Source organism: Micromonospora sp. R311 (assembly GCF_056780015.1).
Genome location: NZ_JBSWCE010000017.1, coordinates 111237 through 156030 on the forward strand (window position 1 = coordinate 111237; position 44794 = coordinate 156030).

The window sequence follows — 44794 nt, forward strand, 5'->3', positions numbered from 1 at the left end:
GGTCCGGGTGCGCCGGATCCCGGCCGTACGCCGCCGCCAGGTGCAGCACCAGGTTCGCCTGGGTCCAGAGCACCGCCGCCAGCTCGGCCAGCGGCGCGAAGACGCCGGCCAGCGCGGCGGTCGCCCCGCCCGCCCCGGCCTGCCGCACGAACCGCCGGGTGGCGAGCCGGGCCAGGCCGTCCGGCGAGGCATCGGGGTACGTCGACCTCAGCCGGTCCGCCCAGTTCCGGGCGCGCGGCCCGATCGCCTCCACGGCGGCGAGGGCGAGCAGCTCCGGCGCGAAGCCCGGATGCTCGACCAGCCGGGCGAGGGCCGCCCGCAGTTCCGGCGTACGCATCGGTGGTTCCACTGCTCCGACCTGGATCGGCGGGGCCGGGGCGTCCGTCGTCTTCGCCACGGCCTCCGTCGCCGCGGTTTCCTTCGCCGGGGTGGCGGCCTCCTTCGGCCGGGCGGCCTCCTTGGCCGGGATGGCCTCCTTCGGCGGCGTCGCCTCGGGGGCCGGGGCGCTCGTGTCGGCCCGGGTCGGCTCGGTGGCCGGGGTGGCGGTCCCGGTCGGCGTGACCGTCGTCACCGCGGCGGCCCTCTTCGCCGGTGCGGCCTTCCTGGCCGGCGTCTTCTTCCTGCTCGCGGCGGCCTTGCTGGCCCGAGTTGTCGGGGCCGGAGCCTCCTCGGTCGCAGCAGCCTCCGCCGGGACCGCCCTCGGCGGGACCGTCGCCTTCCTGGGCGTGGCCTTCCGCGCCGGGCCGGCCTTGGTCGGTGCCGCCTTGGCCGGATCTTTCGTGGTCCGGGCAGCCGTCACCGGATCCGCCTGGCCCTGGTCGGCTGCGCTCGGACCTGATGCGGTCGGGGCCGTGGTAGCCGGTGCCGCCGCGTTCGGGGCGGCCGCGGTGGATGATGCCGGTGCCGGGTCCGCCGGCCCCGCCCGGCGAGCCCGGGTGGTGCGGCTGACCGCCTTCGGTGGAGTCGAGGTGGCAGCCGCAGACGCCGCGGGCGGGGCGGCCGGGGCCACCGAGGGCTGCGTCGAATCGGCCCGGCCGGGCGGTTCGGCGCTCTCCGTCACCGGTGAGGGCTCTGCGGAGATGGCCGCCGGGCGCTGGTTCCCCGGCGCCGGACCGGCTTGCGTGGCACCGGCGTGCCTCTCCCCGTCGGGCCGAGCCGGCCCGGTCGCCGAGGCGGTGCTGTGGCCCGGCTCACCGGCGCTGCCTGACTGGTCAGCCTGCCGTTGCGGCTGCCCGGGGGTGGCCTTCGGTTGGCGGGGCAGTGGACGGTCCGGCTCGGGCGGCTGGAACAGCACCGTCGGAGCCGCCTTCGCCCGGCGGCGGGGACGCGCCTCCCCGGCTTCCGCCCGCTCCGCCGGATCGGGCGTCGCCGGCAGTGGCGGCGGGGTGAAGGTGGCCTTCGGGGAGCGCCGCCGCGCTCCCTCAGCCGGCTCTCGGCGGTTCGGCTCGCTGGGCGGCTGCTCCTGCATATCGATGGAGCGTAGTCCCGATCGAGCCGTCGCACAGCGCTCGACCGCACGGGTCCCCGCAGCAGTGCCGGCGACGGTCCGGTAGTCGCTTTGCTCCCGATGGGTCTGGCCCTGTATCCTCGGCCGCGGTGGCCTGCGGGCCACCAGGGAGACTTCGCCTAGTCTGGTCTATGGCGCCGCACTGCTAATGCGGTTGGGGTCTTAAAGCCCCTCCCGGGTTCGAATCCCGGAGTCTCCGCGCGAAAGCCGGGTGTGTAGACTGGCCGAGCACCTGCGCCCGTAGCTCAACGGATAGAGCATCTGACTACGGATCAGAAGGTTAGGGGTTCGAGTCCCTTCGGGCGCGCAGCAGGTAAGGGGCCGTTTCGGGAGACCGAGACGGCCCCTTTTCCGTCCCGTACAGCAGCAAAGTACAGCAGCGGTCATGCCGACTCCGTGCCGTTCATGCGGTCGCCCAGGCGCTTCAACGCCTCGCGGGTCTGCTTGGAGCTGACCTTGGTGTAGATCTCCATCGTGACCTTGAAGTCCGCGTGCCGCAGGATCTGCATCGCCACCCGAGGGTGCACGTCGAGGTCCGCCAGGACGCTGGCGCAGGTCCGCCGGGCGCCGTGCGGAGTGATCCGCCGCAGGCCGTAACGGCGTACTCGAGCTTCCCAGGCGCGATTGAAGTTCCGCGGCTCAATCGGCGTCCCGTAGCGGGTGGTGAAGACAAGCGGCGACTTCTGCCACACCTCGCCGGCCGCCTTCCTCTCGGCCACCTGCTCTGCGCGCCGAATCGCCAGGGCGGTACGGCAGATCTCCGGCAAGGGCAGCGGGGCATCCGACTCTTCCGTCTTCGTCTCGCGGCGCACGAGCTGCCCGCCGATGCGCTGAAGCTGCCAAGCCACGTTCAATTCCCCGGCCTCCTCGTCGATGTCATCCCAGGAGAGTCCGAGCAGTTCCCCACGGCGCAGCCCGAGCACGAGAAGTAGGACCCACGCCGCGTACATGGGGTCTTTGTCCGCCCGTGCCGCTTCCAGGAACCGGCGCGCCTCGTCGCTGTCCCACGCCGTGCCGGGCTTCTTGCGGGTCACCCGCAGCTTCACCAGCGCCGCCACGTTCTTGGTAACCAGCTCCTCTGCCACCGCCTGCGACAGCGCAGCCCGCAGGGTTGCCCGGAGTCCCTTGATCGCGCTATCCGACGGGACGGCGTTGCAGCAGTTGCCAAGCGCGCAACAGCGTTGCTTGGCCGGCGGTCGGCCGGCGTCCTTGCCCTGAGCGCAGCACTGGCACGTCCGGGCGACCTTGTTGATCCAGGTCTGTACGTCCTTGACGTGGAGCCGGTCGAGCCGCTTGGCGCCGATGCCCGGCGCGATGTACAGCCGGGTGAAGCCCTCATATGACACGTAGGTAGCCGGCGCCAGGTTCGGCTTGACGATCTCTTCCAGCCAGTACGTCAGGTACTGCGCCAGCGTCGGAACGCAGGTCGCCACGGGCCCGGCCTTCGCCTGCTGGTGCAGCTTCAACCACTTGTCATGGACGATCTCGCGGGTCTGCCCGTAGACGTACTTCCGGTTCCGCTTACCGTCCGGCTTGGTCACCCACACATAGGCGGCGTAGCCGTTGCGGTAGGGAAAGATCGAGCCTTCGCCGTTGGCGCGGTGCGGCCGGGCATCAGGCGACCTCCTGCCGCTCGACCTGGTCGCGGATGTACTCATCCACCCACTCGGGCAAGATCCGGCGGTACTTGCCGTCCTTCACCGAGCGCAGCTCGCCCGTGGCGATTTTCATCTTCACCTTGGACAGACCGAAGCCGAGCAGCGCGGCGACCTCGGCGGGCGAGTACCACTTGGGGGCAAGAGATAAGGGACGGTTGCTCATGGCGTCCTCTCTCATTCAGGCGGGCTGATGAACGGGCAGGGCAGGTAGGGGCGAGGCGCCCGCGGCGAGGTCCAGCGCGGCTCTGTCTCTGGCAGCGAGGAGGGCGGCTTTCCATTGGGCGCGTTGGGACAGCGCGCGTAGGAGCCGGTGTTGCAGGGGTGGGATGTCGGGGTCGTCAGGGTGGGCGAGTTCCCAGGCGTAGGCGGCCGTGCCGTCCGGGCCGGCGGGGTCTGAGTCATCGGTGCCGGTGGTGATGCCGAGGAGGTTGCGGACCCATGCGCGGGCGTCGGCGCGGTGGTCGGCGAGGGTTTTGCCGGACCAGTCGCGGGAGACGAGGATGCGTCGGCCGCCGATGCCGAGGGTTGCCCGTTGGTGGACCTTGCCCTTGCAGCGCCCGGCTCGCAGCCGCCCGTGTGCCTTCTTGGGCTGGACGCCGTACAGGAGCCAGTTGGCGCACCGCTCGTTGCACGGCGTGATCCGTAGTTGCTGCCACAACCGATCGAGGTGGTCCCGCTGCCGGTCGGTGTCTGCCTTGTGGCAGTCGGCGGCGCTCTTGGTGATGTACTTGGTGATGTAGCCGATCGTCCGCTGCGCGTGGACGGTGCCGGGGGTGACGCCCTCGGCGTGAACCTGCCGACCGAACCGCACGACGTGCGCCGGTTGGGCGTCAGGGTCAGCGTCGACCAGGTCCAGGGCGTCACCCCACGACGGCAACGGCTCCCGCGTATCGGGGTCGACCCATGCACCGCGGCTGTCGTCCCAGACCGGCGGATGCTCCAGGGAGCACACCAGCTCGTCGGCCGGGGGCCACCACACCTGGTGATAGGTGGCAGCGGCGACCTGCCGCAGCACGGCGCGGGGGATGGTGCCCCGGATGGCGAAGTGCGCGTGCGGCGCCAGGCGGCGTTGCGGCTCCACGCAGCCGGCGTACTGGACGTTCCAGCCCACGCACCGCCTGAGGTTCTGCCAGAACCGGTCGAGCAGCCGGGCGAAGTGCACCGCATCCCACGCGGCCCGCCGGTAGTCGTAGCTGTCCGGGTCGACCGGCGTCCCGTCCGGCAGCACCCGCCCGTAGGAGTCGAGGGTGAGCGACAGCCACATCGAGGGGCGGTGTTCGGTGCCGTCCGGGGCGGTGTAGACCCGGCCGACCGTGCGCGGCTCCACCTTCTTCCGAGGCAGGTCCGGGGCGTCCTGCCGGCGGCGGGTCGACCGCTTGCGCCGGCCACCGTCGGAGCCTTCCGCGTCGTGGGGTGGGGCGATCTGGCCGCGTAGCCCTTCGGCGGCGATGGCTTCCTCCACCTCGGCTATCGCCTGGTCGATGCCGGGCACCTGATCGAACTGCGCCGACCGCTGCGCCTCGTCGCGGGCGAACTCCAGATGCGCCCGCAGCAGGATCAACTCCCGCTGAGCATCAGTCGCCGGGTCCGGGGCGGGGGCCGGTTCGTCGGTGCGGTGCCAGCCTTGCCGGATCTGGGTCTGGCGCAGCCGGCGGGCACGCTGCGCGCAGGGTGGGCACTTGTCCTCGCGGGTGCTGCCGCACGGTAGGTCGATGACCTCGGTTTGGCCGGTGGCGAGGTCGGTGCGGCGCAGGGTCACGGGTCGGATGCAGACGCCGTACTCAGCGGCCATCTCCTTCAACACCTGCCGTGACATCGGCAGAGCGAGGCGGGCAGCGCGCGACACCGTCGCCGGCGAGACAGCCGGAGCGGGGGCGGGTTCGCCGGCGGGGTCGGGGGTGAGGCCGGGCAGGGTCGGGGCGGTCAACGGGTCACCTCCGGAACGTCGAACAGGGCGGCCTGTGTGGGGCCGATCGGGGTGGTGCGGGTCGGGCCGACGTGGGCCGCCCAGCGGTGGGCGGCGCGGGCATGGCGATCGCAGGCGGTTTCGGCGCGGTAGTGGCCGCTGCCGGGGCGGCCGGCTTCGACCAGGGCGATGGCTGGCCCACCGCACCGGGCGCAGTAGGTGGGCCAGCCAGCCACGGCGGTCAGTGGCCGCAGCCGGGGCAGTGCAGACCGGGGCAGCACCGACCCGAGCGGCGCAACAGCGCGACGATGACGACCAGGACCACGACGCCGCCGAGGATGAGCGGGAACGCCGCCCGCACCGCGTGGACGAGCTGCACGGCAGCGAGGTAGCCGGCCACCGCGACGGCACCCACGGTCGGGACGGCCACGGCGGCGACGACGCGGCCACGGCGCAGCCGGCGGACCGGAGCCGGGGCCGGGCGGCCGTTGTCCAGGAACCGGACCGTGACCGTGACGCGCGAGTCGCCGGGGATCTGCCGGGGCGCGGTCATCGACACGAGGCGGCCGGAGTCGCGGACCAGGGCGACGGCGGCGGCGACCTCGGCCGGCGTGCCGACCACCCGGCGGGCGACCACGCTGGGCCGGGCGGTGGTGCGGCGGGCGAGCTGGGTGCGGGTCATGCGACAGCCTCCACAGGGAGAGTGGGCAGGTTGCGGGTGCGCACGGCGGGGCGCGGGTCGGCGGCCGGCGTGGTGCGGTCATCGCGCGCCGGGTCGTGCACGGCGACGCCGGTCCCGGTGGTCTTGGCCCGGTACATGGCGGCGTCAGCGCGGGCGAGCGCGTCGGCCAGGTCCCCGGTCGACGGGGCGAGCCCGATGGACGCGGTCACCGAGACGTGCTCGCCGGATGCGAGTCGGATCGGCGCTGCGATGCGCTCGGCCAGGGCGCGCACGGCGTGCAGGTCGGCGGCGGTGACGAGGACCAGGGCGAACTCATCCCCGCCCAGCCGAGCAGCAGCGCCGGTCACGCAGGTGCGGAGCCGGTGAGCGATGACGGTCAGGACCAGGTCCCCGGCGGCGTGGCCGCGGAGGTCGTTGACCGGCTTGAAGCCGTCCAGGTCGAGCACCGCCACCAACGGAGCGGCCGGGGCGAGGTAAGGCCAGGCGTCGACCAGGCCGGCGCGGTTCAGTAGGCCGGTCAGCCGGTCGTGGGTGGCGTCGTGGCGGGCGGTGGCCAGCTGGCGGCGCAGCACCACGGCGGTGCGGGTCGACCAGCCGGCGGCGACCAGCCCGGACAGGCCGGTCAGCAGTGCGGCGGTGGTGGCGGGGTCGGGGATCATCGGGTCACCTCCGAGGCGAAGACGTGGCCGTTGCGCGGGGTCTGGACGGTGGACGAGATGAGCGCCGACCGGACCGGAGTCGGGGCCGGGGTCGCGGTCGAGACGGGTGCCGGAGGCACCAGGACCGGGGCCGGGTCGGCGGGAACGTCGACGGGCGGCAGGTCGGCGGGTTCGTTCTTGGTGGCGAGGTCGCGGGCAGCGGCCAGGAGAGCCGCGGCTTCGGCTTCGATCGCGGCGAAGTCGGGGCGGATGCGTCCGGCGACCAGCTCGACGCCGATGACGAGGACGACGACCAGGGCGAAGACCAGCCGCAGGCCGAGGCTGCCCGGGGAGGCGAAGTTGATGGTGGCCGACAACAGCGCGGCACCGGAGAAGACAACCAGCGCTCCCCGCTTGGCGTCGCGGGCGATGCCGGAGGTGCGAACGACGGTCAGCATCGACACCATCGCGGCGTCGAAGATCAGCGGCACCAGGTACGCGAAGTAGCCCGCGTTCTGGGTCCACAGGTAGTGGGCTTGGTGCAGGTAGCTGGTCGCCAGCGCGCCGAGCAGAATGAACCGGTTGTACCGCTTGATCGACGCAATCGCCTTGAGCATGGTCGGCACCGCGTTGCGGGCGTACTCGGCGGCGAACTGCTCGGTGACACCGGCCGGATCAGTGCTCATGCCGCCCATCCCCACGCTTCGGCGTCCTCGGCGGCGATCTCGGCGTGCCGCCGCAGGGCGGCGGACAGGATGGCGTCGGCGGTGGTGTCGGGGGCGCAGTAGGGGCACTGCTGGTCGGGGTCGGTGTGGGCGAGGTCGAGGCAGGTGCGACGGATGGGCCGGCGGGTGAGTCGACGGGTACGCATCACGGGCTCCAAGCAGGCAGGCGGGTCAGCGGTGGGTGGGGGTGATGTGCACGCGGATCCACTCCGGCGGTTCGCCGGTCGAGGCGACCGCTTCGGACAGGCACCGCCACAGCGCCCACGCCTCGTTCGGCGTCAGGTACATGCGGCGACGGCCGGACCCAACGGCCACGTACAGGTCGGCGTCCGGGGTCACGCGGACCGTGACCGGCACCGATGCCTTGTCGACGTGCGGGGCGCGCAGCCGGTAGAAGCGGCGCGGCTCCTGCGTCGGCGCGTCCGTCTCGTCGGCGTAGGGCATCCGGGCCGGGGTGCCCTCGGGCAACTCGTTGGCGGTCATCGCGGGTCGCCTCCGTTCGGTGTGGTGTCGAGGTCCAGGGCGTTGAGCAGCGACGGCGGCAGCAGCGGTGCGGCCTGCCGGGGCGGAGTCGGCCGGTAGGTGTGCCGGCCGTTGCCGTTCGATCGGGCCGGCTTCACCGGGGCCGGGGCGGGTTCCGGTTCGGGCTGAACCTCCGGCGGAGTGGCGAAGGTGGCCGCCATCTCGCGGATCAGGTCGTCATCGATGTAGGAGAAGCGGACCCGAGCGGGTTCCGGCTGACCGTCGAGCAGCACGTAGGCCACACCCTTGGCCGACAGCGGGATGTGATCGGCCAGGGCACCCCGGTCGCGGGCACCATCACCCAGCAGCAGGTCGACGTGGCCGCGCTCCGTGAGGCCGAGCGCGATGCGGGTGGGGAACAGGTCGCGGACCGAGACGACTTCCTTGCGCGGGTCCTGAGTGGCGGCGACGACCAGGACGCCGAGCCCGGCGCCCTGCGACAGCAGCAGCCCCAGCGCCTGGGCGATGCGGTTGCGGATCTCGCTGTCCGTCAGGTAGGCCAGCAGAGCGGCGATCTCGTCAATGACGATGACGAAGAGCGGTTCGTCTGGCGTCGGGGTGTGGACGCGGACCTTGCCCCGGAGCACCCGTTGCCGGGCGCGCATCCGGGTTACGGCGTCATCGAGCATGTCCGCCATGCGCGACCAGTCGTCATCGACGTAGCGGGAGAACAGGCCCGCGCCGATGGCCAGCTCCATGCCGCCCTTGGGGTCGATCGCCCACACCCGCACCAGACCCGACCGGATGCCGGCGGCGAGCGCGCGGAGCAGGGACCAGATGACCGAGCCCTTGCCCATCCGCGTCGCGCCACCGATGAGGACGTGGGTGGCGAGCAGCCGCAGGCAGTAGACGGCCAGGTCTTCGCGCAGCCCGAGCGGCAGGGCGGTGAAGTCCGGGCGGGCCGGCACGGGCAGCGGCTTGACGATGCGGGTCAGCGGGTCGCGGCGGATGAAGACCAACCAGACGTGGCGGGGCCGGTCGCGGAACCGGATGGCGTCGACCCGGCGCAGCAGCCAGGCGAGGTGGCCGGAGCGGGCCGGGGGTGCCTGCCGGCGGCCGGAGAAGACCCGGCAGTGCCGGGTGCCGAACGAGTACGCCAGATCGTGCGCGGCCTTGTGGTACGCCTCCGGGCTCTGCCCGCGCGGCATCCGCAGCACGACTTCATCCGTGGCGTAGGAGCAGCGCACCGACAGCAGCTCCGGGACCTTCTCGCCACCGTCGTACTTCTTGACCAGGCCGCACAGGGTCATGGCCTCGTGCCACTGCCGGCGGTAGACCCACAGCCGCCGCCACACCGTGACCGCGCGGAGCACCACCAGGCGGTGGAACGACTCCCGGCCCCGCCACCACCAGACGCCCGCCGAGACGGCGAGGACGAGCAGGACCAGGAGATGGGGCCACCAGCCGCGCGATTGGTAGACGTCGACGGCGACCAGGACCAGGGCGACGATCGGCCAGGCCCGCCAATGCCGCACCGCCCACACCGCGAAGCGCACCAGCACGACGGCGAGGCGGACCAGCAGGAACGCGATGGTGACCGTCCAGACCACCGGCCACGGCGTGGCGACCTGGAGACGACGGAAGTTGACCAGCGGGGCGCGCATCACGCCACCGCCTTCTTGTGCTGCTCGGTCCACGCCTCCGCGCAGACCTTGTGCACCGGCTTCCCACCAGGGCTACGGCAAATCGCCGGCTTGCCGCAGATGACACACGGAGCGGACTCGCCGGCACCACCACCGCGAGTCCAGTCCAAGGAAATTGGCATGATGAACCTGCCCTTCCAGGCCGAGAGGAATTGGTTGGGCAGCGGGGCGGCCGAGCTTTCCTAGGGCCAGGGCCGCCCCGCGCCAACATCAGGGATCAGGCCGCCGCCTTCACGGCCGGCACCGACAGGGACTCGCGGGCCTCAGCCAGCACGCCGGCCAACCGGTCGATCTCCGACCGAGGCAAGAACAGGATCACCTCGCCCTCGACCCCGCCGAGCTCCACCACCACGCGGTCATCGGCCGGGTGCGAGCGGAACGACAGGGTCGTATCGGACCGGATGTGCGCGCACACCGAGACGTTCGCCGAGGCCATCAGGCGGCCTTCCCTCGCGACTCAGCCAGGGTCTTCGGCGCCACCATCCCGGACGCCCGGAACGAGTACGCCAGCCGGCCGTTGCTGCCGACGTACGGGGTCACGGTCAGGTTCTCGAACTCCACCGGCTGGAACGGACCCACCGGCGGCACCGGCTGCACGTCCGCCAGGATCTTGACCGACACCTCACGCGACCGCGCGCCAAGCTCCGGGTCCATGTCCATCACCCGGCACTGCCACACCCGCTGGCCGGTCAGCTTGTCCTTGCTCGGCGTCCGCGCCCGAGTCTTCTCGTCGAAGTCCTGCGCCTCCGCGATCGAGTCCGGCACGAACACACAGCCGTGCGGGAACACCGCTTCGAACGGAACCGTGAACCGCGTACCACCCCGAAGAGCCATCGTTTCCTCCCTCAGCGCCAACGGCGCCTGCTGCTCGGTCGGACCGTCCGACAGAGCCAGAACGCCAAGCTGGTCGGCTTGGCTAGCCAAGCGCTTGCCTCTGAGGCTAGGTCGACTTGGCTAGTCAGGTCAAGAGTTGGAACGGCGAGTTTCCTAGCTTGGCTAGTCAGCAGTAGCCTTGACGAGTGACCGAAAACCTGGACTACCTCGGGGAACTTGACCCCGATGACCCGAAGCAGGCGTCACAGCAGATTGCGAACAAGCTTCGGGCCGCGATCCTCACGCGCCGACTGGCGCCAGGCGACAAGCTCCCGTCGCAACCAGAGTTGGCCACGCGGTACGGCGTGGCACGCGAGACCGTCAAACGAGCACTCGAAGTCCTTCGAGCAGAACGTCTCATCGTCACCCGGCAAGGAAGCGGAGCGTTCGTTCGCGCCCAGACTCAACGCGCCGTCGAGTTGAGGCCCCACATCGAAGCGGCCTTTGACCGCCCGCACGTCACTATCGACTTCGCCGGCTTCTCCGGCGAGACCCTGCGGGACGCCCTTGCCGAGGTGCTGGACAAGGTCAGGGTCGGTCGCCTGGCCCCCGAAACCATCGCCGTCCGTGTGCTGGTCTCCGACATGTCCGTGCCGATGGCGCTGCCCGCCAGGGCCGAGACGCAAGCCGACGACCCGGCGGTGCGCGAGAGGGCGGATCGCATCACGCGACGAGCCATCGACGGCATCATCGACCAGGTCTCCGAGCTGGGCGACCTCGGGCTGATCCGCTCTGCCACCGTCGAGGTGCGCATGCACCGCGGCTCACCGCAGTTCAAGCTCTACCTGCTTAATGGCGAGGAGGTCTTCTTCGGTTTCTACCCGGCAGTCGAGCGGACCGTCACCGTCAAGGGCGAACCCATGGCCATCTACGACCTGATGGGCAAGGACGTTCCCCTTTTCCACTACGCCATTACCGACGACGATGCATCCCACGGCACGCAGTTCGTCGAGGCATCCCGCCAGTGGTTCGACTCGTTGTGGTCGACCATCGCGTACCGGTATGAAGGGTGACCGCCGACCTTGAGCAGTTGTGCCGGGATGTCCACGCACTGCTGCTCGACTTCGACGGGCCGGTGTGCAGCATCTTCGCTAACTATCCAGCGCCACAGGTTGCGAGGGAGCTCCTGGATTTGCTGGCGAGCCGGGGCGTGGCCCTCACAGACGAGCTGGCCGAGGAACCGGACCCGCTGGAAGTACTAAGGCAGACTGGCAGAATGGCGGACCAGGAGTTGACCCGAGTTGTGGAAGACGCCCTGATCGCAGCGGAGGTGAAGGCGGCATCGACCGCGGAGCCGACTCCCTACGGACGAGAGGTCATCGTGGCCGCGCGCCAGCTGCGCCTGCCAATCGCAGCGGTTAGCAACAACTCGCCGCAGGCCGTGGACACCTATCTACGAGAGCACCGACTGAGCATTCATGTCGCCAAGACCGTTGGCCGGGCGTACGCCGACCCTTCGCGCATGAAGCCGAACCCCGCGCCCATTCTCGACGCAGCGGCATTCCTCGATGTCCCGCCGGCGCTGTGCGTGTTGGTTGGCGACTCACTCTCGGACATCGAAGGAGCCAAAGCCGCAGGCGCCCGCGTCATCGGCTACGCAAACAAGCCGGCTAAGGAAGCAGCGTTTCGGGCAGCGGGCGCGGATGCGGTGGTCACGTCAATGCGGCACGTAGCTCAGGCGCTAGTGCGAGTCGTTGACTGCCTCTGATCTTCCTCGATCGCTTCGCGTCCTGCATGGATGGCCACGGGGAGGACCTGCATGGAGCAGCGTGTTCCGATGAAGGAGGCAGGGTGACAGGCGACCGCGAGCCGAACGGACGATGAAGTCAGGTCACGAGCTGCCGTCCAGCGAAAGGAGCGTGCCGGGAAACCTTCGGTTCCCGGCACGTTCCCGCTGCAAGCAATACCGACAAGTTCCGAGGTTATCCCAAGGCCCTGAAGAGACCCAAGGTTGCACCCGTAACCCCTAATCGGGCAAGTGTGGTCTGCACTAGCTCTCGGAGGTATGGGTACATAACTCGGTGGCTGTAAGTCTGTCCTAGGGCCAGCGCACGCTCGTGGTCCGGTTCGAGCGGTGACTCAGCCCTAAACTGGACAACTATGGATGCCTCTACGATGGCGGCTGCGTCGTCCCCGCCCTCGTCGCTGCTGCCAATAGAAACCTTGGCATCATGCTTGAAAGCGAGGCCTTCTTCATCGAAACGGTGTGCCATCATTACAGTTATGTGCGCAGGAACGTCTTGACCGTTTGGCAGATCCAGTGCGGACCTGTTTCTGATCTCTCCCGCGGCTCGGTCAAAGGTAACGCTGACCAGCTCTAGCCGCCGAATCAGCTCGTTAGCCTGCTCGAGCAGCTCTTCGTCGGACCGGGTTTCGCTCATCGCTGCCTATGCCTTGATGAAAGATGACGAGGAAGAGGTGTAGGTGATGCTAGGACGCGCAACCTTGGTCTTGGTTACGGTTAGCGTGGTGAGTCGCGAGACTGGCCGGTCTGGGCGGAAGGCCTTCTCACCCAAGCCAGAGAAGCGCCGGACCAGCATCACGTTTAGCTCGTCGATCTCCTCGCGTGACAGGAGATATTCCTCGTCGTGGCCCTCTATGCCCTCGCGCTTAAGCCATTGGTTCACGCTAGACCAGTCCCACACTCGCACCCCATCGCCTATGACAGTCAACGGTGTAGGAAAATCTTTTGGCCCACGTGACCCTACGACCCAAGCGCGTACTGACTCGCGGGGGCGGCTCAAGCGGCTAGCTATATCGCTAATAGAAACGAGGTCCATCTCAACGCGACACACCTTCACGCGAGGAAAAAGCGAGTGCAGATGTGTCACGGCGTCGATCACAGCGTCGTAGCTGCTCTCGGCGGATACGCGGTACGTCAAGGTCGACTTTCCAGCCACCACGGCCGGATACACCTCGATGTCGCCGGAGACCAGTGCCTCTACGACGTCTTCGTCTGCGAGGTCCACCCCGTCAACGGCGAGCGTGAACATGTACGTTAGATGCCGGGATGTCCGAATCATCGTTACCACCCCTCCCCTCGCATGTGTCTACGGTACCCGACTGCACTCAGGTGAGTACACCCACCAATTTAGACACGCTGCTCGTCTCCGGTGTCGTTATGCGGACACCGAGCCATGTTGCGTCGAAGGATCTTGCTCTGAGAGTCGCCCCGAGGCGTGCTGAGCACCCAGACGGGCTGGCAGAGGCCACCCGGGCACAAGAGCTTGCCAAAGACGTGCGCCCTCCCGCCTGCGGCGGGTTCGAAGCGCCAGCCGAGTTGCTCCGCGTCCTTGAGAACGGCACGCACCGCTGGGTCAGGGTGACGCTTCGGGGTCATGAGGGCACGATAGATGGTGATCTGCCCCGGTTCCAAGCTGCGTGGCCGGTTCTCCGAGAGATCCTGGCCAAACGGATGCGCCTGGGTAGCGTCGATCCGTCCAACGACCCGGCAGCTCGGGTGGTTACGGGATAAGTGTGAACCTTCGCAGGGCCTGGCAGTGGAGGATCAGGGAAAGTCAGAGGAAAAAGTTCGAGTAGGCAGAGAGCGACAGGCAGCCGCCGGGGCCAACGAGGGCAGAGCTGGCAGGCGGTCAGCTGCCGAAGCGGACGATGCGGCCAGCGGCACGCGAGGATGAGCCACAGCGGCCCCTCGATGCGCCATCGGACCGCGGTGGCCGGGGTGATGGTTGTCGTGGCGGCCGGACCGGCTCGGGGACGCTGCCTGTGATTGCCGAGTCCCAGTTGATGCTTGACGTTTCCGTCCCAGCTGGTGCTTGACGTGTTGGCCTAGACAGTTAGTTCGACCTTGCGGGGTCAGTAGGTGTCGATGCTAGGGGCTCGTAGGAGTGCATGGGCGGGGTGGACGGGCGAGGGCGTGCTGGCTCATCCGTAGGCGTACTCGTCGATGTCGAGCTCCGCGTGGGTGCGTCGCAGGAAGTCCAAGGCTCTGGCGTCGAGGTGCCAGCCGAGGAGCTGGTGTTGCCCGGGCAGCTTTTCCAGTCCCTCGACTGGGCTGGTGAGATCTTCGTCCTCGCCATCGGGGTGTTCGAGGACCCGTACGACTTGCAGAACGGTTGAGCCGGGGCTGCCCTCGATTTGGTCGAGTTCGGCGGCCAGTTCACCGATTCGGTCAGCATGAGCGTGCAAACGATCAAGAATCTGGTCAATCTGCTCGTCCACCGTTAAGCCGGGCTTCCGGCAGACGATCCGCCAGGTGTGCGAAGCGGGTATGGGCGGCTGGGTCCGGCGGCTGCCGCGGATCTTTACCTCGTCGGGCTCAATGCCCAGGCGGGCGGTGATGTCGGCGGCCGGAACCTGGCGGGAGGCCAGCGCGAAGTAGACGTACTGGTGCACGCGCATGGCGGGACCCTATCGACGATGACGGCCGAGTGGCGCTGTCATCTAGCGCCGGCAAGCAGATCGCCCGACCCGACATCACGTTTGAGCTGCATGTTCGACCTTTCGAGGGCGGTGGGCTTTGATGCTGTGGACCGGTTGATCGTTGGTCCGCCGGAATGTGCGTGGCCCGTCGTCGCATTCGACGGTGAGGGTGGTGTCGCTGACGTCGATGGTGACCGTCCTGCCGGCGTGGACCCTGCCGAGGGCGATCTTCTGGCCGACGACCATGATGACTCCGCTGTTGGAGGCCCGCCGCTGCACCCGGGTGGGTCCGGTGGCGGGTTGTGGGGGTGGTCCGGCCGGGCGGGCACCTCGCAGCCGGATCACCTCGTCCGGGGGTGAGCGGGTTGGGTCGGGTTCGTAGTAGTTGGCGGGTTTCCAGGTCGAAGAACGTCAGGGTGGTGGCGTCGGCACGGATGCCGACGCGGCGGCCGCTGAGGATCTCGGCGGCGAGGACGATGTGTTGGCCGAGGGAGACGCTGCCGCCGCGGTTGACGGTCCGTTCGACCTCCACCACCCCGGGGCAGCCTGCCGTGTCGACGGGCAGCGGTGATGGCCCGGCCGGACGGCCGCCGTTGCGGGCCAGCGCGGCCAGGTCGGTCACGGACAGGTGTGAGCGCACGGACTTGAGCCGGGCGCCGGCGCTGAGCAGGTGGATGACGTCGGTGTCGGCCCAGAACGTCACGGTGACGCCGGAGCGGGCCGGGCCGAGCCAGAACTGTTTGCCGGCGACTTGCAGGTTGCCCGAGGGTGGCACGACCCGGTCGAACTCGACCGGCCCACCGCAGTAGTTGACGACTGGCTGCGGCGGTTCAGCGTCGTCGACAGCCGCCAGCGCAGCCAGGTCGACGGGCGGGACGATCGGGGCGGGGTCGCCGACGGCATCGGCGAGAAAGCCGGGCAGTTTCACCGGCACCAGCTGCTGATCCGGGCCGGTTGCGGGGCGGAACCGGTCGGCCGGGAAGGCCATATCCAGGGATTGGTGTGGCCGGTCGGTGTTGTATTCGTGTCGGAACGCATCCACCGCGGCCTGCGCTGCCGCCAGGTCGGCGAACACCCCGGCGTCGTCCAGCAGCTCTCGGCGCAGCGTCTGGTGGAACCGTTCCACCTTCCCCGTGGTGGTTGGGGAGGCGGGCTGGGTGAGCCGGTGCACGATCCCGTTCTCCCGGCAGATCCGGTCGAACAGCACCTCCCCGCCCTTGCCGAACCGGTCGGTGAACTGCTTGCCGTTGTCCGTCAACAGTTCCTCGGGCACCCCGAACCGGGCCAGCCCTTCGGCCAGGGCCAGACACACGGCACGGCCGGTCGCCCTGCGCACCACCTTCGCGACCACCGCGAACCGGGAATGGTCGTCCACCCCGGTGACCACCTTCGCCTCGGTGCCGTCGGCCAGCATGATGCCGCCGACGATGTCCATCTGCCACAACTCCATCGGCCGGGCCCGTTCCCACCGCACATAGTCGCAGCGGCCACGGCGGCGTCTGACCGCCACGTGCAGCCCGTGCCGGGCCAGGATCCGATAGACCGTCATCCGCGACGGCACCGGACCCGGGCAACCGTTACGGCCCAACTCGAACGCGATCCGCCGCGCACCCCACCGCGGGTGTTCCCGCCGCAGCTCACACACCGCCGCCTCCACCTCCGGCGACGCCTGGTGCGGGCACGAATCCGGCCGGTGCGACCGGTCCTGCAACCCGGCCAGGCCAGCCTCCTCATAGCGACGCAGCCACGCGTGCACGCTCTGCCGCGTCACCCCCATCTGCGCGGCAACCTCGCCAACCCGATCCCCAGCCTTCACCGCGAGAACCGCCCGATACCGCTGCTCCACGACCGACATGTGCATCAGCGCCAATCCCGGCCTCCGACCTCGCGATGCCCGCAAACATCACGCGATCAAGAAGCCGAACACGGCCACTGTCAAGCATCAGGTGGGACGCAGGTGTAAAGCATCAGCCGGGACACGACAGACGCTGCCTGTGATCTGTTGCCGAATTTGCCTGTACTAGATCAAGGCGCTCCGCGCGGCGCGGGCCGGGGCGCGGCAACCGGCTCCTACGGAGCCGCCGCCCCGGCCGCCTACGGCGCCGGGGCGGTAAGTCAGCCGGCCCGAAACCCACGCCCCGCCCCGCGCGTCAGCCTTGGTTCTGTGAGGCGACCCGATGACAAGTCCCGGAAGACCGTGGGCCAGGCGGACATGCCTCCACCCGCTCTCCGCGATTCAGAGGCCCGGGAAGCCAGTGGCCATCCTTCGGGCAGCCGGGGTTGCCGAACGGGCGCACACGGAGCCGCTGAGGCCCAGGAGAGGGGTGGTGGAGAGGGTGAGAGGTGAGGGAAAGGGCGAGGTTAGAGCTGCCTCCGGCGGGGGCCAGACGACTCCGGGATGGATTGCCGAACGGTTCCGGTGGGTGGGTGGTTGGGGAGCTGCCATCCCGTCCACCACCGACCCAGGCAAGCCGAGCAGACCAGGGCCAGGGCGACAAGGTCGTTCGTCCGGTAGGGCGCTCCACCTTGTCACCCTGGCCCTGGCCCGCTCCACGGAGTGTGGGTCGGCGGCGGACGGGATGGCAGCTAGCAGGATGCGCGCTCGCTTAGATCTCGGCTGGCGTCCGAGGTTCAGGAATCCCTTGCATGGGAACGGGTCTATACCACTCGCGGCTCACCGCGGACGTGATCAGCCGAGCGAGATCGTTCATGAACTGCTCACACTTCCGGCGATGCACGTTGAAGAGCCGAACGTCAATTCGCGACTTTCGGCTGCCGTGGGCGATATCGTTGCGGGTCCGCCTCACGAACTCGAGCGAATGAAAGTAACTGCGACTTACCTCAGATTCTGGGATGCCCAACCTGTAAAGCGTGCGCCTAAGCACGTCCGTACCGAAGTTCATTTCCATCGAGGCGGCGGCCTGAGCGTCAATGGTAACGGAGGCTTCGTTTAGAGCTCGGATCTTTTGAACAAAGTCAACTTGGCGAATTGCACGTCGAGTCAGGACGCCATCCTCAGACGAGTGCTGATCCGCCTGGCCAGCGACCCCAGAACGCAACGCCTCAAACTCGGCAATGCAGGCGGATGCGAAAAGATGAGGCTTGAGCTCGCTCGCCTTCAGCCCTTTGGCGTTTATTGCGTCAATATACAAGCCAAACGCCTGCCTCGCGAACCCTTCAAGGTGGGCATATTGCATGACTAGAATGGCCCGCAATGCAGAAACCGGCCAGGCTTCCGGGTCGGAATCCGTCAAGAGTTCATTGCGGAGGTGCCGAAGTTCGTCGAGTCGCCAGGCCAAATCCTCTTCTAGCTCGAGCCTCAGGTCGGAGAGCTTCACCTGAGTGCCGCCTCAAAGGCGTCAGCAAAGTAGCCAACCCTCGCGTTCAACTCATTTCGAGAGTTCTTTCCGCCACCGCAATGCTTGAGGAACGCTCGATCGAACTTCCCCTTCTTCACGGCCTCGCCCAAACGCTCAATCTGGTGTTGGTCGTCCGGGTCAATCTTGTCTAGGACCCGCTGTAGGCCAAGAACAAGACCTTCGTAGTGATAGACCGAGAACTGGCTTCGTGGCTCCGGGTAACGCTGGTCGACTGTGCCAAAAATCTTCGAATCAATGCCAAGGTGATCGGAGATCCGCCGAAGGACCTCGAAGGTCTTTTTAAAGATTGTGCGCTCTTTGTCGTACTCGAACTCGGTCCCATTTGCTGGATCGGAGACCGCTTCCATGTAGTCAGTTAGGAAGTTTGCCACATCGTGGCGGTATCGCTCACCGTCGTTCTTGTAGGAAAAAAACCTGAGAACGAGCTCCTGATCGAATTTCTGGAGCTTTTGGTTGTCTGAAATGATGTCTACGCAGAAGGCAAAGTTCGAATCTTTGCTGAGTTCCGAGATGAAGCTGTTGAAGTCGTTGGACAACAAGCGGATGGTTGCATTTCTTACCTCTTGCGCCTCAAGGATCTCGCCGCCTGTATTCAGCCGTTTGAACATGTAGTAGCGCAGGCGGGGATCACTCTCCTTCCTCAGGATCTCGGCTCGGATGTAGCTCCGCTTCAGCTTGATTTCGAGCGCCCGCGGCAAGTCTGCGTAAGTAAGGCCATTCAGCTCTTTAACGATGTCGCAATCCGCGAGAACGAGAGGATCCTGGAGCTTGCCATCAATCTTCAACTGCCCCCGGAAGTGGAGGTACGACGAGATGCGCTGGAGTCCATCGATTAGCTCGTAGACACGGTCTTCCCGCTCAATAAGGAAGATTGGCGGCACGGGGAGTTCCAACAGAAGCGACTCAATGAACCGTGCCTGGGAGCCCTCGGGCCAGCGAAACATGCGCTGGAACTCAGGGTCGATGATGAGCTCGTCTGCGTCATACATATCCGCCAACTCGTTGAACGAGAAGTCGATACTTTGAGTGCGGACGGCGTTGACCTTTGAGTCAACCGATGTAATCAGTTGGTCCGGGTCTACAAGTACGGCCTGGTCAGCCTTACGCCTCGCCATAGTCAACCCTTCCTGAGGACAACTACCGTCTCGTCAACTCGACCTTTGGGGTACTTCCGTGCAGCGGTATTGACTGCGGTAAGGAGGCGGCTAACTTCCTTCGGCTCGACAGACTCGAGCTTCCACCCCCGCGCTTCTGCCTCTTCGATGCAGATATCGGCTAAGCGAATGTGGATATCCTTGTAGTACGAGTCCTGAACGACCAGCGATAAGGACGCTACGTCCTTGGTGACGCGCGATATCTCGTCGAAGCTCGAGACCAAGTCGTCTAGGTACTGCCGGACCTGCTTCAGGTAATACCCTGCCGAGGCTTTGCTCGCATGGTTACCGATACTCTTTACTAGGCTCTGGGCCAGCGAGCCGTACGCTGAGTCGGCCAGAACCCGCTCAGACCTGATAAGGGTGGTCCCCATTAAGCCGGACCTCAACGTGCGGTCCTTTGAGATATCAACTCCGATGGTCGCCAACTCCCTCGCATACGCGACCGCGTAGTCGATACGTGTCAAGTAGGGCGGCGACGTTAGGACGACGTCAATCGACTTTTCTGCTATCGGCAGATGATTGGCGGAGGCCGTAACTAGGGCGGCTGGCGGCCTATCACGCTCTTCGTTGGCGCTCAGGCGCTCTAGAAGCCTCTTCTGGTCTTCAACCAGTAGGGTATCCAACTGGCCGCTCGCGATATCCACCAGGTCATCGGGCGTTGGTGCTCGCTTAACCCAAGTAGGGTTACTGCCTTCAAAGCGAGTGGTTAGGCCGCGAATGACTCTAAACAACGAGACGTACGCAAGCACAGCAGCGGGCTTTGAGCAGATTTGCAGAGCGCTCGTCCACTGACGCACGCGACGGGCAGTTGATGGGCTTAGCCAGGCGAGGAGAGGGTCTTCGTCGGTATAGGTCGATCCCGTAGCGCTCGCTGGAGGATCCATGGGTTTCGAGGTGGCGGCGACTTGACTTCGGAGGCTGGCTACAAGACTAGCCACAGGATTGAGGTCGACTCCAATGGCCCTATGGCCGTTCGAAGTCGCCGCCAGTGTGGTCGTGCCGCTTCCGTTCCAGGGATCTAGGACTATAGCGAAATCCGCTGGTGCAATCAGGTCTAAGTGGTGGCAGGCCCACTCGAATGAAAATCCTGCATAGTACGGGAAGACATCCGCGAGGCCAGCGGTCTCTTCACGAGGTCGCTTTGGCGACCGCTTTGGCCCGGCAGGAGGCTGCTCAAGGGTGGGCAGCGACGGCTGATGTGCAGGCCGGCCGACACTACTTCCCGTCACCCCGGTCTCCCCGCCCACGTTGGCCAACCCCTGAGTACGGACCACCCTAGTCCAGGGGTCAACCACCAAGTATGGGAGAGATGGCCCCCAGCTGGCGGTGCCGCGAGTAAGAGAGGTTAGCAGCCGGGGCTCGGGTCCGACAGACCAGGCTGCCGATGCTGTGTTAGAACAGACCAACAGCGACTGGGCGGAACGAGCAACGCAGGCCGGCCGAGTGTGCGGGCCCCGACGTGGCCGGCCGCGCCCGGCATCCGGGAGCGGAGATCCAGCAGTACAGCAGCGATGTACAGCAACCGAGCGAGCCGCAAGAGTCACCAGGCGGCACCCAGGAGCTGTACGACGTCGGGAACGGCCGTAGGAGATCGCATCGCCTGGAGCTACGGATCAGAAGGTTAGGGGTTCGAGTCCCTTCGGGCGCGCAGCAGATCAAGGGCCGGTTTCCCGTCACGGGAGACCGGCCCTTCATCGTGTCGACCCCACGGCTGACCCCTACGCCTATGCGTCGAAGAGGAAGCCGAGCCGGTATACGGCGCCCCGATGTAGCCGCCGGCTGACCCCGACGTAATTCGACATGGCGACCGTCGGGGAGTTGTGTCCGTGCAGGTCCTGAATCTGTTCGAGTGGTACGCCCTGGTCGTGAAGGACTTGCGCGTTGCCTCAAGGCCGTCGCGGGAGAGCAGCCCGATGCGGTCCATGTGGCGACGACGCCGCCACCGGAAGCGCCGACGGGCGGCGGTCGCAGCTGGAAGTCGACCCGGCCGTCCCGCGAACGGACGACGGACGATCCGGACTGGCGGCCCCCACCGGCGCAGAAGATCCGGAAACTGCGGGCAATGATTGAGCGCCGACCATCGAGAGCGGACGTGTGTCTTGTAGAGGTCGGTCCAGCGACCGCGCTACCCCGCCCCTCATCAGGTGTCGCTGCCGGTCTCCAGCGGCAGACCGGGCAACGGCGACAGCCGCGACAGGTTCGGTACCGGCGGTGCGGTGGGCTGGGGTACCGACGGCACCGGGTCGCTTCCCGCCGCCGGTGAGCCGCCCGCCGGCGTCCCTTCCGACCTCGTCGGCGGTGGCTTCCCAGCCGAGGTACCCGTCGTCGGGTGGCGGGTGGGTGCGGGCGGCCCCGCTGTTGTCGGCAGTGTGGCTGAATCCGCTCGCGCCGCCGTGAGTTCGCGGGTGAGCGCGTCGAGCCGGGGCAGGATGCGCTCCGCCGACGATCGGTCGGCCACGCTTGCGAGCTCGCGGCGGGCTTGGTTCATGAGCTGCTGGGCGTCATCGAGCCGTCCGGCGGCTAGGGCGTTGCGCGCCCGGTCAATCGTGTCCTCGACTTCCCGTACCTGTGCCTGCTGGGGATGCAACACCTTCGTCAGTGACCACAGCGGGCTACCCGGGCCGGCGTGCCGACTGCCGACCCCAAGCCCGGACGCCAGCGCGATGACCGTGAGCGCTGCGGCGGTGAGGTGCAATGCCCGCGGGCGGGACCGTGCGCACAGCCGCGGTGGGGCAGCCGGGCGACCGGGGCGCGACAAGTCCGCCGCCGTCGCGCTCCCGGCATCCGCGCTGGATCGGAGAAGGGCCGGTGCGGGCGTTCTGAGGGCGATGTCGGCATGCCACGCGGCGAGGATCGCGGCGAGATCGTCGTCGGCCGGGGCTTCCTGGCCGCGTCCGAGTGCGTCGAGCAGCAGGTCGTCCTGGGCCAGGATCTCAAGATCGACGGCCTCCTCGCCGTCGCCTGGCTGCCGTCCGCTCATACCGCCACCTCGTCCGGAGCATTCCTGGCCAGGGTACGGAGCCTGGCCAGGGCGCGGGACTGGGCCATTCGCACGGCAGCGGCCGTCATCCCGACGATCGTCCCCACCTCGTCGGCGGACAGACCGACCGCCACGCGCAGCACAATGATCTCCCGCTGGACGTCCGGCAGCCTGTCCAGCAGGACCGACAACCGCCGGGACACCTCGGTGGCGATCACCTGCTGCTCCGGGCCGGGAGCCTGGTCGGGCTGCTCCACCGGGGTGTCGGTCGGGACGACAGCGCTGTAGCGGATCGCGGCGCGCTGCGCGTCAGCCACCTTGTGCGCGGCGATGCCGAAGACAAAGGAGGCGAAGGGGGAGCCTTGGTCGCGATAACGAGGCAACGCTCGTATCACCGCGAGGCAGACCTCCTGGGCGACGTCGTCGGCTGTTGTGTATGCGCCGCCGACGCGGCCCAGCCGGGCCCGGCAGTACCGGACCAGACCGGGGTGCACGTTCGCGAGCAAAGCCGCGGTCGCCTTCGGATCGCCGGTGGCGGCCCGACGGACGAGCTCCGGCTCGATCACAGTGGTCATGACGTTCGCGAGGCACCTTCGTTACCGGCGGGTTAACCGCACGCTATCGAGCTTTGCCCACTTTGCATAGTCACGCTGTGTAGCGGGTAGAGCGCGCGAGGGCCGGCCGCGACCGCACCTCGGCCTTCCCGATCTGAGATCAACCCGAGCACCTGGGGAAGGCCTACCCCAGATAGTGATCAAATTTTGGCTGCCGCCCGGCCAGCAGGCCCTCCCATCAGGGTTCCCGCCTCCTTGTGGCCAGCAGTGGCACAATCCGTCACCAGGCCTAGGCGTTCGTGTCCCGCAACCGTGAATGCTCACTCGCCTGAAGAGCTGGAGTTGTCGCGGACCCCGCGAAAGGGTCGCACGGGAGCAGGGGCCGTTGCGTGGATTGCGGTGACCCTGTGTCGGAGGGTGACGGGCCGGGTGCTCTAGGGCAGAATGGGCGAACGTTGCTGAGCGACTGCGGACGAGCCGGGAGGTGCCCTCATGCGGCGTCACGCCGGACGACTCGCTCAGACGACGGTGCGCGGGCTGCTCCTGCTCGGTGGACTTGTCGCCGCCTTGGGCGCCTATGAGGCGATCATGGGCGGGCCCGCCTACGCGGACGACAAGCCTCGCCCGAGCGTGGTCGGCTCTCTACTCGGCGATGCCGGTGCGCTCATCAATGGTGTTCTTCCATCCCCGTCCGCCGGGCCGCTGATGGTTGACTGCGGCATGGACGAGGCCGAGGCGCGGTGCGAGCCGGCGTCCGAGAGCCCAGCGACAACCGGTACATCGGCCCCTGGCCGCGTGGAGCCCGTCGTGGCGGTGCGGGTACCGCCCAGTGACCGGTCCCCGGCAGCCCCGCCGCTGCCTCGTGTGGCCGATCGCGAGGCTGGGTCGGGGTTGGCGAGGGTCGTCGGCGCGGTGGCGCCGGTGACCCGTCCGGTCGTGGAGGCGGCGGCGCCGGCGGTGCAGGGTGGGATCGCCGGTGCGGGGGCACTCGAACCGGTTGACGTGGTCGTCCGGCCGGCGGCCGAGCCCATCGTCGAGATATTGAGCCCCGTCCTGGTCCCGGTGCTCGAGGTGACCCGGCCGATCATCGGCCAATTGACGTATCCGGTGGTCGCGCCCGACGAGCCGCAGTGCGGGCCCGTTGAGGCGCTGCCTGGCACCACTCCGGGCACTGGCGGCGCCGCGCGGACGCCAGCTGTCGCCCCGACGCACCCGCACGCCGCGCCGCCCGCGCTGCACCGGAACGTGTCGCTGGAGCGCTGGAGTCGCGGCGAGCCGGCCGACGGTGCTTTCGCCGATCTGGGTCGTGGCCGGGGGCGCACCGGTGGGATGCCCTCCGGTGGTCTGACGCCGGCCGCGTCCGGCAGCGCGAACAGTTCCTCTTCCTCAGGCGCTGGTACGCCGACGGCAGCCGACATCTCGCCGCGCTCGTGGACGCCGGAGCTTATGCCCCAGCGCTGCGGTTCGTCGCGGTGGGAGACGTTCACTGAACGATCGTCCCAGCCCGACACCAGACCCGCCTGAGGCTTCACCTCCCGCCGCGGCCTCGCTTTCACCGGGTGTGGCCCTGACGCGGCGGTGATCCGCCGTCGGTGAACGGCACCTCTCGCCCCGGCGCACCTATGTGACGGCGCCATCGGCCGGGAGCGGGGTGTCCGCGCGCAGCGGGTGGGCCGGGATGGCCTCGCCTTCGCCGAGTCGATCCCTGAGGGAACGGCCGCCACGAAAACGGCACCTCCGCTCCAGCAGCGGGCGACCTGACCTGACTGCACACCAACGCCCAAAGGGACGGGCTTACCTCCCGTCGGGCAACCCGCCAAACCCAGGAGATTCCATGCGAGATATTCCCATGATCTGTGCCCGCTGGTGCGACGGCCGCGACGTTGCCGGCCTCGTCGCCGATTCCCTGCACACGTCGACGATCGGCGCGTGGCTCGTTCCTGATGACGACCAGCGACGCAGTGTGCTCACCGCCGTTGCCCGCATCTGGGTCGAACAGGCCCTCCTCTTCGGTGAGGTCTTCCTCCTCGCTGACCGCTCCGCTGCCGCCGTCTGGTTCCACCGCTACCGCCCCATCCCGCCGCCGGCCAGCTACTGCCAACGGCTCGCCGCCGCGTGTGGTGATCACCTCGACCGTTTTCGTTGCCTGGACCGGGCCCTCAAGGCGCACCGCCCCGCCGATGCTCATAACCACTTGGCGTTTCTTGCGGTCCCGCCAGCCGCTTGGCGCGCCACCCGCGCATCCGGCCTGCTCGCCAGCTGCCTCGTCCGGATGGACCGCCTCGCGCTTCCCTCCTACGCGGAGGCCACCACCACGGCCGAGGCTTCCCTCTACGCCCGGCACGGCTACATCGCCCGCGAGCCCTTCGCGCTCCCCGACGGCACGACGGTCCACCGATTGTGGCGTCAGCCCGCACGGCACCGCGCCCCTTCAGCAAGAAGATCGCCCAACAGCCGACCTGGGTGGAAACGCGCGGAGACGCGAGTAGCGGCAACGTGAGGTGTGGAGCTGTTCGCCAGCGTCCGTCGCTTTCGCAGGGGTCGGTAGTCGTGGCCGTGAGCTTCACCCGGCCCCTCGCCGAGACCGATCAGCGCCAGACGTGGGCACGGTGCGAGGCGTGCCGCCGCCGGAGCTGCGGGGCGACGATGCTGGTGCGTCGCCGTCACAATCGCGCTCCGGGCCGCCCCTTCCGATCGCACCAGGACCTGAGTCCACGGCAGGGCGCTTGTTCCAGGGATGTTGAGCCCTCAGCGACGTGGATAAGCGACGCAGTGACGGTGGACAGCCAGGCCCAACTCACGGCCGGGGGGCGCCTACCCCCTGTACCAATAGTCCCTATCGGGGATATGCCAGCCATCAGGGTTGTCCCCAAGCTGAGCGTGCACCTCTGCCTCCCCGCGCTCCTGATCATCCGGTCGCCTAGCATCAGCAGTTGATCAGGAGGCTGCATGGACACGGCAGTGATCTGGATACCCGCCGAGATCGACCCCGTCGAACCGGCTGTGGCGAGATGCCTGGACTACAGCCGACGGCGAGGCTACCGGTTAGAGGGCATCGTCCGTGGACCGTGGGAATCGGTGAACTGGATGGTCAGCACCCGTGAGGTGGACGTGGTCATCATCTCCGACCAGGCGTACCTGCCGCCGGTCCCGGCACCGCGGATCGAGGTTGCCGGAGATTGAGGCTCACGCTGCTGCGAGGCCGTGATCATCCCATTCGGCTGTCAACACATCTGGTGACGCACAACGGCCCGGTGGACCCGCGGCCAGCAGGAGCAGATCGATGGCCTGAGGGTCAGGTTGGTGCGGTTGGTTGTCGAGGCAGGCTGGAGCCGCTAACTGACGGGCGTTCCGTTGAGGTGCCGCCGCGCCGTCCGGTCGGTGACTCCGGCCTGCCGGGCGATATCCGCCACGGAGGCGCCGGGGTCGGCGGCGCGCGCGGCGAGCACCCGTGCGGCGGCGGACGGACGGGCGCCGTTGCCGGCCGGCGGAGTCTTCACCGGCGTAGCCCTCCGCGGGGCGCTTCGAGGTTGGGAAGATCGCGGCGCGATATCGGTGCCGCCCACCGCGGCGGCGCGGATGGGGGCCTCGTCCTCCGCCTCCTCGTTGCTGCTGGGCACCGCGGGTGCTGGCCGCCCGCCGGTCAGCATTTCCACCACCAGCAGCAGCGCCAGGGCTGGCCAGGCGGAGATGACCCGGGCCACCAGGTTGTCCGGCGCCGCCAGGACGTTCGCGACGATCGACGCCACCACGCCGATCAGGAAGGACACCCGCGCTGACATGCGCCCCGGCCGACCGGCGGCCCGGTCGTCGGCCAGCACCGCGGAGGCCACGATCAGCATCCCGTCGACGCTGATGGGGAGGAGATTGGACAGGATGGGCGGCTGACCGTGCTCGGCGGCGAGCTGTCGCATGTGGCTGTAACTGGCGATGGCCGCCACCCCGGCGACGACCGCCGCTGACGTTGTCCGCGCGATCCTGGTCAGGTTCACCGGCGGCCGCCCTGCCCGTAAAGTGACGCCGCACCCGCGCTGGCCAGGCGCACACCGCTCAGGTGGTGGCCGTCCCGGCGGATGTCGCACTCCGCGACCAGAGCGTTCGAGCCGTCGTCGGCCGCGTCGAGGAATCGGCGGCACCTGTTGAGGCGGTGCTGGGACCTTTTCCGCTGGCCAGCTTGGCCGCACCGATGGCCCATTGCGGGGATCACCTCCGAGTCGTCGCCAGGCGCGACCGTAGCGCACCCAACACCCCGGGACCGGAGCCGGTTGGTTCACGGCGGCAGCGCGTTTGGTCGCCGCAGCCTTCGTCACGGTGCTCGTCGTCGGGGACGTCGATGGCAGCATTCCGCGGGTTCGGCCGTGCTCCCGTCCGCGACCGCTTTCTGCATGACGAGCGGACTCGCGGCCGGACCGATTCGGTCCCTAGTGCATCAGCGGAAGCGATCCGGCGACGGGCGGGTTGTTGTGTCACCCGGCCACGCCCAGCTGAGGCGCTGCGCGGTTTCCAGTGTCTGGTTCCAGCCGGGCTGAACATTATCGGAAATGCTGTTGGCGCTCGGCGTGGTGATTGGTAGCGCATCGGAACAGGGCGAACCGCCGCAGCCCGCGGTCGTGAGGGCGGAGCCTTGAGTAGCAGGCCAAGGAGGCGGTGGCGGCCTGTAGGACCTCAAGCGTCCGGGCGTTGTGTGTGTGGCCATAAAGGCGGACGTAGGTCAATGTAACGGCTGTCGCATTCTTGACGCCTGCATTGGTGGCAGGTGCAGAGGTCGGCTCGGGACGTCACAAGCGTCCATGTCGGGCCGGCAGCATCTCGCGCCGAGTCCGGTGCCGAGGCTGTATTGATAGCTGGTGCCGGTTCGCCTGGGCTGAAGGGCATTTGTGTGCTTGATCTGTCCGCCGTTGCGCGTGAACGTATGGTGCTGGCGACCGTCGCTGACCTGATCGTGGCGGCGACGGTCGGTAAGGGCTTGCGGGTGGTGGTAACTTGCCCGCCCTCGCATGTCACTGTCGTTGGTCGCCTGGTTCGCGCATTGCACGCGCGTGGTCGGGTCTGCCACTGCTGGGTTTCCAGATCGGGCCGCCCCGACTTTGCCCGCCTGGATTCAACCGACAGCACAGCGAGCGAACCGCCGGTCATGGTGATCGCAGGTATGACGGCGGCGAGCGGAGACGAGGCTCACCGCATCGATCTTCGCGTGGCGACGCATGCCCCGAGAGCATCGGCAACGAGCCACGCGAACCGTCAGGCGAGCGACGTGCACCTGTGTGCTGGCCCTCACCTGGACATTCTGCTCGACTATCACGACCCGAGTTGGCCGACAGTCCGCCATGTCGTGTCTCAGCTCTCGTCGCCGCCTGCCAGGCCGTAGCCGCGGAGATGTGAGAGACGGTGGTGGCTGCCGGGTGCCGGCAGCCACCACCCGGGAGGCGTCGCGGACGGCGTCGGAGGAATGGCGGCGGCTGGCCTACATCACCTTGTGTCCGTCGCGGTGAGGGTGAACGGCACCGCGGCGCCCAGCCACAGCTGGCTGAGGAGGTAGCGGGTCCCGCTCGGAATCGTGCCGGACTCGTCGGCGGCCTCCGACGCCGCAGAGCCGAGCAGGGCGCACGACTCGTCGTAGAAGTACAGGTCGAAGTCGTACGGGATGGCGGTGTCGCCGCGTACCTGCACCCGGTGGGCTCCGTCACCGAAGCTGTCCGGCAGTTTCGTGACCCAACCGTCCGCGCCCTGCACCGGTGCCACCGGCACCGCACAGGCGGACGTGAACGCGGTGGCGGTCACGCCGGTGGCGTCGTCGGCCGTGCCGGTGGACGGGTTGCCCGTGACGATCATCCCGGTCTCGGTCACCGGAGCGTCCGGCGGTGACGGGGGCAGCGGCTCAACCCCGGTGGCGGTCTGCGAGAAGGCCTGCAGCTCAGCCGTCTGCACGTCGCTTCTGGTCTCGCCGAGCGCGGTGTCGGTCCAGAACCGCACGTACTGGGCCTGCACCGGCTTCGGCAGCGCGAACTGCTTGTAGTGCAGGTCGGGTGCGGTGGGGCGGGGCGTCTGGTAGCCGAATGCGTCCGCCCGGGTCAGGACGGTCTGCCAGTTGACCCCGTCGGTGGAGGCCTGCAGGGTGAACCCGCGCAGGCCCTCGAAGCGGGAGGTGGCGAACGCGCTGACCTGGACCGAGGAGATCTGCGCGGGAGCGGCTAGTTTGATCACGGCGTTGCCGGTGCCCGCGGCGGCCTTCCAGCTGCTCGCCTCGGTGTCGTCGATCAGCTGTCCGGCACCGGTCGTGGTGGCCGAGACGATGGCTGCGCCGTTGGCGGCGGACGCCAGATTGGGGGCCAGCGCGAATCGCAGTGCGGACGTCTTACCGGCGGTGATCTTCACGCCTGGGAAGGTTCGGGAGCCGAATCCCTCGGCCACGATCGTCACCGGGTAGGTGCCGGCGGTCACCGGCGCGGAGAACCCACCCTCCGCGGACGACGTCCTCAGCGCGGTCACCCGCGCTTCGAAGACGCCGAGGATGATGCGGGCACCGGGGACCGGTTCACCAGTGGCGGCGTTGACGACGGTGCCGGTCAGGGTGCCGTTGCGGGCCGGGTTCACGTGCTGGTACGAGGGGACGGGGTCGGTGTCGTCGCCGCCGTTGCTCGCGGCGTGCAGCCCCAAGCCCCGCTTGGCGAAAGCGCCGTAGACCACATCCACGATCGCGGCGTAGTCCGACCTGCTGTGGTAGCGGTTCGCCAGCGCGGTGCGGATGGCGTCGCGCATGTCGATGAAGGAAGGGTCGGCGGGGGACAGCGGCATCGCGTCGGTGACGAGCCGTGCGGCCATGTCACCACCGGCCGTTTCGCCGTAGCGGGCGACGAGGCCCTTGCGCATGTCCCACAGGATCGCCGTCCAGATCTCACCGTCGGAGTGGACCTCGGTGCCACCGAGGTCGTAGCCGATGTCACCGAAGCCGGTGGGGTTCTGGTCGTAACTCCAGTTCCGGATGCCACGCTGGCTGTTGCCGGTCACGTGCTGGCCGACCACGGCGGTGGTGGCGAGCTTCTTCCCGTAGAGGTAGTTCAGCGCGTACCAGTCGCCCCAGCCCTCGCCCATCGAACCGGACTGGTGGGTGGTCAGGGCGTTGTCCTCGGCGCTGACGTAGCGGTTGGACAGCCCGTGCGCGTACTCGTGCTCGATGACGGAGGCGTCGAAGTTCCCGTCGGCGTACGGGCCCTCGAACGTGTCGTTGATCGGCTCCCACAGGAACATGCCGCTCCACGCCGGGATGCCGTCCGGCAGGGTGAGCATGTATGCGTTGTCCCGGCCGGTGTAGGTCGGCGCGCCGCCGGTCACCGCGCCGGCGTGGACCAGCCCGAGGACAGGGTCGCCGCCCTGACCGCCGTTGGCGCCGTTGGTGGTCTGGAAGTTCCCGCCCGATTCGGTGAAGCCCAGAGCCCGAAACTCGTCGTGGATGCGGTTGTGGTGCCAGAACAGGTTGGTTGCCGCCGGATCGAGGTCCTGGGCGTAGCTCGGTGGCACCGTCTGCCCGTTGCTGCGCGTCCAGTTGGCGGCGTAGGCGTAGTTGAACTGGGCGGTCGGGCTCACCGGCCGCGGCGCCTGGTCGGCGGGGACCAGGAAGTTCGAGTAGTTGGCGTACGTGTTCGCGTTGTTGCCGACGGTCGTCGGCCCTGGGACGCCGGCCAGCCCGCTGGGGTCGACGTATCCCGACGGCGACTGGGCGGTCGGCCCGAACGACTTGATGACCGGGGTGCCGCCGGCCGGAGCACCGGGGTGGTTCTCGTAGACGGTGCCTTCGGCGTCGTGCGCCACCAGGGAGGCCTGGTACAGCGTCTCACCGGTCGCCGCGTCGACAACGATGTCCCACGCCTGGTCCAGCGCCTTGACGAACAGCACCCGGTAGGCCGGCCGGGCACCGTCACGGGTCGGGAAAGCGCCCTTCTGCACGTAGGAGTCACCCGCGAAGGACCCCTTCGCGAAGACCTGGAAGCCGGCGCGCTGCCCGGTCGGCTGCACGGTGTAGCCGATACCGGCGGCGAGGCGACCGACCACGGTCTGCAACGCCTGGCCCGCTGACAGCGTGTGCGCGGCGACCAGCCCACCACCGCGGGCCGACGTGCCGGCGTAGGAGAGGACCCGCCCGTCCCTGGCGACCGCCACCCCCAACCGACCGCCGCGCACCGCCGCCAGGCCGGCGTACGTCTGTGCGAAGTTCACCACGTGGGTGCCGGTGCCGACGAGTTCGTGGTCCCGCACGACCGTCAGCTCCGCGACGTCCTTGCCGGACAGACCGAACGCGTCGCGGTTGGCGTCGATGAAGGACCGGGCGACGGTAACCGGATCGCCAGAGCGGGGCCCGGTGAGCCAGCCACCGTCCTTACGGATCGTCCGAGGCGTGCCGAACCGCCCGTCCCAGCTGACCCGCGTGCCCGCGCCCGCGGACGCGACCAATTCGCGTACGGCGGTGACCTGCGCTTCGGTCGGTCGCACGGAACTCGACGTACGACGCACGTCGATCCGATCGGTGGCCGGCGATCCGAGATCGACGACGGCCGCGGTGGCCGATGGACTGAGTGTCAGAGCGAGGACGAAGGCCGCCCCGACGGCGAGAGGTGGACGGGTACGCATGGAAGCTCCTCTGGGGGTTGGATCATGCCTGCGTCATGCCGGAGGTGGTAGCCCCTCGCAATGGACATCGCCGAGAACGGCTGACGTGCAACAACCAGCCCACGCGCGCGCCACAGCCTGCTGCCACCACGCCAAACCGAGCAGCTCACCAGCCGTTCGAGATCCGGGCGCCTACACCCCCCGGATCCGGCGGTACCTCGCCTGGCTGCACGACACCGTCCGACGCGATGCCAACAACCTGTTGCAAAGATTTCTTTGCAAAGCTATCTTGGCACTCATGGCTGAGGATCCGCACAAACCCGGGTACGACTCCACGCAGGACGTAGTCCTCGACGCGCGAACGCTACGCGGTGTAGCCCATCCACTGCGCCTGCGGTTGCTCGGCGCACTGCGTCATGAGGGGCCGCAGACCGCCACCCAGCTGGCCGCCCGGCTCGGCGAGTCCAGCGCAGCGACCAGCTACCACCTCCGCACACTGGCCGCTCACGGCTTCGTCACCGACGCGCCCGAGCTGGGCCGCGGTCGGGAGCGCTTCTGGCGTGCCGTGCATCGCTCGACCTGGTTCGACGCCCCCGACCGGGACGCCCCGGAGCGCGAACTCGGCGAGGCGTACCTGCGTACGGTCGCGCGGATGTACGCGGAGAACGTCGAGCGGTCCATCACCGAGCTGGCCGACTGGCCGCAGGAGTGGGTGAGGGCGACCAGCATGAGCGACCTCACGGTCAGCCTGAGCGCCGCCGAGGCGCAGCAACTCGCCGACGACATGATGGCCCTGCTGGTGCGGCACCGGGACCGGGCGGCGGACCGGGCCGGCGACGGATCGGAACGCGTCGCGATGACCACGCAGTTCCAAATCTTCCCGCGGCGCGGCCAGCTGGACGCGCTGTTGGCGACGCGACCCGCGCCCGTCGGCGGGCCCGTCACCGCGGGTGGTGAATCGTCCGGTACCGCGGCCGATGAACCCTCCGGTGCTGCGGACGGGGACCGACCATGAGTCAGCGGTCCGCGTACGGGTTGCTCATCGCCCAGGCGGTCTCGGTCACCGGCACCCGGATGTCGGTCGTGGCGGTGCCCTGGTTCGTGCTGCAGAGCACCGGCGACGCCCTGCTGACCGGCGTTACCGCGTTCGTGGAGATGGGCGCCCTGGTCGCGGCGCGCGTACTCGGCGGACCGCTGGTCGACCGGATCGGGCCGCGGAGGGCCAGCGTCGGCGGTGACCTGACCGCCGGGCTCGTGCTCGGCGTGGTGCCCCTGCTGTACGCCGCCGGCCTGCTCGCCTTCCCGGTCCTGCTCGTGCTGGTCGGGGTGGTCGGGCTGTTCCGCGGGCCGTCGGACAACGCGAAGTACGCGATGGTGCCCGACGTCGCGGCCGCCGCCGGGTGGAGCAACGAGCGTGCCGCCGGGCTGGCCGACAGCGTGCAGCGCCTCGGGTCGCTGATCGGGGCGCCGCTGGGCGCGGTGCTGATCGCTCTGGTCGGCGCTCCCGCGGTCATCGCGCTGGACGCGGCCAGCTTCCTGCTCGCCGCCGCGCTGGTGGCGACCCTGGTCCGGGTCCGGCGGGCCGAACCCGACCCGGCCGAGGCGGGCCACCGCACCGGTGTCGGCGGCTACCTCGCCGACCTCGGGGCCGGGCTGCGTTTCGTCCGGCGTGATCCGCTGCTCCGGGCGATCGTCGCGATGGTGCTGCTGACGAACCTGCTCGACCAGGCGATGACGGCGGTGCTGATCCCGGTGTGGGCGGCCGAGCGCTTCGACGACGCCGCACCCGTCGGGCTCGTGTTCGGCGCGCTGAGCGCCGGCGCCTTCGTCGGGTCGCTGCTCGTGTCGATGTACGGCGCGCGATTGCCGCGATGGCGCACGTACGCCGTGGCCTTCCTGCTCGGCGCCGTCCCGCGGATCTTCGTGCTGGCGCTGCCGGTCGGGCTACCCGTCATCGCGGGCGTCGCGCTCGTCGGTGGGGTGCTGATCGGGGCCATCAACCCGTTGCTGTCCGCTGCGGAGTTCGAACGCATCCCGGCCGGCCTGCGGGCGCGTGTCCTCGGCGCGGTCGGCGGTCTGGCCTGGGCCGGCATCCCGCTCGGCGGGCTCGTGGGCGGCGTGCTCGCGTCGACGCTCGGCGCCACCGGAGGCATCCTCGTAGTAGGCACGGCGTACCTGTTGGTCACCCTGGACCCGCTGGTCCGTCGGCGCACCTGGCGGCTGATGAACCGGCCGGTTCCAGCCACCACCCCGGTCTCTGTACCGGTCTGACTACGGCGTCGCGGCGCGACCCGGTGAACGCCGTGTTCGGAATCCAGCCGCTCCGGCGCCTGCACAGCTGTGGTCGCTCGACCTCGGGCTACCAGGTCAGGGGCAGCCGTTGGAGACCGCATCGCGCGGAGCCACGGATCAGAAGGTCAGGGGTTCGGGTCCCTTCGGCGCACATCGGCGAAAACCTCGCGTCGACGCCCCTCCACGATCCGCCGGATGAGCGTGTGAGCAGAGCAGGAGGTGGCGCGTGGATGCCGACCGGCAGTCGTTCGAGGCGTACGTTCAGGCCCGTGGTGCGGGTCTTTCTCGGCACGCCTACCTGCTCACCGGCGATCACCATCTCGCCGAGGACCTGGTCCAGCAGACGCTGCTGCGGGTCGCCGGTCGGTGGAAGCGGGTGGTGGCTGGCGGTGACCCGGACCCGTACGTCCGTCGCGTCCTCTACCACCAGCACGTCTCCTGGTGGCGGTGGCGGGCCCGGCGGGTGCGGGAGGCTCCGCTGGACGCCATCGACCGGCCGGTGCCGGACGAGGCGGACGCGGTCGCCGTGACGCTCGCGGTCCGGGCGGCGCTGGCCCGGCTCGCTCCCCGGCAGCGCGCCGCGATCGTGGTGCGGTACTTCGGCGACCTCAGCGAGGCGCAGATCGCCGACACCCTCGGCTGTCGGGTGGGGACCGTGAAGAGCCAGTTGCGGGACGGGCTGGCCCGGCTGCGGGTGCTCGCCCCGGAGTTGGCGGAGCTGCTGGAGGTGCGGTCGTGAGCGATCGGGTGCTGACGGAGGCGTTGGGTCGGATAGCCGAGGAGTCGCGTCCGGCGCGGATCTCACCGGACACCTGGCGACGCGGCCGGCGGCGCCGCCGGCGCCAGGTCGGGGCGGCGCTGGCGGCGTTCGTGGCGGCGTTGGCCGGTACGCCGTTGCTGCTGCCCGCGCTGCCGGACGCGGGTCACACGCCGGCCGGCGCGGACCGGCCGGTGGTGCCGTCGCGGGTCTACCCACCGCTGACCGGGGAGGCGACCGTCACCGAGGATCCGCCGGGCCCGGCCGTCCTGGTGGTGGCCGGCGACCGGGAGCTGCGCGGCAGCGACATCTGGGGCTGGGAGGGGCGCAGCCTGGTGGTGGGACGCGACGGCGACTACCGGCTGGCCCGTACGGTCGGGGAGACCAGTGCCGGGACGGACGATCTGCTGCTCTCGCCCGACGGTCACCAACTGGCCGCTCAACCCTGGTTGGAGGGCAGCCACTGGCCCGACGACCCGGTCGGGCAGACGGCGATCCTCGACCTGACCACCGGCCGGATGCGGCAGTACGCCGGTGGCCTCCCGGTGGCCTGGGCGCCGAACGGCCGGTCGTTGCTGGTCATGGCACAGAGCATCGACGGCCGGCTGGGACGGCTGAGCCTGCTCGACCCGGCCACCGGGGCGCTCCGCCAGCTTCCCCCGATCACCGGGACGTTCCGCGCCGGCAACCTCGCCGCCTTCGCCCCGGACGGCTCCCGCCTCGCCGTGGCGACGACCGACGCGCTGCACATCGTCGACCTGGCCGCCGGCACGACGCATACCCTCGCTGCGCTCACCCCGCGCGACCGGCTCGCCGGGCCCGGCGCCTGGCTGCCCGGCGGCGACCGGATCGCCATCTGGTCGATGGGCGACTGCGAGGACGGCGGCAGCTGCGACGAGGGACGCCTGGCCCGGCGGCAGATCCGCATCGGCTACCGGGACGCACGCACCGGCGCACCGGCGATCGGCCCGGCGCTACCCCCCGCGCGGGGCCTGGCCGCCAGGCTGCTCGGATGGCAGCGCGACGGTGACGCCGTCGTCGCCGAGTACCAGCCGGAACAGGGGATGATCAAGCAGCCGGACGACCACCTCTGGTCCGAGACCGGCTGGACACAGGTCGGCGCGGTCGAGTTGCGGGAGTTCCGCCCGGACGGGTCCCGACCCGAACTGGTCGAACTGCCGGCCAGCGCCCTCTTCGTCGACGTGCCGGCCGACCTGCTGGACGACTTCGGCGGACCATCGCCATCACGGCCCGAAGGGGCCGTCCGCCGGCTGCTCGCCATCTGGTGGCCCCTCGGACAGTTCCTGGTGGCGCTGGTCGCGCTGGTGCTCTCCGCCGTGGGCTGGCGACTGGTCGCCCGGCGGCGGCGATCCCGACGTCGACACCGGCCATAGCGCGCCCGCGCCGCGACCCTCCGGCCGGCCACGGATGGGAGCGCACGGGCTGCCACGGCGTCGGAGAAATCACTGGCGGCAGCGACACCCGGGCAGGAACCCTTCCCGTCGTGAACCTCCACGACAACGAGATCCAGGTGGATGAGGCACTCGTCCGGTCCTTGCTGCGGGAACAGCGACCGGAGTGGGCGGCCCTCTCCATCTCGCCCGCCGGCGCGGGCACGGACAACACCATGTACCGGCTGGGCGACGAGTTGCTCGTACGACTTCCGCGCACCCCGGACAACGCCGAGGCGGTGCGGAAGGAGCAGACGTGGCTTCCGCGGCTGGCGCCGCACCTTCCCTGTCGCATTCCGGAGCCCGTGCACGCCGGCAGCCCCGGATCCGCGTTCCCGCTCGCGTGGTCGGTGTACCGCTGGATCGACGGCGACGAGGTCGGCCCGGGAACGGTCACCGACTGGTCCACCCTCGGTGCCGACCTGGCAGCGACGGTGCGGAGCCTGCACTCCATCCCGCTCATGGGCGCCGCGCGGCGGGACGAGCTCAGCTGGTACCGGGGCGGTGCCCTGCAGGACTGCGACCGGTGGATCAGCGGGTGCTTCGACGACTGCCGCAGGATCACCGGCCTCGACCTCGACGTCGCGACCCTGCAAGACCTGTGGCGGGCTGCTCTCGCCCTGCCTGAGCCAACCGGCCGACAGGTGTGGCTGCACGGCGACCTCAAACCCACCAACCTGCTGGCGCGGGAGGGAAAGCTGCACGCCGTCATCGATTTCGGCGGCCTCTCGATCGGCCTGCCCGACGCCGAGCACGCCACCGTGTGGGATCTTCCGCCCGAGGCTCGACAGGCCTACTGGAGGGCGCTGGACCTCGACGACGTGACGTGGCTCCGGGCCCGGGCGTGGGCCCTCGCGGTGGGAGTCAGTGGCGTGTCGTACTACTGGGGCACCTACCCCTCCTTCGTGAGCGAATGCCTGTCACGCCTCCGCGCGATCCTGGCGGATGCCGGCAAGCCGTAGGCCTCCCGTCTCCATCTCCCGCATCTCACGAAGTCGCGCCAGCCCCGACAAACCCACCATCAGCGCTGGCGCAGCCAGGAGCGGCGGGGCGCCGCGTCGCCGTCCAGGTCGGGCTCCGGCTGCCCGGTGCCCTCCCGCCGCCACCGGTTGCCCTGCTGGTCGGTGAAGCGCAGCTCGACCGTGGCCGAGGCGTGGCCGGTCAGGTCGACGCTGCGGTCGACGGTGACGAAGAGTTCGGCGCTGGTGCCGCCGTCGAGCCGGTCGACCGGGCCGGTCACCGTGGCGACCGGCACCCGCCGCCCGCCCGGCCCGGGCGAACCGGTGTGCACCACCGGCGTCGCCACCAGGTCGAAGACCGGCCCGTCGCTGTCGTTGGCGACCCGTACGCGCAGCACGCCGCCGCCCTGGATCCGGGCCGTGGTGGAGATGAGCCGGGCCTGCCGGGCCCGGGCCGCGCGGTCCTCGCGGCGGCGCGCGCGGATCTCCCGCCGCAGGCTGAGCACGCCGAAGAGCAGGGTGCCGACGGTGCCGAGCCCGCCGAACCAGTCCGGCACGGAGCCCCAGTCGATGTGCCAGTCGGCCGGGAGGAACGCCAGACGATCCACGATCGACATACGGCCACGGTAGCCGCGGTACGCCAGTCCGCCCGCCCTCCGCTGTCCGGTCGGGCGCGGCCGTCGTCCCGTCCGCGGGACCGGTCCGTTCGTGTCGGGCCGGCTGCACGGAGTGATACCGGAGGCCTGAGCCGGTAGGGTTGAGACACGGATCACGCGACCGGCCGCCACCGCACGGGCGGACCGACCACCGTGGACCCTGCCGTCCCGCCCCTCCGGGAGGTCAGATGAGCCACCGCAGCTCCACCCCGCTCGCGCGACGCGTCAGGTCCGACGTGGACACTGCCGGGCACGGCCGTCCGCGGTGTGCCGGCCCGGCCGCGCGCCGCTCCGGAGCCGGCCGGCGATGACCAAACCACCGCAGGACCCGGGCTTCTCGATCATCCCGCCCCGGCGGAACCGCCTGCCGCTGCGCGGCCGGGACCACCTCGTCGAGACGATCCTGCGGGCCGCCGAGCCGCCCGCCGGCACCACCCGCCCGACCGAGGAGGCCGCGCAGATCCTCTGGGGGCTGGGCGGCTGCGGCAAGAGCCTGACCGCCCAGGAGGTGGCCCGCCAGCTCGAGCAACGTGGCCGGCTGGTCTGGTGGATCTCGGCGAAGGACTCGGCCCGGGTGAGCGCCGGGATGCGCGAGGTCGCCGGCCAGCTCCAGGCGCCGGAGAGCCAGCTCGACCTGGCCTGGGCCGGCAAGGCGCGCAGCCCGGTCGAACTGGTGTGGGACCTGCTGAACGACTCTCCCCGGCCCTGGCTGCTGATCTTCGACAACGCCGACGAGCCGAGCCTGCTGGCACCGGCCGACGGGCTGGTCGCCGACGGCACCGGCTGGTTCCGGCAGCCCCGGACCGCCAACGGCCTGGTCCTGGTCACCACCCGCGACGGCCGGCAGGAGACCTGGGGCGAGTGGTCCACCATGCACCCGGTCCGCGAGTTGGCGCCCGAGGACGGCGCGCAGGTGCTGACGGACCTCGCCGGCGGGGCGCCCGGCAACCTGGCCCAGGCCACCGCGCTGGCCGCCCGGCTGAAGGGGCACCCGTTGGCGCTGCGGGGCGCCGGCACCTACCTGGCCGAGGCCAACCGGATTCCGGTCGGCACCGCCCGGTCCTCGATCCGGACGTACGACGACTACCGCGAGGCGCTGGACCGCCGGACGGGCGCCGGAACGCGGCGGGCCGGGCCGAGTGGCTTCGACACCGGGGTCCGGCCGGTGGTGCAGTCCTGGGAGATGTCACTGGACCTGCTGGCCGGCCGCGGGCTCGACCAGGCCCGGCCGATGCTGCGGCTGCTGGCCTGCCTCGGCGACGCGCCGATCCCCTACTCGGTCCTGCTCGACCCGGTCCGGCTGTCGGCCTCGCCGCTGATCGGCGAGATCGGCGAGGAGCGGCTGCGCGAGGTGCTCCGGTCGCTGGCCGACTTCGCGCTGGTCGACCTCGGCGTGATCGAGTCGCTGCCCGCCCAGTCGCCGGTCTCGCACGTGGTGACCCTGCACCCGCTGGTCCGCGAACTGGTCCGCGAGCAACCCGACGTGGTGGCCGACCGGGCCGCCTACCACGAACTCGTGCTCGACCTGCTGGACGTGCTCCGGCTGCGGGATCCGGACCGGCCGCGCGAGGAGGAGTTCGACCCCGACGAGCCGGACAAGTGGGCGAGCTGGCACGTGCTGGCCCCGCCCACGATGGGGGCGGTGCTGGACTTCCTCGACGCCGGTGACCTGCCGCGGAGCCGGCCGGACCTGCTCGACGTCGCACTCGACCTGGCCCGGCTCATCGCCCGCTACATCCTGGCGGTGGGGCTGCCCGGGCAGGCCGAGATCTTCCTGGACCGGTGCCTGGCCGGCTGCCGCCGCATCGGCGTCGACCTGGACGAGCGGCCGGTGCTCAGCCTCCGGCACGAGCGTTCCCGGGCGGCGCTGGAACAGGGGCACCTCGCCTGGGCCGAGGAGGAGCTCCGCAAGATCATCCCAGCGCGCGAGGCGCTGCTCGGCCGGGAACACCGCAACACCCTCGCCAGCCGGCACAAGCTCGCCCGGACCATCCTCGAGCAGGGCCGGTGGCGCGAGGCCGAGGAGGAGCTGCGGGACATCGTCCGGGCCGAGTTCCGGGTCCGCGGCCCCGAGGACCGCGACACCATGACAGCGCGGCACAGCCTGGCCCGCGCCGTGGTCGCCCAGGGGCGGTACGCGGACGCCCGCGCCGAACTGGCCGAGATCCTGGAGATCCGGCTGCGGCACTGGGCGCCGGACCACTTCGAGACCCTGACGGTGCGGCACACCCTGGACATCTGCCGGTTCGAGGAGGGCCGGGTCGACGAGGCCCTCGCGGACCTGCGGGAGATCCTCGCCACCGACACCGCGAAGCGGCAGGTCCAACACCTCGCGATGATCGCCGCCCGGCACACCCTCGCGCACTGCCTGATCGCCACCGGCGCCACCGTGGAGGCGGAGAAGGTGCTGGTCGGGGTGGTCGCCGACCGTCGGCGGATCCTCGGCGACGAGCACGCCGAGACGGCGCGCGCCGAGGCCGATCTCAGGAAGGTACGTGGCGGATGACGGATCAGACGGCGAGGTCCGACTCCGGCGCCGCGGCCAGCGTGACGAGGGAGCTGACGTGACCGACCAACTTCGCCGCCGGGACCGACTGACCGCCGAGTCGCTGCGTGAACTCGCGACCGGGGAGATCGACGTCATCTGGCACCGCGAGTACTACCCGCCGGCGCAGTGCGAGACCGCGCTGCCCCGCGTGGTGCGCGCGGTCGAGGAGGCGAACTTCCTGCTCACCAAGGAGTTCACCAGCGTCGGGACGTCGATGGGCGAGGTGGCCAACGGCGGCGAGAGCGTACGCCGCTACCTGGACACCGCGGCGGCCACCACCCGCCTGATCCGACACGACGTCTTCGCCGGGCAGCAGTCTCCCACCGACCTGATCCGCCTCGACCTGGACGAGATGTGGTCATATGGGGCGACCGTCGGCCGGCACGAGGGGCGGATGATGCTGCCCGGCGTGCTGCGCCGGATGACGCCCGGCGGGCGCGGCCGCCCGCACATCGACCGCCGGCAGATCCCGTTGCTCGACACGTACCGGCTGCACCGCCGGCTCGGCGTGAACATCTACCTCGAGGTGCCGGAACCGGGCGAGGGCGGCGAGATCGACTTCTGGGGACACCTCTCCGAGGAGGAGTTCGTGGCGCTCAAGACCGACCCGTTCGACTACGGCATCGAGCCGGAACGGGTCGGCCCGCCGCTGGACACAGTGCTGCCCGGCCAGGGCGACCTGGTCATGTTCGAGGCAGGCCGGATGCACGGCGTACGCGAGGTGCGCAAGGGCTGCCGCACCTCGGCCGCCTGCTTCGTCGGGGTCCGGTCGGCGACCGACCCCCTGCTGGTCTTCGCCTGACCGGCCGGCCCGGCCCGCCACCGGGCGCCGGGCCGGCCGTACCTGGTCGGTCAGGCCGCCGTCCCCGCGCCCTTGCGATACCGCTCGGCCCGGCGCCGCACCTGGGTGTACGCGCTGGTCAGCCCCATCGCCCGGCGTACCTCCAGCAGGGTTTGCCGCACCTCGGCGCGGGTCCGCTCGGTCCCCTCGACGATCAGCTGGTCGACCAGGCCCCGATCCGCCTCGATCCGGGCCCGGCGTTCCCGGATCGGGTCGAGGAACCGGTTGAGCGCGACGGCCAGCTCCTCCTTCACCTCGACGTCCCCGACCCGGCCGGCCCGGTAGCGCTGTTTCAGCTCCGCCACCCGGCCCCGGTCCGGATTGAACACGTCGTGGTACGCGAAGACCGGGTTCCCCTCGACGGTGCCCGGCACGTCGGCCCGCACCCGGTTCGGGTCGGTGTACATCCCCAGCACCTTCCGGCGCACGGTGGCCGGGTCGTCGGAGAGCGAGATCGCGTTGCCCAGGCTCTTGCTCATCTTGGCCCGGCCGTCCGTGCCGATCAGGGTGGGCGTCTCCGAGGGGATCATCTCGGGCACCGGGAACACCTCGCCGTAGAGGTGGTTGAAGCGCCGGGCGATCTCCCGGGTCACCTCGACGTGCGCCGCGTTGTCCCTGCCGACCGGGACGACCTGGCCCTTGACGCAGAGGATGTCCGCCGCCTGGAGCACGGGATAGCCGAGCAACCCGTACGGCATCTCCTCCTTGCCGGCGTCGCGGGCCATCTCCTTCAGCGACGGCACCCGTTCCAGCCGGGGCACCGTCACCAGGTTCTGCAGCAGGGTGTTCAGGTCGCCGACCTCCGGGATGGCCGACTGGAGGTAGAAGGTCGCCGTGCCGGGTTCGACGCCGGCCGCCAGGATGTCGGTGACCATCTCGCGGGCGTTGGCGGCCACCCGCTCGATGTCCTCCCGACTGTTCCGCGTGGTGAGCATGTGCAGGTCGGCGATGATGAAGTAGCTCTCGTACCGGTGGTGCAGCCGCACCCGGTTGGCGATGCTGCCGACGTAGTGGCCGAGGTGCAGCCGCCCGGTCGGGCGGTCCCCGGTGAGCATCCGTGCCGTGGACATGGTGGTACGCCTTTCGTGCCGAAGAAAGAGGATGGGCGCGAACCGACCCGGGGCGGACGCCCCGCGGCTCGGTGGGATCGACTCAGTGAGCCGGCCGCCATCGCGCGCCGTCGCGGAACCGCAGCCCGCTGGCACGAAGTACGTCGATGATGCGCTCGCGGCCGTCGCCGGAGCGGGTGGGGAACGTGGTCACGGCATCGAGCGGGAGACCGTCGACCGGGTCGACGACCTCCGGCGCGTAGCTACTCGCCCGGACCATGCCGCTACGGTATCGGCTTCCCGGCGGGCGCGTCAGCCCTGGTGGTAGCTGTCCCGGTAGTAGCCGCCGACCCGGTCCCGGTAGTCGGGCCGGTCGTACGCCTCCGGGTCGGAAGGCGCCGGCGCCGGCGCCGCGTCCGGCGTGGCCTGCTCGTACCCACGGCGAGGGCGGCGGGTCGCGCCAGCTCCCGGGATTGAACGGCTGCCCGGTCACTCCGATTTATGTCGACACCCGTCGGATCACAGCACCCAGCCAGCCGTTCCGGGAAACAACACGGCAATTATCGGTTCACCGAAATGTCTCGTGCGAAATTCGTCATAGTCGTCGCCCGCCGATGGTGCGAGGCGCGTATCCCCAGGTGACGGCGGTCGGCACCACACTGCGGCACATCCGGGCGCAATTCAGAGTGTCCACCCGGCACATTCGATGGGTGGACGCCGGCGGCCCATTCTGATCCCCGCATCCGCTACAGAGGGAAAAGGGGAAGCAGATGTATCGCACCATTCGGCGGCTCGGCGTCGTGCTCGTGCTCGCGTTGGGTCTGGTGGGCGGGGCGGGGGCCACCGCGCAGGCCGCGACGGTCAACCCGGTGACGCCGCAGTCGGCCTGCGGGCTCGGATACGTCGTCCAGGACCAGGACCCGATCCGGCACGCGCAGACCGGTGCCCTGCTCGGCACCGTCTACCTGCTCCATAACCCGATGGTCGGCTACGGCTGCACCGTCACCGTCAAGTCCGCCTACCTCGGCGCGCCGACCCGCACCCAGGTCTACCTCGCCGCCCAGTACCTGCCGACCCGGACCGACGACGGCAACCGGCTCTACGCGGCCGGCCCCACCAGGGCGTACGTCAGGGGCGGCTGCATCATCTGGGGCGGCTTCATGGCCGACCCGAGCGGCGCGGTCCACTACCACGAGCGGGCCAACCCCGCGATCGGTGGCATCGGCACCTGCTTCTGAGTTCGCGGGAGGCCCGCGTCCGCCGCGGGCCTCCCCGGACCGGCGCCGGAAGCCCGGCGGCCGCCCTGGCGTGCCGCTACCGTCGGGCTGGTGGGACGGATGCGCGGCATCCACGAACGGCCGGCGGGGTTGACCTACCAGCCGGAACTGGTCGACGTCGACGAGGAGCGGTCGCTGCTGGCCGCGCTGGCCGCCTACGACTTCCGCGAGGTCCGCATGCACGGGCAGATCGCCCGGCGCACCGTCCGGCACTTCGGCTACGACTACGACTACGGCTCCTTCCAGCTCACCGCCGCCGAGGCGTTGCCGGTGGAGCTGCACGAGGTCCGCCGGCGCTGCGCCGCGCTCGCCGGCCTGCCGGCCACCGCGCTCGCCCAGGCCCTGGTGACCCGCTATCCGCCCGGGTCGGTCATCGGCTGGCACCGGGACGCGCCGGCGTTCGGGCCGACGGTGGTCGGGCTCTCCCTGGGCTCCGCCTGCCGCTTGCGGTTCCAGCGCGGCAAGGCCGACGACCGCCGGGTGTACGAGGTGGAATTGGCGCCCCGGTCGGCGTACGTGCTCGCCGGCGCGGCGCGGTCGAGCTGGCAGCACAGCATCCCGCCGGTGCCCGAGCTGCGCTACTCGGTCACGTTCCGCCAGCTCCGCGCCGGCTGACCTGCGGCATCGACTGCCCGTCGCGCCGCCGGGCCGGGTCCGCCGCTGGCATACTCGGCAGCCATGGTGCTGTCGCGGGGCTGGGCGCTCTTCCTCACCGGGGTCGGTATCTGGACCTGGGTGATCTGGCCGAGATTCGCGGTCGCCATCTGGAAGGACCCGCGGTCCTGGTCCACCGGCCGGGTCGGCGAGTTCCCGGCGACCGGCTTCCTCTGGGTGCACGCCCTGCTGATCGCGGCGTCCCTGGTCATCGGTACCACTGTCGGCGTCCTCGGCATCCGTGCCTGGCGGGCCGCCCGCCGCCGTCCACCCGTCGGCTGAGCTGCGGCGGAACACCCTCGCCACGGGAGGGTTGCGACCCCTGTCGACCGCTGTCCGTCCGTTGCAGAGGGCGCGGCGGAATGCCGATCCTGCGCGGGGCGTTGCGCCCATCGTCCGCCGCGGTCCGTCCATCGGCTGAGGCCGCGGGCGGAATTCCGGCCTCGCGGGCGGCGTTACGACCATCGCCTGCGGTACAGCTGGCAGGTGGGCCAACCTTCCGGCCCGGTCCCGGTGCTTCCGAGCGTCCGGTGGCCGGCGGTGCGGTACCGGCGAGCGGGATGTGACGCGGGACGCTCCGCGCCGATTTGACGATCAAACCCGCGGGCGCGTAACTTTCTCTCTGCCAGCGCGGAACGGGCAAACAGGGCAAACGTCCTGGAGGTTCGGTCCGGGAATGGCACCGGCGCCATCGGGGTTACACCCACAGGAGCCGGTTCGGGCGGTGCCCCGGATTCGCCGCGAGGCGGATTTGGTGAGGCGGAACCGACCGGGTATGGTTGACGACCGGCAGGGCACCGGGCGAGCTAGCGGGAAACCGCGGCGGCCGGCCTGCCAAATCCGACGATCAAGCGTGGTGGTTGACGCTGCGCGTGTTCGGCGGAGCCAACCCGTACGAAGCACGACAGACCGGTACACACGGTTTGACACGGTAGAGACGGTGAGGTAACGTAGTAAAAGTGCCCGGCGCGGGAGCGGCGGGTGGTGCAGCCCCGGATGGGGGCCTCACGGTGTGGGGTTTCCGGATGGTGTGTGGTTGTTCTTTGAGAACTCAACAGGGTGCTTGATAAGCCAGTGCCAATTTGATTGATACCCCGG

39 protein-coding genes, 2 tRNA genes and 1 pseudogene (1 of these 42 running past the window's edge) are annotated in these 44794 nt (G+C 69.7%); 16 read left to right on the forward strand and 26 right to left on the reverse strand.

Features of this window, described 5'->3' with window-relative positions:
* Nucleotides 1-571, reverse strand: partial view of a hypothetical protein gene (locus AC1WTP_RS16590; RefSeq protein ID WP_481650150.1) — the 5' portion only. Its footprint begins 302 nt before the window's first position; the window shows 571 of its 873 coding nt (coding positions 1-571); the start codon lies at nt 569-571; its stop codon lies off the left edge, out of view.
* Nucleotides 572-1615: 1044 nt separating this feature from the next.
* Here AC1WTP_RS16590 and AC1WTP_RS16595 point away from each other — a divergent pair.
* Nucleotides 1616-1706, forward strand: a tRNA-Ser gene (locus AC1WTP_RS16595).
* Nucleotides 1707-1741: 35 nt separating this feature from the next.
* A tRNA-Arg gene (locus AC1WTP_RS16600) sits at nt 1742-1814 on the forward strand.
* A 76-nt stretch (nt 1815-1890) separates the two neighbouring features.
* On the opposite strand, the gene AC1WTP_RS16605 is transcribed toward AC1WTP_RS16600, so the two are convergent.
* The 11 genes from AC1WTP_RS16605 to AC1WTP_RS16655 form a co-directional block, all read right to left on the reverse strand.
* Nucleotides 1891-3165 carry a tyrosine-type recombinase/integrase gene (locus AC1WTP_RS16605; protein WP_481650151.1) on the reverse strand — a complete coding sequence of 425 codons (1275 nt, stop codon included), beginning with the start codon at nt 3163-3165 and terminating at the stop codon, nt 1891-1893.
* Nucleotides 3122-3328 carry an excisionase family DNA-binding protein gene (locus AC1WTP_RS16610; RefSeq protein ID WP_481650152.1) on the reverse strand — a complete coding sequence of 69 codons (207 nt, stop codon included), beginning with the start codon at nt 3326-3328 and terminating at the stop codon, nt 3122-3124. The genes AC1WTP_RS16605 and AC1WTP_RS16610 overlap by 44 nt, the downstream gene beginning before the upstream one ends.
* A 15-nt stretch (nt 3329-3343) precedes the next feature.
* Nucleotides 3344-5092 carry a replication initiator gene (locus AC1WTP_RS16615; RefSeq protein ID WP_481650153.1) on the reverse strand — a complete coding sequence of 583 codons (1749 nt, stop codon included), beginning with the start codon at nt 5090-5092 and terminating at the stop codon, nt 3344-3346.
* A 220-nt stretch (nt 5093-5312) separates the two neighbouring features.
* On the reverse strand, nt 5313-5753 hold the full coding sequence (locus AC1WTP_RS16620) for a hypothetical protein (protein ID WP_481650154.1): 441 nt from the start codon (nt 5751-5753) through the stop codon (nt 5313-5315).
* Nucleotides 5750-6412 carry a diguanylate cyclase domain-containing protein gene (locus AC1WTP_RS16625; RefSeq protein ID WP_481650155.1) on the reverse strand — a complete coding sequence of 221 codons (663 nt, stop codon included), beginning with the start codon at nt 6410-6412 and terminating at the stop codon, nt 5750-5752. The genes AC1WTP_RS16620 and AC1WTP_RS16625 overlap by 4 nt, the downstream gene beginning before the upstream one ends.
* A complete protein-coding gene (locus AC1WTP_RS16630) occupies nt 6409-7077 on the reverse strand; it encodes a DUF2637 domain-containing protein (RefSeq protein ID WP_481650156.1) in 669 nt (222 codons plus the stop codon). The genes AC1WTP_RS16625 and AC1WTP_RS16630 overlap by 4 nt, the downstream gene beginning before the upstream one ends.
* On the reverse strand, nt 7074-7262 hold the full coding sequence (locus AC1WTP_RS16635) for a hypothetical protein (protein ID WP_481650157.1): 189 nt from the start codon (nt 7260-7262) through the stop codon (nt 7074-7076). Before AC1WTP_RS16635 ends, AC1WTP_RS16630 begins: the two co-directional genes overlap by 4 nt.
* A 25-nt stretch (nt 7263-7287) precedes the next feature.
* Entirely contained in the window at nt 7288-7599 is a 312-nt protein-coding gene (locus tag AC1WTP_RS16640; RefSeq protein ID WP_481650158.1) for a spread protein, read from the reverse strand.
* Nucleotides 7596-9242 (reverse strand): FtsK/SpoIIIE domain-containing protein, encoded by a 1647-nt coding sequence (locus tag AC1WTP_RS16645; protein ID WP_481650196.1) that lies wholly within the window; start codon nt 9240-9242, stop codon nt 7596-7598. Before AC1WTP_RS16645 ends, AC1WTP_RS16640 begins: the two co-directional genes overlap by 4 nt.
* A 256-nt stretch (nt 9243-9498) precedes the next feature.
* The gene (locus tag AC1WTP_RS16650; protein WP_481650159.1) at nt 9499-9717 is read right to left on the reverse strand and encodes a hypothetical protein; all 219 of its coding nucleotides are present in this window, start codon (nt 9715-9717) and stop codon (nt 9499-9501) included.
* Nucleotides 9717-10115, reverse strand: a complete 399-nt coding sequence (locus AC1WTP_RS16655) for a transcriptional regulator (RefSeq protein ID WP_481650160.1) — start codon at nt 10113-10115, stop codon at nt 9717-9719. Before AC1WTP_RS16655 ends, AC1WTP_RS16650 begins: the two co-directional genes overlap by 1 nt.
* A 185-nt stretch (nt 10116-10300) precedes the next feature.
* Between AC1WTP_RS16655 and AC1WTP_RS16660 the strand changes: the two genes are divergently transcribed.
* Together AC1WTP_RS16660 and AC1WTP_RS16665 are read left to right on the forward strand one after the other, a co-directional pair.
* A complete protein-coding gene (locus tag AC1WTP_RS16660) occupies nt 10301-11167 on the forward strand; it encodes a GntR family transcriptional regulator (RefSeq protein WP_481650161.1) in 867 nt (288 codons plus the stop codon).
* Nucleotides 11164-11862 carry an HAD family hydrolase gene (locus AC1WTP_RS16665; protein WP_481650162.1) on the forward strand — a complete coding sequence of 233 codons (699 nt, stop codon included), beginning with the start codon at nt 11164-11166 and terminating at the stop codon, nt 11860-11862. Before AC1WTP_RS16660 ends, AC1WTP_RS16665 begins: the two co-directional genes overlap by 4 nt.
* Nucleotides 11863-12076: 214 nt before the next feature.
* On the opposite strand, the gene AC1WTP_RS16670 is transcribed toward AC1WTP_RS16665, so the two are convergent.
* The 9 genes and pseudogenes from AC1WTP_RS16670 to shbA form a co-directional block, all read right to left on the reverse strand.
* A complete protein-coding gene (locus AC1WTP_RS16670; RefSeq protein ID WP_481650163.1) occupies nt 12077-12535 on the reverse strand; it encodes a hypothetical protein in 459 nt (152 codons plus the stop codon).
* A 6-nt stretch (nt 12536-12541) separates the two neighbouring features.
* A complete protein-coding gene (locus AC1WTP_RS16675; protein ID WP_481650164.1) occupies nt 12542-13147 on the reverse strand; it encodes a helix-turn-helix transcriptional regulator in 606 nt (201 codons plus the stop codon).
* Nucleotides 13148-14039: 892 nt separating this feature from the next.
* Nucleotides 14040-14516 carry a DUF4279 domain-containing protein gene (locus AC1WTP_RS16680; protein WP_481650165.1) on the reverse strand — a complete coding sequence of 159 codons (477 nt, stop codon included), beginning with the start codon at nt 14514-14516 and terminating at the stop codon, nt 14040-14042.
* Nucleotides 14517-15204: 688 nt separating this feature from the next.
* Nucleotides 15205-16392, reverse strand: a pseudogene (locus tag AC1WTP_RS16685) (IS481 family transposase); the annotation flags it as partial.
* A 751-nt stretch (nt 16393-17143) separates the two neighbouring features.
* A complete protein-coding gene (locus tag AC1WTP_RS16690) occupies nt 17144-17875 on the reverse strand; it encodes an MAE_28990/MAE_18760 family HEPN-like nuclease (RefSeq protein WP_481650166.1) in 732 nt (243 codons plus the stop codon).
* Nucleotides 17872-19032: a DUF262 domain-containing protein gene (locus AC1WTP_RS16695; RefSeq protein WP_481650167.1), complete on the reverse strand. Its 1161-nt coding sequence runs from the start codon at nt 19030-19032 to the stop codon at nt 17872-17874. Before AC1WTP_RS16695 ends, AC1WTP_RS16690 begins: the two co-directional genes overlap by 4 nt.
* Before the next feature lie 2 nt (nt 19033-19034).
* On the reverse strand, nt 19035-19718 hold the full coding sequence (locus AC1WTP_RS16700; RefSeq protein ID WP_481650168.1) for a hypothetical protein: 684 nt from the start codon (nt 19716-19718) through the stop codon (nt 19035-19037).
* A 1496-nt stretch (nt 19719-21214) separates the two neighbouring features.
* Entirely contained in the window at nt 21215-22054 is an 840-nt protein-coding gene (locus AC1WTP_RS16705) for a hypothetical protein (protein WP_481650169.1), read from the reverse strand.
* The gene (gene shbA, locus AC1WTP_RS16710; protein WP_481650170.1) at nt 22051-22629 is read right to left on the reverse strand and encodes an RNA polymerase sigma factor ShbA; all 579 of its coding nucleotides are present in this window, start codon (nt 22627-22629) and stop codon (nt 22051-22053) included. The genes AC1WTP_RS16705 and shbA overlap by 4 nt, the downstream gene beginning before the upstream one ends.
* Before the next feature lie 471 nt (nt 22630-23100).
* On the opposite strand from shbA, the gene AC1WTP_RS16715 reads away from it, so the two are divergent.
* Together AC1WTP_RS16715 and AC1WTP_RS16720 are read left to right on the forward strand one after the other, a co-directional pair.
* The gene (locus AC1WTP_RS16715) at nt 23101-24132 is read left to right on the forward strand and encodes a hypothetical protein (protein ID WP_481650171.1); all 1032 of its coding nucleotides are present in this window, start codon (nt 23101-23103) and stop codon (nt 24130-24132) included.
* A gap of 310 nt (nt 24133-24442) precedes the next feature.
* The gene (locus AC1WTP_RS16720) at nt 24443-25108 is read left to right on the forward strand and encodes a hypothetical protein (protein ID WP_481650172.1); all 666 of its coding nucleotides are present in this window, start codon (nt 24443-24445) and stop codon (nt 25106-25108) included.
* Between the two features lie 835 nt (nt 25109-25943).
* Here AC1WTP_RS16720 and AC1WTP_RS16725 read toward each other — a convergent pair.
* Complete coding sequence (locus AC1WTP_RS16725) at nt 25944-26951, reverse strand: DUF2637 domain-containing protein (RefSeq protein ID WP_481650173.1); 1008 nt, start codon at nt 26949-26951, stop codon at nt 25944-25946.
* A gap of 1126 nt (nt 26952-28077) precedes the next feature.
* Nucleotides 28078-31095 (reverse strand): M36 family metallopeptidase, encoded by a 3018-nt coding sequence (locus AC1WTP_RS16730; RefSeq protein ID WP_481650174.1) that lies wholly within the window; start codon nt 31093-31095, stop codon nt 28078-28080.
* A 415-nt stretch (nt 31096-31510) separates the two neighbouring features.
* On the opposite strand from AC1WTP_RS16730, the gene AC1WTP_RS16735 reads away from it, so the two are divergent.
* From AC1WTP_RS16735 to AC1WTP_RS16755, 5 genes are all read left to right on the forward strand, one after another.
* On the forward strand, nt 31511-32227 hold the full coding sequence (locus tag AC1WTP_RS16735) for a helix-turn-helix domain-containing protein (protein WP_481650175.1): 717 nt from the start codon (nt 31511-31513) through the stop codon (nt 32225-32227).
* Complete coding sequence (locus AC1WTP_RS16740) at nt 32224-33483, forward strand: MFS transporter (protein ID WP_481650176.1); 1260 nt, start codon at nt 32224-32226, stop codon at nt 33481-33483. Before AC1WTP_RS16735 ends, AC1WTP_RS16740 begins: the two co-directional genes overlap by 4 nt.
* A 247-nt stretch (nt 33484-33730) precedes the next feature.
* Nucleotides 33731-34243: a SigE family RNA polymerase sigma factor gene (locus AC1WTP_RS16745; RefSeq protein ID WP_481650177.1), complete on the forward strand. Its 513-nt coding sequence runs from the start codon at nt 33731-33733 to the stop codon at nt 34241-34243.
* Complete coding sequence (locus AC1WTP_RS16750; protein WP_481650178.1) at nt 34240-35655, forward strand: WD40 repeat domain-containing protein; 1416 nt, start codon at nt 34240-34242, stop codon at nt 35653-35655. The genes AC1WTP_RS16745 and AC1WTP_RS16750 overlap by 4 nt, the downstream gene beginning before the upstream one ends.
* A gap of 110 nt (nt 35656-35765) precedes the next feature.
* Nucleotides 35766-36674, forward strand: a complete 909-nt coding sequence (locus AC1WTP_RS16755; RefSeq protein WP_481650179.1) for an aminoglycoside phosphotransferase family protein — start codon at nt 35766-35768, stop codon at nt 36672-36674.
* Between the two features lie 59 nt (nt 36675-36733).
* Here the strand turns inward: AC1WTP_RS16755 and AC1WTP_RS16760 are convergent, their stop codons facing one another.
* Nucleotides 36734-37288: a hypothetical protein gene (locus AC1WTP_RS16760; protein ID WP_481650180.1), complete on the reverse strand. Its 555-nt coding sequence runs from the start codon at nt 37286-37288 to the stop codon at nt 36734-36736.
* A 346-nt stretch (nt 37289-37634) separates the two neighbouring features.
* On the opposite strand from AC1WTP_RS16760, the gene AC1WTP_RS16765 reads away from it, so the two are divergent.
* Entirely contained in the window at nt 37635-39833 is a 2199-nt protein-coding gene (locus AC1WTP_RS16765) for a tetratricopeptide repeat protein (RefSeq protein ID WP_481650181.1), read from the forward strand.
* A gap of 58 nt (nt 39834-39891) precedes the next feature.
* The gene (locus AC1WTP_RS16770; RefSeq protein ID WP_481650182.1) at nt 39892-40677 is read left to right on the forward strand and encodes a 2OG-Fe(II) oxygenase; all 786 of its coding nucleotides are present in this window, start codon (nt 39892-39894) and stop codon (nt 40675-40677) included.
* 50 nt (nt 40678-40727) lie between these two features.
* On the opposite strand, the gene trpS is transcribed toward AC1WTP_RS16770, so the two are convergent.
* Both trpS and AC1WTP_RS16780 read right to left on the reverse strand, forming a co-directional pair.
* Complete coding sequence (gene trpS / locus AC1WTP_RS16775) at nt 40728-41786, reverse strand: tryptophan--tRNA ligase (RefSeq protein ID WP_481650183.1); 1059 nt, start codon at nt 41784-41786, stop codon at nt 40728-40730.
* Nucleotides 41787-41868: 82 nt separating this feature from the next.
* Nucleotides 41869-42045 carry a hypothetical protein gene (locus AC1WTP_RS16780; protein WP_481650184.1) on the reverse strand — a complete coding sequence of 59 codons (177 nt, stop codon included), beginning with the start codon at nt 42043-42045 and terminating at the stop codon, nt 41869-41871.
* A gap of 490 nt (nt 42046-42535) precedes the next feature.
* Between AC1WTP_RS16780 and AC1WTP_RS16785 the strand changes: the two genes are divergently transcribed.
* From AC1WTP_RS16785 to AC1WTP_RS16795, 3 genes are all read left to right on the forward strand, one after another.
* Nucleotides 42536-43003 carry a hypothetical protein gene (locus AC1WTP_RS16785; RefSeq protein ID WP_481650185.1) on the forward strand — a complete coding sequence of 156 codons (468 nt, stop codon included), beginning with the start codon at nt 42536-42538 and terminating at the stop codon, nt 43001-43003.
* A 99-nt stretch (nt 43004-43102) separates the two neighbouring features.
* Nucleotides 43103-43657, forward strand: a complete 555-nt coding sequence (locus tag AC1WTP_RS16790) for an alpha-ketoglutarate-dependent dioxygenase AlkB (protein WP_481650197.1) — start codon at nt 43103-43105, stop codon at nt 43655-43657.
* A 63-nt stretch (nt 43658-43720) separates the two neighbouring features.
* Complete coding sequence (locus AC1WTP_RS16795) at nt 43721-43978, forward strand: SCO4848 family membrane protein (RefSeq protein ID WP_481650186.1); 258 nt, start codon at nt 43721-43723, stop codon at nt 43976-43978.
* The last annotated feature ends 816 nt before the right edge of the window (nt 43979-44794 follow it).

Coding starts and splice junctions, on each gene's coding strand:
- AC1WTP_RS16715 (WP_481650171.1), top strand. CDS start 23,101: ATGCGGCGTCACGCCGGACGACTCGCTCAGACGACGGTGCGCGGGCTG.
- AC1WTP_RS16650 (WP_481650159.1), bottom strand. CDS start 9,717: ATGGCCTCGGCGAACGTCTCGGTGTGCGCGCACATCCGGTCCGATACG.
- AC1WTP_RS16760 (WP_481650180.1), bottom strand. CDS start 37,288: ATGTCGATCGTGGATCGTCTGGCGTTCCTCCCGGCCGACTGGCACATC.
- AC1WTP_RS16790 (WP_481650197.1), top strand. CDS start 43,103: ATGCGCGGCATCCACGAACGGCCGGCGGGGTTGACCTACCAGCCGGAA.
- AC1WTP_RS16695 (WP_481650167.1), bottom strand. CDS start 19,032: ATGGCGAGGCGTAAGGCTGACCAGGCCGTACTTGTAGACCCGGACCAA.
- AC1WTP_RS16720 (WP_481650172.1), top strand. CDS start 24,443: ATGCGAGATATTCCCATGATCTGTGCCCGCTGGTGCGACGGCCGCGAC.
- AC1WTP_RS16705 (WP_481650169.1), bottom strand. CDS start 22,054: ATGAGCGGACGGCAGCCAGGCGACGGCGAGGAGGCCGTCGATCTTGAG.
- AC1WTP_RS16670 (WP_481650163.1), bottom strand. CDS start 12,535: ATGAGCGAAACCCGGTCCGACGAAGAGCTGCTCGAGCAGGCTAACGAG.
- AC1WTP_RS16780 (WP_481650184.1), bottom strand. CDS start 42,045: ATGGTCCGGGCGAGTAGCTACGCGCCGGAGGTCGTCGACCCGGTCGAC.
- AC1WTP_RS16635 (WP_481650157.1), bottom strand. CDS start 7,262: ATGCGTACCCGTCGACTCACCCGCCGGCCCATCCGTCGCACCTGCCTC.
- AC1WTP_RS16625 (WP_481650155.1), bottom strand. CDS start 6,412: ATGATCCCCGACCCCGCCACCACCGCCGCACTGCTGACCGGCCTGTCC.
- AC1WTP_RS16680 (WP_481650165.1), bottom strand. CDS start 14,516: ATGCGCGTGCACCAGTACGTCTACTTCGCGCTGGCCTCCCGCCAGGTT.
- AC1WTP_RS16640 (WP_481650158.1), bottom strand. CDS start 7,599: ATGACCGCCAACGAGTTGCCCGAGGGCACCCCGGCCCGGATGCCCTAC.
- trpS (WP_481650183.1), bottom strand. CDS start 41,786: ATGTCCACGGCACGGATGCTCACCGGGGACCGCCCGACCGGGCGGCTG.
- AC1WTP_RS16605 (WP_481650151.1), bottom strand. CDS start 3,165: ATGAGTACATCCGCGACCAGGTCGAGCGGCAGGAGGTCGCCTGATGCC.
- AC1WTP_RS16610 (WP_481650152.1), bottom strand. CDS start 3,328: ATGAGCAACCGTCCCTTATCTCTTGCCCCCAAGTGGTACTCGCCCGCC.
- AC1WTP_RS16655 (WP_481650160.1), bottom strand. CDS start 10,115: ATGGCTCTTCGGGGTGGTACGCGGTTCACGGTTCCGTTCGAAGCGGTG.
- shbA (WP_481650170.1), bottom strand. CDS start 22,629: ATGACCACTGTGATCGAGCCGGAGCTCGTCCGTCGGGCCGCCACCGGC.
- AC1WTP_RS16795 (WP_481650186.1), top strand. CDS start 43,721: ATGGTGCTGTCGCGGGGCTGGGCGCTCTTCCTCACCGGGGTCGGTATC.
- AC1WTP_RS16725 (WP_481650173.1), bottom strand. CDS start 26,951: ATGCTGCCATCGACGTCCCCGACGACGAGCACCGTGACGAAGGCTGCG.
- AC1WTP_RS16765 (WP_481650181.1), top strand. CDS start 37,635: ATGACCAAACCACCGCAGGACCCGGGCTTCTCGATCATCCCGCCCCGG.
- AC1WTP_RS16785 (WP_481650185.1), top strand. CDS start 42,536: ATGTATCGCACCATTCGGCGGCTCGGCGTCGTGCTCGTGCTCGCGTTG.
- AC1WTP_RS16630 (WP_481650156.1), bottom strand. CDS start 7,077: ATGAGCACTGATCCGGCCGGTGTCACCGAGCAGTTCGCCGCCGAGTAC.
- AC1WTP_RS16735 (WP_481650175.1), top strand. CDS start 31,511: ATGGCTGAGGATCCGCACAAACCCGGGTACGACTCCACGCAGGACGTA.
- AC1WTP_RS16645 (WP_481650196.1), bottom strand. CDS start 9,242: ATGCGCGCCCCGCTGGTCAACTTCCGTCGTCTCCAGGTCGCCACGCCG.
- AC1WTP_RS16740 (WP_481650176.1), top strand. CDS start 32,224: ATGAGTCAGCGGTCCGCGTACGGGTTGCTCATCGCCCAGGCGGTCTCG.
- AC1WTP_RS16620 (WP_481650154.1), bottom strand. CDS start 5,753: ATGACCCGCACCCAGCTCGCCCGCCGCACCACCGCCCGGCCCAGCGTG.
- AC1WTP_RS16675 (WP_481650164.1), bottom strand. CDS start 13,147: ATGTTCACGCTCGCCGTTGACGGGGTGGACCTCGCAGACGAAGACGTC.